The sequence below is a fragment of the Bradyrhizobium sp. HKCCYLRH3099 genome (assembly GCF_051167855.1).
Lineage (GTDB): Bacteria > Pseudomonadota > Alphaproteobacteria > Rhizobiales > Xanthobacteraceae > Bradyrhizobium.
In genome coordinates this window covers 54,711-111,020 of the sequence record NZ_JBNPTW010000022.1, presented here as the reverse complement: position 1 = coordinate 111,020, position 56,310 = coordinate 54,711, and the positions used below count along the sequence as shown (strand labels likewise).

52 protein-coding genes and 1 tRNA gene (2 of these 53 running past the window's edge) are annotated in these 56,310 nt (G+C 66.4%); 25 read left to right on the top strand and 28 right to left on the bottom strand.

Annotated features, from left to right (window positions below; all coding sequences use genetic code 11):
- The 3 genes from ACQR1Y_RS30535 to ACQR1Y_RS30525 all read right to left on the bottom strand — a co-directional run.
- Positions 1-230: the 5' portion of a glycosyltransferase gene (locus ACQR1Y_RS30535; RefSeq protein WP_434879243.1), read on the bottom strand. The gene continues 925 nt to the left of window position 1, outside the view; 230 of the gene's 1,155 nt are visible here — the first part of the coding sequence; it begins with the start codon at positions 228-230; its stop codon lies beyond the left edge, outside the window.
- 378 nt (positions 231-608) lie between these two features.
- Positions 609-1,301, bottom strand: a complete 693-nt coding sequence (locus tag ACQR1Y_RS30530) for a DUF2848 domain-containing protein (protein WP_434879244.1) — start codon at positions 1,299-1,301, stop codon at positions 609-611.
- Between the two features lie 70 nt (positions 1,302-1,371).
- Positions 1,372-2,697, bottom strand: a complete 1,326-nt coding sequence (locus ACQR1Y_RS30525) for a DUF3422 domain-containing protein (protein WP_434879245.1) — start codon at positions 2,695-2,697, stop codon at positions 1,372-1,374.
- A gap of 1,498 nt (positions 2,698-4,195) precedes the next feature.
- Between ACQR1Y_RS30525 and ACQR1Y_RS30520 the strand changes: the two genes are divergently transcribed.
- Together ACQR1Y_RS30520 and ACQR1Y_RS30515 are read left to right on the top strand one after the other, a co-directional pair.
- Positions 4,196-5,500 (top strand): PQQ-dependent sugar dehydrogenase, encoded by a 1,305-nt coding sequence (locus tag ACQR1Y_RS30520; RefSeq protein WP_434879246.1) that lies wholly within the window; start codon positions 4,196-4,198, stop codon positions 5,498-5,500.
- A 63-nt stretch (positions 5,501-5,563) separates the two neighbouring features.
- Positions 5,564-5,737, top strand: a complete 174-nt coding sequence (locus ACQR1Y_RS30515) for a hypothetical protein (protein ID WP_315787228.1) — start codon at positions 5,564-5,566, stop codon at positions 5,735-5,737.
- A gap of 233 nt (positions 5,738-5,970) precedes the next feature.
- Here the strand turns inward: ACQR1Y_RS30515 and ACQR1Y_RS30510 are convergent, their stop codons facing one another.
- Complete coding sequence (locus tag ACQR1Y_RS30510; RefSeq protein ID WP_434879247.1) at positions 5,971-6,798, bottom strand: NAD-dependent protein deacetylase; 828 nt, start codon at positions 6,796-6,798, stop codon at positions 5,971-5,973.
- Between the two features lie 99 nt (positions 6,799-6,897).
- On the opposite strand from ACQR1Y_RS30510, the gene ACQR1Y_RS30505 reads away from it, so the two are divergent.
- Positions 6,898-7,050, top strand: coding sequence for a hypothetical protein (locus ACQR1Y_RS30505; RefSeq protein ID WP_434879248.1), 153 nt, complete (start codon positions 6,898-6,900; stop codon positions 7,048-7,050).
- Between the two features lie 3 nt (positions 7,051-7,053).
- Here ACQR1Y_RS30505 and ACQR1Y_RS30500 read toward each other — a convergent pair whose 3' ends face one another.
- The 5 genes from ACQR1Y_RS30500 to ACQR1Y_RS30480 are packed head-to-tail and all read right to left on the bottom strand — an operon-like array spanning position 7,054 to position 11,734.
- A complete protein-coding gene (locus ACQR1Y_RS30500; protein ID WP_434879249.1) occupies positions 7,054-7,959 on the bottom strand; it encodes a polysaccharide deacetylase family protein in 906 nt (301 codons plus the stop codon).
- A gap of 4 nt (positions 7,960-7,963) precedes the next feature.
- Positions 7,964-8,761 (bottom strand): ABC transporter permease, encoded by a 798-nt coding sequence (locus tag ACQR1Y_RS30495; RefSeq protein WP_434879250.1) that lies wholly within the window; start codon positions 8,759-8,761, stop codon positions 7,964-7,966.
- Positions 8,761-9,627, bottom strand: coding sequence for an ABC transporter permease (locus ACQR1Y_RS30490; protein ID WP_434879251.1), 867 nt, complete (start codon positions 9,625-9,627; stop codon positions 8,761-8,763). The genes ACQR1Y_RS30495 and ACQR1Y_RS30490 overlap by 1 nt, the downstream gene beginning before the upstream one ends.
- Positions 9,624-10,703, bottom strand: coding sequence for an ABC transporter ATP-binding protein (locus ACQR1Y_RS30485; RefSeq protein ID WP_434879252.1), 1,080 nt, complete (start codon positions 10,701-10,703; stop codon positions 9,624-9,626). The genes ACQR1Y_RS30490 and ACQR1Y_RS30485 overlap by 4 nt, the downstream gene beginning before the upstream one ends.
- Positions 10,700-11,734 (bottom strand): extracellular solute-binding protein, encoded by a 1,035-nt coding sequence (locus ACQR1Y_RS30480; RefSeq protein ID WP_434879253.1) that lies wholly within the window; start codon positions 11,732-11,734, stop codon positions 10,700-10,702. The genes ACQR1Y_RS30485 and ACQR1Y_RS30480 overlap by 4 nt, the downstream gene beginning before the upstream one ends.
- A 197-nt stretch (positions 11,735-11,931) precedes the next feature.
- Between ACQR1Y_RS30480 and ACQR1Y_RS30475 the strand changes: the two genes are divergently transcribed.
- On the top strand, positions 11,932-12,678 hold the full coding sequence (locus tag ACQR1Y_RS30475; protein WP_434879254.1) for a GntR family transcriptional regulator: 747 nt from the start codon (positions 11,932-11,934) through the stop codon (positions 12,676-12,678).
- A 16-nt stretch (positions 12,679-12,694) separates the two neighbouring features.
- Here the strand turns inward: ACQR1Y_RS30475 and ACQR1Y_RS30470 are convergent, their stop codons facing one another.
- The 3 genes from ACQR1Y_RS30470 to ACQR1Y_RS30460 form a co-directional block, all read right to left on the bottom strand.
- On the bottom strand, positions 12,695-14,290 hold the full coding sequence (locus ACQR1Y_RS30470) for a hypothetical protein (protein WP_434879255.1): 1,596 nt from the start codon (positions 14,288-14,290) through the stop codon (positions 12,695-12,697).
- 97 nt (positions 14,291-14,387) lie between these two features.
- Positions 14,388-15,890, bottom strand: a complete 1,503-nt coding sequence (locus ACQR1Y_RS30465) for a glycosyltransferase (RefSeq protein ID WP_434879256.1) — start codon at positions 15,888-15,890, stop codon at positions 14,388-14,390.
- 435 nt (positions 15,891-16,325) lie between these two features.
- Positions 16,326-16,823: a YchJ family protein gene (locus ACQR1Y_RS30460; protein WP_434879257.1), complete on the bottom strand. Its 498-nt coding sequence runs from the start codon at positions 16,821-16,823 to the stop codon at positions 16,326-16,328.
- A 340-nt stretch (positions 16,824-17,163) separates the two neighbouring features.
- Here ACQR1Y_RS30460 and ACQR1Y_RS30455 point away from each other — a divergent pair, with 340 nt between their 5' ends.
- Positions 17,164-18,378 (top strand): hypothetical protein, encoded by a 1,215-nt coding sequence (locus ACQR1Y_RS30455; RefSeq protein WP_434879258.1) that lies wholly within the window; start codon positions 17,164-17,166, stop codon positions 18,376-18,378.
- Positions 18,379-18,852: 474 nt separating this feature from the next.
- A complete protein-coding gene (locus tag ACQR1Y_RS30450) occupies positions 18,853-19,896 on the top strand; it encodes a hypothetical protein (RefSeq protein ID WP_434879259.1) in 1,044 nt (347 codons plus the stop codon).
- An 18-nt stretch (positions 19,897-19,914) separates the two neighbouring features.
- On the opposite strand, the gene ACQR1Y_RS30445 is transcribed toward ACQR1Y_RS30450, so the two are convergent.
- From ACQR1Y_RS30445 to ACQR1Y_RS30430, 4 genes are all read right to left on the bottom strand, one after another.
- A complete protein-coding gene (locus ACQR1Y_RS30445; RefSeq protein WP_434879260.1) occupies positions 19,915-20,262 on the bottom strand; it encodes a carboxymuconolactone decarboxylase family protein in 348 nt (115 codons plus the stop codon).
- A gap of 2 nt (positions 20,263-20,264) precedes the next feature.
- Positions 20,265-20,789: an RNA polymerase sigma factor gene (locus ACQR1Y_RS30440; protein ID WP_434879261.1), complete on the bottom strand. Its 525-nt coding sequence runs from the start codon at positions 20,787-20,789 to the stop codon at positions 20,265-20,267.
- A complete protein-coding gene (locus ACQR1Y_RS30435; RefSeq protein ID WP_434879262.1) occupies positions 20,786-21,007 on the bottom strand; it encodes a YgaP-like transmembrane domain in 222 nt (73 codons plus the stop codon). The genes ACQR1Y_RS30440 and ACQR1Y_RS30435 overlap by 4 nt, the downstream gene beginning before the upstream one ends.
- 102 nt (positions 21,008-21,109) lie before the next feature.
- Positions 21,110-21,445, bottom strand: coding sequence for an MmcQ/YjbR family DNA-binding protein (locus tag ACQR1Y_RS30430; RefSeq protein ID WP_434879263.1), 336 nt, complete (start codon positions 21,443-21,445; stop codon positions 21,110-21,112).
- A 217-nt stretch (positions 21,446-21,662) separates the two neighbouring features.
- Here ACQR1Y_RS30430 and ACQR1Y_RS30425 point away from each other — a divergent pair, with 217 nt between their 5' ends.
- The gene (locus ACQR1Y_RS30425; RefSeq protein WP_434879264.1) at positions 21,663-22,271 is read left to right on the top strand and encodes a hypothetical protein; all 609 of its coding nucleotides are present in this window, start codon (positions 21,663-21,665) and stop codon (positions 22,269-22,271) included.
- A 50-nt stretch (positions 22,272-22,321) separates the two neighbouring features.
- On the opposite strand, the gene ACQR1Y_RS30420 is transcribed toward ACQR1Y_RS30425, so the two are convergent.
- Both ACQR1Y_RS30420 and ACQR1Y_RS30415 read right to left on the bottom strand, forming a co-directional pair.
- Positions 22,322-23,065 (bottom strand): DUF7168 domain-containing protein, encoded by a 744-nt coding sequence (locus tag ACQR1Y_RS30420; RefSeq protein ID WP_434879265.1) that lies wholly within the window; start codon positions 23,063-23,065, stop codon positions 22,322-22,324.
- A 166-nt stretch (positions 23,066-23,231) separates the two neighbouring features.
- Positions 23,232-24,563: an ABC1 kinase family protein gene (locus tag ACQR1Y_RS30415; RefSeq protein WP_434879266.1), complete on the bottom strand. Its 1,332-nt coding sequence runs from the start codon at positions 24,561-24,563 to the stop codon at positions 23,232-23,234.
- A 1,349-nt stretch (positions 24,564-25,912) separates the two neighbouring features.
- Here ACQR1Y_RS30415 and ACQR1Y_RS30410 point away from each other — a divergent pair.
- Positions 25,913-26,818: a hypothetical protein gene (locus ACQR1Y_RS30410; RefSeq protein WP_434879267.1), complete on the top strand. Its 906-nt coding sequence runs from the start codon at positions 25,913-25,915 to the stop codon at positions 26,816-26,818.
- Positions 26,803-27,894 (top strand): hypothetical protein, encoded by a 1,092-nt coding sequence (locus tag ACQR1Y_RS30405; RefSeq protein ID WP_434879268.1) that lies wholly within the window; start codon positions 26,803-26,805, stop codon positions 27,892-27,894. Before ACQR1Y_RS30410 ends, ACQR1Y_RS30405 begins: the two co-directional genes overlap by 16 nt.
- A gap of 730 nt (positions 27,895-28,624) precedes the next feature.
- On the opposite strand, the gene ACQR1Y_RS30400 is transcribed toward ACQR1Y_RS30405, so the two are convergent.
- Together ACQR1Y_RS30400 and ACQR1Y_RS30395 are read right to left on the bottom strand one after the other, a co-directional pair.
- Positions 28,625-28,714: transfer RNA gene (locus tag ACQR1Y_RS30400), tRNA-Ser, on the bottom strand.
- 460 nt (positions 28,715-29,174) lie between these two features.
- Entirely contained in the window at positions 29,175-30,314 is a 1,140-nt protein-coding gene (locus ACQR1Y_RS30395) for an ROK family protein (protein WP_434879269.1), read from the bottom strand.
- A 286-nt stretch (positions 30,315-30,600) separates the two neighbouring features.
- On the opposite strand from ACQR1Y_RS30395, the gene rplU reads away from it, so the two are divergent.
- The 3 genes from rplU (at position 30,601) to ACQR1Y_RS30380 (ending at position 32,119) form a co-directional block, all read left to right on the top strand.
- The gene (gene rplU, locus ACQR1Y_RS30390) at positions 30,601-30,984 is read left to right on the top strand and encodes a 50S ribosomal protein L21 (RefSeq protein ID WP_035648644.1); all 384 of its coding nucleotides are present in this window, start codon (positions 30,601-30,603) and stop codon (positions 30,982-30,984) included.
- Positions 30,985-31,119: 135 nt separating this feature from the next.
- On the top strand, positions 31,120-31,389 hold the full coding sequence (gene rpmA / locus ACQR1Y_RS30385) for a 50S ribosomal protein L27 (protein ID WP_009026714.1): 270 nt from the start codon (positions 31,120-31,122) through the stop codon (positions 31,387-31,389).
- Between the two features lie 139 nt (positions 31,390-31,528).
- Positions 31,529-32,119 carry a GNAT family N-acetyltransferase gene (locus ACQR1Y_RS30380; protein WP_434879270.1) on the top strand — a complete coding sequence of 197 codons (591 nt, stop codon included), beginning with the start codon at positions 31,529-31,531 and terminating at the stop codon, positions 32,117-32,119.
- A gap of 162 nt (positions 32,120-32,281) precedes the next feature.
- Here ACQR1Y_RS30380 and ACQR1Y_RS30375 read toward each other — a convergent pair whose 3' ends face one another.
- Positions 32,282-33,199 carry a DMT family transporter gene (locus ACQR1Y_RS30375; protein ID WP_434879271.1) on the bottom strand — a complete coding sequence of 306 codons (918 nt, stop codon included), beginning with the start codon at positions 33,197-33,199 and terminating at the stop codon, positions 32,282-32,284.
- A 201-nt stretch (positions 33,200-33,400) separates the two neighbouring features.
- Between ACQR1Y_RS30375 and obgE the strand changes: the two genes are divergently transcribed.
- The 11 genes from obgE (at position 33,401) to ACQR1Y_RS30320 (ending at position 44,582) form a co-directional block, all read left to right on the top strand.
- Positions 33,401-34,471, top strand: a complete 1,071-nt coding sequence (obgE, locus tag ACQR1Y_RS30370; RefSeq protein ID WP_434879272.1) for a GTPase ObgE — start codon at positions 33,401-33,403, stop codon at positions 34,469-34,471.
- Positions 34,472-34,786: 315 nt separating this feature from the next.
- Positions 34,787-35,923: a glutamate 5-kinase gene (gene proB / locus ACQR1Y_RS30365; protein ID WP_434879273.1), complete on the top strand. Its 1,137-nt coding sequence runs from the start codon at positions 34,787-34,789 to the stop codon at positions 35,921-35,923.
- A 74-nt stretch (positions 35,924-35,997) separates the two neighbouring features.
- Positions 35,998-37,287, top strand: a complete 1,290-nt coding sequence (locus tag ACQR1Y_RS30360) for a glutamate-5-semialdehyde dehydrogenase (RefSeq protein ID WP_434879274.1) — start codon at positions 35,998-36,000, stop codon at positions 37,285-37,287.
- 72 nt (positions 37,288-37,359) lie between these two features.
- Positions 37,360-37,977, top strand: coding sequence for a nicotinate-nucleotide adenylyltransferase (locus ACQR1Y_RS30355; protein WP_434860417.1), 618 nt, complete (start codon positions 37,360-37,362; stop codon positions 37,975-37,977).
- 368 nt (positions 37,978-38,345) lie between these two features.
- Positions 38,346-38,672, top strand: a complete 327-nt coding sequence (gene rsfS, locus ACQR1Y_RS30350; protein WP_306577791.1) for a ribosome silencing factor — start codon at positions 38,346-38,348, stop codon at positions 38,670-38,672.
- Positions 38,673-38,728: 56 nt separating this feature from the next.
- Positions 38,729-39,211: a 23S rRNA (pseudouridine(1915)-N(3))-methyltransferase RlmH gene (gene rlmH, locus ACQR1Y_RS30345; RefSeq protein ID WP_434860355.1), complete on the top strand. Its 483-nt coding sequence runs from the start codon at positions 38,729-38,731 to the stop codon at positions 39,209-39,211.
- A 32-nt stretch (positions 39,212-39,243) separates the two neighbouring features.
- Positions 39,244-40,617, top strand: a complete 1,374-nt coding sequence (locus ACQR1Y_RS30340) for a murein hydrolase activator EnvC family protein (protein WP_434879275.1) — start codon at positions 39,244-39,246, stop codon at positions 40,615-40,617.
- Positions 40,614-41,960 carry a S41 family peptidase gene (locus ACQR1Y_RS30335; protein ID WP_434860357.1) on the top strand — a complete coding sequence of 449 codons (1,347 nt, stop codon included), beginning with the start codon at positions 40,614-40,616 and terminating at the stop codon, positions 41,958-41,960. Before ACQR1Y_RS30340 ends, ACQR1Y_RS30335 begins: the two co-directional genes overlap by 4 nt.
- 182 nt (positions 41,961-42,142) lie before the next feature.
- Positions 42,143-43,354 (top strand): divergent polysaccharide deacetylase family protein, encoded by a 1,212-nt coding sequence (locus ACQR1Y_RS30330; protein ID WP_434879276.1) that lies wholly within the window; start codon positions 42,143-42,145, stop codon positions 43,352-43,354.
- Positions 43,355-43,438: 84 nt separating this feature from the next.
- Entirely contained in the window at positions 43,439-43,945 is a 507-nt protein-coding gene (locus ACQR1Y_RS30325) for an RNA pyrophosphohydrolase (RefSeq protein WP_434879277.1), read from the top strand.
- Positions 43,946-44,084: 139 nt separating this feature from the next.
- A complete protein-coding gene (locus ACQR1Y_RS30320; RefSeq protein WP_434879278.1) occupies positions 44,085-44,582 on the top strand; it encodes an RNA pyrophosphohydrolase in 498 nt (165 codons plus the stop codon).
- Between the two features lie 216 nt (positions 44,583-44,798).
- On the opposite strand, the gene ACQR1Y_RS30315 is transcribed toward ACQR1Y_RS30320, so the two are convergent.
- From ACQR1Y_RS30315 to ACQR1Y_RS30290, 6 genes are all read right to left on the bottom strand, one after another.
- Positions 44,799-46,490: an adenylate/guanylate cyclase domain-containing protein gene (locus ACQR1Y_RS30315; protein ID WP_434879279.1), complete on the bottom strand. Its 1,692-nt coding sequence runs from the start codon at positions 46,488-46,490 to the stop codon at positions 44,799-44,801.
- Positions 46,491-46,655: 165 nt separating this feature from the next.
- Complete coding sequence (locus ACQR1Y_RS30310) at positions 46,656-47,063, bottom strand: F0F1 ATP synthase subunit epsilon (RefSeq protein WP_434860362.1); 408 nt, start codon at positions 47,061-47,063, stop codon at positions 46,656-46,658.
- Between the two features lie 100 nt (positions 47,064-47,163).
- A complete protein-coding gene (atpD, locus tag ACQR1Y_RS30305; RefSeq protein WP_434860363.1) occupies positions 47,164-48,606 on the bottom strand; it encodes a F0F1 ATP synthase subunit beta in 1,443 nt (480 codons plus the stop codon).
- A gap of 89 nt (positions 48,607-48,695) precedes the next feature.
- On the bottom strand, positions 48,696-49,574 hold the full coding sequence (locus tag ACQR1Y_RS30300; RefSeq protein WP_434860364.1) for a F0F1 ATP synthase subunit gamma: 879 nt from the start codon (positions 49,572-49,574) through the stop codon (positions 48,696-48,698).
- Positions 49,575-49,731: 157 nt separating this feature from the next.
- Positions 49,732-51,261, bottom strand: coding sequence for a F0F1 ATP synthase subunit alpha (atpA, locus tag ACQR1Y_RS30295; protein WP_434879280.1), 1,530 nt, complete (start codon positions 51,259-51,261; stop codon positions 49,732-49,734).
- Positions 51,261-51,821 (bottom strand): F0F1 ATP synthase subunit delta, encoded by a 561-nt coding sequence (locus ACQR1Y_RS30290; RefSeq protein WP_434879317.1) that lies wholly within the window; start codon positions 51,819-51,821, stop codon positions 51,261-51,263. The genes atpA and ACQR1Y_RS30290 overlap by 1 nt, the downstream gene beginning before the upstream one ends.
- Positions 51,822-52,475: 654 nt before the next feature.
- Here ACQR1Y_RS30290 and ACQR1Y_RS30285 point away from each other — a divergent pair.
- A complete protein-coding gene (locus ACQR1Y_RS30285) occupies positions 52,476-53,024 on the top strand; it encodes a septal ring lytic transglycosylase RlpA family protein (protein WP_434860366.1) in 549 nt (182 codons plus the stop codon).
- Between the two features lie 122 nt (positions 53,025-53,146).
- Here the strand turns inward: ACQR1Y_RS30285 and ACQR1Y_RS30280 are convergent, their stop codons facing one another.
- Entirely contained in the window at positions 53,147-55,357 is a 2,211-nt protein-coding gene (locus ACQR1Y_RS30280) for a primosomal protein N' (RefSeq protein ID WP_434879281.1), read from the bottom strand.
- A gap of 442 nt (positions 55,358-55,799) precedes the next feature.
- Between ACQR1Y_RS30280 and ACQR1Y_RS30275 the strand changes: the two genes are divergently transcribed.
- Positions 55,800-56,310, top strand: the 5' portion of a protein-coding gene (locus tag ACQR1Y_RS30275) for a tyrosine recombinase XerC (RefSeq protein WP_434879318.1). It continues 392 nt past the right edge of the window; only the first 511 of its 903 coding nucleotides appear in the window; the start codon lies at positions 55,800-55,802; the stop codon falls past the right edge of the window.

Below are 56,310 nucleotides of genomic sequence, written 5' to 3'. Positions count from 1 at the left end.
GCGATTGGCATCAGCGGCAGATAGGAGCGGTGATACTTCCGCAGGCCCGGCATGTTCTGCAGAAAGCTGGTGTGCGACTTTTCAAACCCCAGCCTGGCGCGGTCTTCGGGACGCAGCAGGTCGAACAGCGTGAAGACGTCGGCGCCGGGATAGCAGCGCAGGATCTCCTGCAGCACCTTCTCGGCGCCGCCCAGAACGTAAAGCCAATCGTGGACGATCGCGACGCGCATCCCGCTCTCCCAAGTCCCGGGGTATTTGAACAAACCCTTAAGGGAGGCGTTCACGCGCACAAAACCAATCCTAAACTTCTAGTTAATCGCCCTTCTCCTCCGATCCATCGAATCGACTGCTATCAAGTAAGGATCAGTTAAGGATCGGCAAGCCGCAACGCGTCTCATGTCGAAACAGGCGTGTGCCGGACCAGAACGCGAAACAAGACTTTGGTCCGTGATGGCACACTGGGGCACCCTAGGCGGTCTTGCTTAACAGGCCCTTGCCGATTGCAACGCCTGCGCGCGCCGTGATCAGTGGAGTCAGACCGCGACGACGCGCCGCGGTCTGTTGGTCAACCTTTATCGACGCACGCGAACGTGACCGCGCGCACGTGCTCAGCCGGCGATGACGAGCTGCGCGATCGCATAGCCGTGCCGGATGACGCGGTTCAGCACGGGGTCGGCCAGCTCGAACTCGAAGCGGTCGGCCGGGCGGATGCCGCCCTTTGCGGCGAAGGTGCCGCCGAACATCGCGGCGCCCTCGGGCAGTCCGGCCTCGCCATAGCGGCGCGCGATCAGATCGGACGGCGCCAGCATGCCGCTCAGCGCGCCCTCCTGGTACAGCACGCGCTCGCCATTGATGGTGGCGTAGGCGCGCAACATCAGCCGGTCCCAATGCGCGGCGACGTCGTCGACCAGCCACAGCTCAGGCGCGACCGGCTTGTCGCACATCTGCTTGGAGACGGTGATGTTGTAGGTCTCGACCTTGCGGTCGGTATGATCGGAGCCGACGCCGACCAGCAGCCGGCCGCCGGACTTCACCAGCACGAACTCGACCTCGCCGGAGGATTCGCCGCCGGACACCTCGATAAGATCGGCCGTCGTCAGCCGGCTCGCCGCGACCTCGTAATAGATCGGCGTCGTCGCCGGGCGGGGAATGCCGAGCTCTTCCAGCTCGGCGATGTGCTTGTCGCGCGCGACCGGATCGCGCCCGGTCCAGCCGGCGATGACGAGGCGGTTCAGCGTGACCGGCTGCCGCGCCGCTGTTCCGTCAGCGTGAACCAGAAAGTCGATCGTCGTGCCGCTCATCGTCGCATTGCCCCTTGAAAACCAGCATGCCGCTTAGCCGCCCCTGGGCATGCTGGCAAGCGCCCTGCCCTCACTCCTTGCCCGCCTTCTCCGCCTCGTGGTCCTCCTTCAGATGCCGCTTGCGGATCTGGTGGGTGGTAAACCAGATCAGCGCGATTGCGACCGGCACGAAGGCGGCGGTGGCGAAGCTCGGCTCGACATGCAGGCCGGCATCGTGCGCGCCCTTGGCGAGGTAGCCGAACAGGCTGACGACGTAATAGCCGATGGCGGCTACCGACAGGCCCTCGACCGTGCTCTGCAGCCGCAGCTGCAGCTTGGTGCGCTCGTTCATCGAGCGCAGCAGGTCGCGGTTCTGCTCCTCGAGCTCGACGTCGACGCGGGTGCGCAGCAGGTCGGCGGCGCGCGCCAGCTTGCGCGACAGATTGTCCTGCCGCCGCTCCAAGGTGTTGAGCGTGCGCATCGCCGGCGCGATGCGCCGCGACAGGAACGACGACCAGCTCGAATAGGGCGTGATCGGCTCGCCCTCGATCACGGTGAGCCGCGCCTGCACCAGGTCCCAATAGGCGCGGCTGGCGCCGAAGCGGAACAGCGAGCCGGTGGCGCCACGCTCCAGCGAGGCCGCAAGCTCGGTGAGTTCGTCGAGCAAATGGTTGTTGATCTTCAGCGTCTCGGCGCCCTGCATCTCCGCGAGCACCTCGCCGAGCCGCCGCTCAATGCGGTCGACCTGCGGCGCCAGCTCCAGCGCGGCGGGCAGGCCGAGCAGCGCCAGCGTCCGATAGGTCTCGAGCTCCAGCACGCGCTGCACCAGCGCCCCGAGCCGCTCCGGCGTCGGCCCCTCGATGCAGACGAGGATGCGGGTGAAGCCGTCGGCATCGAGACGGAAGTCGGAGGCGAGCGCGCCGATCGAGCCCTTCACGGCGACGAGCGCGAGACTGCTCTTGTCGAACAGCGCTTCCGCACGTCTGACCGGATCGGTGACGCTCTCGACTCCGAGCTTGACCGCGACCAGCAGTTCGCCGGACAGTTTCAGCGAGGCGATCAACGCCTGCAGCTCCGGCGCGATCTCGCCGAAGGCGAGCTTCGGCGCAGTGGCCGGTGGGCTCCAGATCCAGGTGAAGGTCGCGAACTCCGAATGCTGCTCCCAGCGCAGCCGCGCGGACCCGATGACCACCTGGTGATGCTTGATGCCGGGTTCTGGCGCCGGCGCGCCATGCTTTGCGCAGAACGACGCGAGGCTGTCGCGGTCTGCATTCGCGCTGTCGCCTGTCGCCATGACGGCGAAGCGGATCACGGAGACCGGCGGCGTCAGCGGCGTGAACGGCCGCGCATGCACCTCGTTGAGCACGCTCTCGCGTAAGCCATGCTGGGTGAAGGCGGAGATGTCGAGCGTGGTCATCGGCGTGCTCCGCGGCTCACCATGAACCGGACAGATGGGGTGATTTGCTTTGCTGGTCCCACTGCGATGCGCGCCGCATCCGATGCCGTCACGCGTAAAAAGATCACCCCCGCCATCCGCACTCCGCCTCCTCCAGTGATCCCGCCGCGCAACTCGCGCACGCCGCAATTGTTGCAGCCAGTGTAGCGCAATTCGATGACGACGCCACGCTTTGCCAGTTCGAGCTCGCGGCTCGCGCGGTGCAACCTCTCCCCGCCCTTCGCGGGGGCGCGACGAGCTTCGCTCGCGCTGAGAGGTCGGATTGCGAAGCAATCCGGGTGAGGGGCATGGCACATACGACGCCACGTCGCAGGCTCATCGAACTCGTAGGCCGGTGTCCACGACATACACCACCCGTGCGGCCGCCCCTCACCCCAACCCTCTCCCCGTGAAGAACGGGGAGAGGGAGCGCACTGCCGGTGGCGCGGCAGATCGACTCTCACGTCTTGCATCTCCAACAATCCGGTCGGCATCGCCGCCGTCCATCACCAATGCATCCCACATACACACACCAAAGCCTCCCGCGGCGCTGGCACACCCGAGATCATGTTCGGCAACACCCTCCGAAAAGGCCGAGGGCGCAGGGAAGGCCGGGCCTCGACTGAGGCCCGTGGCCCGCCTGCGGAAAAAATTGCAGGCGGCAGGTACCACAGGTCCAGCCGGACAGACCCGGCCCTCCCTGCGCGATGGGTTTAACGGCTGCTCCGCGCTCTCCCCGGGGACCGGGCTTGTTTGCCCCCGTCACCTCGTGACACGTCATGTCAGCGAGGCTTAGCGCCAGCATCGGGGCGCCAGGACCACACGGCTTGACCGTCCGCAGGCTTGCCAATCGTCCAGCGCAAAAGCACCTGACAGGCCCGCGGCCACCGCTCCCCGCCTCAACGTATCGTGACGACGCGTACGCCCCTCTGCATGAGGACGGGATGGAACGAGTAGAGCATGATTTCGGAAATTTAGCAAGAAGAATCGTCGAGACGCCGAGAGCCGTGCGCCGCAGGCCGTCGGCTATTCACGCCGCCCGTGGGGCCACCGCCCCCTCCACGCAAAGGGGCTAGTTTCAGCACACATCTTGGCCGCGACGGGATTTACCTCGCCCCGCTTGCAGGGAGAGGCCGGATTGCATCGCCAGATGCAATCCGGGTGAGGGGGCTCTCCGCACGGTCGGTGGGTGGGGCTGCCCCCCCAACCCTCTCCCCGTGAAGGACGGGGAGAGGGAGCCTACCGTCCGTGCATGAAGTGACTGAATCCGACTTCGAGATGTGTTCTCACGCTAGCCCCGCAAGGGGGAGAGGAGCATTCGCATCGCTCGTATGGCCGACATTCGTGGCGGGTTCCGCAGCCCCCGTCCGCGACGTACGCAGTTGTCACGATGGGCATGGTAGATCATAACAACGTCGTCTTCCGCCATCGCCCGATGGCCACTCGCCACATCCGTCTGCCCAAGCCCGACAGGACTCCCATGACCACGCTTTCCTCCATCGTCGCGCGCGGTGTCGCGCTGGTTGGCAATGCGGCGCTGCAGTGGCGCAAATTGCAGGGGGACACGCCGCAGCCGGCGTGGGGGGCGGCGCCGCAGATTCCGCAAGCGAAGCCGCAGGGCATGCTGCCGACCTTGAAGATGCCGACGGCGCGCGGCTGGAAGGACGGCGAGAAGCCGGTGGCGGCGCCGGGGCTGAAGGTGAATGCGTTCGCGACCGGGCTCGATCATCCGCGCTGGATCTATGCGATGCCGGACAAGTCGGTGCTGATCGCGGAGGCAACGCAGGTGCCGAGCCCGGTGCGCAACATGTTCGGCTACGCGATGCAGGCGACGATGCGCCGCGCCGCGGCGCTCGGCGTCAGCGCCAACCGCATCACGCGGCTGGTCGATGCCGACGGCGACGGCACCGCCGAGAAGCGCAACGCGTTCATGGAGAATCTCAGCCAGCCGTTCGGCATGGCGCTGGTCGGCGACACCTTCTATGTCGGCAACACCGACGGCATCGTCGCCTTCCCCTACTCCGCTGGCGCCGAGCGCATCAGCGCCGCCGGCAAGCGGCTGACCACGTTCAAGCCGGGCGGACACTGGACGCGCAGCCTGCTGGTCAGCCCCGACGGCACCAAGATCTATGCCGGCGTCGGCTCGCTCAGCAACATCGCCGAGCAGGGCTTCGAGGTGGAGGAAGGCCGCGCCTGCATCTATGAGCTGGATATCGCCAGCGGCGCATCGCGCATCTTCGCGGCCGGCCTCCGCAATGCGGTCGGGCTCGCCTTCGAGCCGTCGACCAGGGTGCTGTGGACCGTGGTCAACGAGCGCGACGGGCTCGGCGACGAGACGCCGCCGGACTACCTCACATCCGTGCGCGAGGGCGGCTTCTATGGCTGGCCCTATTGCTACTGGGGCAAGACGGTCGACGACCGCGTGCCGCAGGACCCCGCGCTGGTCGCGACCGCGCTGACGCCGGACTACGCGCTCGGCGGCCACACCGCCTCGCTCGGCCTGTGCTGGCTGCCTAAGGGCACCCTGCCCGGTTTCCCCGATGGCATGGTCATCGGCCAGCACGGGTCGTGGAATCGCAGCAAGCTGTCGGGCTACAAGGTGGTGTTCATTCCGTTCGAGAACGGCAAGCCCTCCGGCCCGGCCCGCGACATCCTGTCCGGCTTCCTCGCGCCCGACGAGAGCTTCTCCTATGGCCGCCCAGTCGGCGTCACGCTCGGGCCGGACGGATCGTTGCTGGTCGCCGACGACGTCGGCAACTGCATCTGGCGGGTGACGGGGGCGTGACGGAACCGGGGTGACCTCGGGCCGTTGTCGCCGGGACAACGGAACAGTCCCGAGGAGATCCCCATGGCCGACAACGTCAATCCGAACCAGAAGCAGCCCGGCGAGCATCAAGAAGGCAAGTTCCACTACAATCCCGGCAATCAGGCCGGGAAGACCATCGATGTCGGCAAGCCGGAAGGCGAGCAGGTCAACAACAAGGACCGCATCGAGCAGCGCGAGGAGCCGCAGTCGCGGTAGGTTGTTTGGCTCGTGTGAGCCCAGCTCTCGCACCGACGACGGTGCGCTCCCTCTCCCCGTTCTTCACGGGGAGAGGGTTGGGGTGAGGGGCAGCCACGCCCACCGACCGTGCTGAGAGTCCCCCTCACCCGGATTGCATCTGACGATGCAATCCGACCTCTCCCCGCAAGCGGGGCGAGGTAAGACCGAGCAAGCCGGAAGATCTCGCGCCTTACGCTGATTGGGCTTGCTAACTACCCCTCCAACAAAAACGCCAGCGCCTCGTCGCACGGCGCCTCGACCTTCAGCGACAGCAGATCATCCGCCCGCGTGCGGCCGAGATTGACGGCGGCGATGGGGATGTTGCGGTCGGCGGCGGCCCGGACGAAGCGGAAGCCGGAATAAACCATCAGCGAGGTGCCGACGACGAGCATCGCGTCGGCCTGGTCGACGTGATCGCGCGCGGTCGCGACGATTTCGCGCGGGACGGTCTCGCCGAAGAACACGACATCCGGCTTGAGAATTCCGCCGCAGGCCTGGCAGGCCGGCACGGTGAAATCGGTGAAATCGACGCCGTCCAGATCGGCATCGCCATCCGGCGCGTCAGCGGCATCATGCGCGAGCCAGAGCGGATTGGCGTGCGCCAGTTCGTCCTGGAATTCGGCGCGTGACAGGGTCGCGCCGCACCCCATGCAGCGCACGCGGTCGAGCCGGCCGTGCAGGTCGATGACGTTGCTGGCGCCGGCGGCCTGGTGCAGGCGGTCGACGTTCTGCGTTACCAGCAGCGAGCTCCTGCCCTGCGCCTCCAGCCGCGCCAGCGCGCGATGCGCGCCGTTGGGCTGGGCGCGGCCGAAGCGGCGCCAGCCGACCATGCTGCGCGCCCAATAGCGCCGGCGCGTCTCCTCCGCGCCCATGAAGGCCTGATAGGTCACCGGCGGCGTGCGTTTCCACTGGCCGTCGGTGTCGCGATAATCGGGAATGCCGGAATTGGTGCTGCAGCCGGCGCCGGTGAGGACGACGATGCGGCTGTGGCTGTCGAGGAAGGATTTCAGGGCTGATGGATCGACCATGGCCTCGCACATGTAGTCGCCGGAACCGGACCGCGCCAGACCGTCGCAGCACGGACACGCCGGCTTGAACCAATGCGCGCCGCAGCGCTTATCCCGCCGGAAGGACCTGCCATGACGCCACGCAACGGACACGACCGCGGCCTTTGGCCGCTCGACGAAGCCGAGGCCGAGCTTCCGTCGGAGGACGAGCGCGATCTCGCCACCGGCGAAGGCGGCGACATCGAGCTGCCGCTGACGCCGGACGATCTCGCGGAGGACGACTGAGCGTCAGCGCGCCGGCGGCACGTTTGCGAGCCAGTGTCGCGCGATGTCGGCGCGCGGCGCGACCCAGGCGGCCCCGCTGCCGGTGATATGCGCAAGGATGCGGTCGAGCGCGCCGATGCGGCCGGGGCGGCCGATCATCCGCAGATGCAGCCCGATCGACAGCATCTTCGGCGCGCTGGCGCCTTCGCGCGCCAGCCAGTCGAAGGCGTCGATGACGTAGTCGGCGAAATCGGCGCCGCGGAAGCGCGAGCCGTTGAAGAACTGCATGTCGTTGCTGTCGAAGGCATAGGGCAGCACGAGATGCGGCCGGCCGGCGACATCGAGGTAGTACGGCAGATCGTCGTTATAGGCGTCGCTGTCGTAGAGGAAGCCGCCCTCCTCCACCAGCAGACGGCGCGTGTTCGGCGAGGTTGCCGAGCGCGTGTGCCAGCCGAGCGGCCGATGTCCGGTGACGCGCTGGATGGTTTCGACCGTGCGCGCGATCACGCGCCGCTCCTCGGCCTCACCCATGTCGGCGTGGCTCTGCCAGCGCCAGCCATGCGCCGACACTTCGTGGCCGCGCGCGACCGCATCGCGCGCCAGATTCGGCGAGCGCTCCACCGCGCGGCCACAGGCGCTGACCGTGACCTTGACGCCATGGGCGTCGAACAGGTCCATGATGCGCCACCACGCGGCGCGCGTGCCGTATTCGAAATGGCTGTCGATGCAGGGATCGGGGCCGTCGAGCCGGTGCACGACCTCATAGATCGCCTCGTTGCTGGCATCGCCGTCGGAGATGGAGAACTCCGAGCCCTCCTCGAAATTCACCACCAGCGACACCGCGACGCGCGCGGAGTTCGGCCAGCGCGGGTGCGGCGGATGGCCGGCGTAGCCTGTGAGATCACGGCGGAAGGCGGGTTGTGAGCTCATCGGATCAATCCGCGGTTCCGGCCATGCGGTGCAGGCCGACCAGGCGATCACTGATCAGCAGCAGCACCAGCGTGCCGGCGAGAATGAGGGTAGAGAGCGCGGCGAGCGTCGGATCGGGCGCCTCCTCGATATATTGCAGCATGCGGATCGGCAGCGTCTTGGAGCGGACATCGGTGAGGAAGATCGAGACCGGATAGTTGTCGAACGAGGCCAGCAGGCTGAACAGGCCTGATATCAGGAACGACGGCGCCAGCGCCGGCACCATCACGCGCAGCACGCTGCCGGCATAGGTGCAGCCCAGCGTGCGCGCGGCCTCGATCAGGGTGAAGTCGAACCGCGAGAGGCCAGCGATCATGGTGCGCGCGACGTAAGGAAGGGTCACGACGAGATGCGCGACGAGCAGCGCGCTCCAGGTCGCGGTGAAGCCGATCATGCGGAAATATTGCAGCAGCGCGATGCCGAGCACGAGGCCGGGCATCATCAGGGGCGACACCAAGAGCGTGCCGAGCGCCGTTGCGCCGGGCAACTTGCCGCGGGCGATCGCGATGGCCGCCAGCGTGCCGGCGATCAGCGACAGCGCGGTCGACAGCAGCGCGATCTGCAGCGACAGCGACAGCGATGGCCAGAAGCCGTCGAGCCGGCCGATGCGGCCATACCAGCGCGTCGATGCGCCTGAGAGCGGCAGGTCGAACACCGGCGTCGGCGAAAGCGAGGCGGCGGCGATCACGACCAGCGGCAACAGCAGAAACAGCGCGAGCCCGATCGCGAGCACCCAGCAGATGATGATGGCTGTGCGCGTCATCATTTCGGCTCCCGCGACAGCATGGCGCTGAGCGCCACGACGATCACCGCGATGGCGAGCAGCACGACCCCGGCGGCGGCGCCGAAGCCGGGCTCGCGCGCCAGCAGATAGGCCTTCGCAATGGTGGTGGCGAGCGTCGGGTATTTCTCGCCGATCAAGAGCGTCGGCACGACGTAGGCCGAGACCGAGAGCGAGAACACCAGCGCGACGCCGGCGATGATGCCGGGCAGGGTCAGCGGCAGGATGACCCGAAAGAACACGACGAGCGGCGAGGCGCCGAGCGTCGCCGCGGCCTCCGCGTAACGGCCGTCGAGCTGCGCCACCACAGCGTAGATCGGCAGCACCATGAACGGCAGGAAGATGTTGACGGCGCCGACGATCAGCGCGGTCTGGGTGAAGATCATCCGGATCGGATCCTCGATGATCCCGAGCGCGATCAGCACGGTGTTGATCAGGCCATCGCTGCGCAACAGGATGGTCCAGGCGAAGGCCTTGACGATGACGGACGCGGCGAGCGGCAGGAACAGCGTCGCCAGCAGGATCGAGCGCAACGGCCCGCGCGCACGCGCGAGCGCGAAGGCCGCGGGATAAGAGACGAGGAAGGCGATCAATGTCGTCAGCAGGCCGAGCCGCAGCGAGTTCCAGATGACGCCGAGATAATAGGGTGTGCCGAGCAGCCGAACATAATGTGCAACGGTGAGGCCGCCCTTCGGGTCGAGCACGCTGACGCCGAGCAGCAGCGCCAGCGGCAGCACGAAGACCAGCGCTGTTATCAGCACCGAAGGCGCGACAAAGCCGAACGCGGCGAGCCGCTCGCGATCCGGCGCGGGCTTGACGACGGGCGCCGGCAGCACGGCGTCGGTCATGGCGACGCCTCCGCGGCGAAGGCGAAGGTCTCGGCGACCGGCCAGGCGAAGCGGACCTCGTCATGGACGCGCGGCAGCTCCGCCTCGCGGCCCGACAGCTCGGCCAGCAGGCTCGCGCCGGCCCCGGCGTCGACATCGACGAGCGTCCGCGAGCCTTGGAATACGACCGAGCGCACGCGGCCGGCCGCAGAGTTCGCACCATCGACAGCACCGAGACGCAATTGCTCCGGCCGTGTCGCGACAATCACCGACGCGCCCGGCTGGAATGCGCCGCGCGCCGAGAGACGGCCGACCGGCGTCACGACGTCGACCATGCCGTCCTGACCGCCGACCACCTGTCCCGCGATGCGCGTCGACAGGCCGACGAAGTTGAGCGCAAACAGGCTGGCGGGCCGGGCATACAGCTCGCGCGGCTCGGCGAGCTGCTCGATGCGGCCCTTGTTCATGACCGCGACCCGATCCGACATCGTCAGCGCCTCGTCCTGGTCATGGGTGACGAAGATCGCGGTCGCCTTGACCTCCTGCAGCAGGCGGCGCAGCTCGACCTGCATCTCCTCGCGCAGCTTGCGATCGAGCGCCGACAGCGCCTCGTCGAACAGCAGTACGTCGGGTTCCACCGCGATCGCGCGCGCAAGCGCGACACGCTGCTGCTGGCCGCCCGACAGCGCCGAGATGCGGCGGCTGCCGAGATGGCCGAGCTTGACCAGCGAAAGCGCCCGCTCGACCGCGCGCCCAATCTCGGCCTTCGGCGTGCCGCGCACCTTCAGGCCGAACGCGACGTTGCCGGCGACGGTGAGATGCGGAAACAGCGCGTAGCTCTGGAACACGACGCCGACATTGCGCCGGTGCGGCGGCACATGGGTGACGTCGCGGCCGGCGAGCGCGATCGTGCCGCCGTCCGGCGGCGCGAGGCCGGCGATGGCGCGCAGCAGCGTGGTCTTGCCGCAGCCGGATGGGCCGAGCAAGGTGACCAGCTCGCCACGCCGGATGGTGAGGTCGACGCGCTCGAGCACGGTCGCCGCGCCATAGCGCTTCGAAACTCCGCTGATGACGAGATGCGGCGCGGCCTCGCTCATGTCATCTCCTTGCTCCAGCGGTCGACCCAGCCGGCGCGGTTCTTGGCGATGAACGCCCAGTCCGGCGCGAACAAGGATGCGGGATCGGGATAGCCGGCGGGTAGCGGCGTCGCCTGGTTGGTCGGCGCGATGAAGGCCGTCTTGGCGAGAATGCTCTGCGCCTCCGGGCTGAGATAGAAGTCGATCACGGCGTCGGCGAGATCGCCGGCCGGAGCACCGGTCACCTTGGCGATGCCCGACGGCATCGAGAAGCCGCCGTCCTTCGGAATCGCGAGATCGACCGGCGATCCATCCGCCTTGCGGATGAGCGTGTAGGCCGAGAACTGGCCGCCGATCATCCAGGCCTCGCCCTGCTCCAAGAGATTGATGGCCTGCGGCGCGTTGGTATAGACGTTGAGCAGATTGGCCTTCAGGCTCTTGATCTTCTTGAAGCCGGCGTCGATGTCGTATTGCGCCTCCTTGTAGGGCTTGCCGGTCTCGAGATGCGCGGCCGCCAGCAGCGTCCAGAATCCTTCGGTGTTGGACAGCGACGGCACCACGATCTTGGAGTCGTATTTCGCGTCCCACAGCTCGGCCCAGCTCACCGGCGGCGTCTTCACGCGCTTGGTGGAGTAGGCGATGCCGGCCCACGGCTTCTGGTAGTTGGCCCACATGCCGTCCTGGTGCACGGCGTCGCCGACCAGCTTGCCGAGATTGGGAATGCTGGAGGACGACATCTTGGTGATCAGGCCTTCGGCCGCCGCGGGCAGCATCACCGGATCGTCCATGATCACGACCGAGATCTTCGGGCTCGCCTTGTCGGCCTGCATCTTCTGCAGATTGGTCAGCGAATTCGTGCCCTCGTACAGCACCTTGCAGTCGAGCTTCTTCTCCAGCACCGGAAACAAATCGGCGTTGAAATATTTGGCGGCGCCGGCGGGACCGCCGATCACGATCTCTTTCGGGGCGGCGCGCACCAGCGCGGGCGCGGCGAAACTGGCGGCGAAGGCCGCACCGGTCTTGAGAAGGCTGCGGCGGGAGAAGGCGTGCATGAGGAAATCCCGTGTGAGCTGTCGCGTGGCTTGTACCGGGAGATCAGCAAGCGCCGTGCCAAATGTGCACATTTTTGATTTATCAGTTTTGTCAGAAGCTTGCGTGCTTCCCCCATTCGCCGCGCTGCCCGGCGCGAGGCAGAATGTGCACATTCTTTGGAGATGACCTGCCGCGCCTTTGGGCTTAGCAGTGGCGCATGACCATGGGCGTGCAGCGAATCGGAAAGGCCAATCCCGCCGAGGATGAGGCGGTGTATCAGGCCATTCTGCGCGCGCTGCTGGAGGGCAAGCTGAAGGCCGGCACCAAGCTCGCCGAGACGCCGCTGGCGTCGATCTTCGGCGTGTCGCGCGAGCGCATCCGGAAAGTCCTGCACCGGCTCGGCGCGGAGCGGCGGCTGGAGATGATCCCGAACCGCGGCGCCCGGGTGCCGCGGCCGACGCTCGAGGATGTCAGGCGGGTCTATGAGGCGCATCGGGTGCTCGAGGCCGGCGTGCTCAGCCAATTGGTGCTGCGGATCGACGATCTCCTGCTCGCCCGCCTCGACGCGCATCTCGCCGAGGAGCGCGCCGCCGCCCAGCGCGGCGACCGCGCCGCCTCGGTGCGGCTGTCCGGCGCGTTTCATGTCCATCTGGTCGATGCGCTCGGCAATCCCGAATTGTCGCGCATGCTTGGCGATCTGCTCAGCCGCTCCTCGGTGATGGTCTCGGTGTACGAGCCGGCGGCGCAGTCGATCTGCGCGGTCGACGAGCACGGCGCCATCGTCGCGGCGCTGCGCGACCGCGACCTCTTGCGCGCGATTGCGGTGTCGCGCGAGCATTTCCTGCATGTCGAGGGCCGGCTGCGGCTCGACGCCACCGAAAGCGCGGAGAGCGAGGATCTCGCGGCGATCTTCGCACCGGTCAAGCCGCTGCGGCGCAAGACGCGATCGGCGCAATCGGGCTGACCGCGCCGGCGCATGGTCAGGTCCTCGACGGACCGCTCGGCGCGCACCAGGGCAGCGCCAGCCGCGGCAAATAGTACCCGTTCCACTCGCAGATCGTCTCGGGGCCCTGGCGCTTCAGCGCCATCTTGACCGGCTCGGCCTGGCTGATGGCGACATGCAGCACCAGCAGCGTGGCGCCGATCGGATAGGCGAAGGGGGACAGGCGCAGGTCGATCAGGCGATCGAGCAGGATCATGCCGGCGATGACGATCAGGGGATCGGTGAAGACGAAGTACTCGACCTTCAGGCCGCGGCGGACGCCGAGCGTGTCGATGCCGATCGCGGCGAGCATCAGCAGCGTGGCCTGCAGCGCGGCCTGCCGCTCGCCGCGCCTGATAGCGACGACGATGCCAGGGATGATCAGCCAGGTCAGGAACACGGTGGGCCGGGCCGACGATTGCAGGATGAAGGTATAACGCCTGATCACACCGAGCACGCCGGACAGCAGCAGGCCGATGGCGCCGCTGATGCTGCCGGCGGCCTCGGGCGCGTCGACATAGGTGATCATCTTCTCCAGCGGATTGAGCACCACGACGACATCATTGAGGTCGTAGCTGAGATCGAGCGACAGCAGGCCCAGGCTTGCGCCGGCCATGGCCATGAGCAGGGCCGCGAGCGTCTCGGCCGCGCTCACGCGCCACAGCCGGGCGTACAGCACCATGCAGGCTGCGATGACACCGAGCAGCGCAGCCTGATAGACGCCGAAACGCCCCAGCAGCAGCGGCTTGAGGCCGGCCCCGGCGGCGTTGACCGCCGCCAAGCCTGTGGCGAGCAGCGGCCAGGCGGCGGTCGCCGCGACGATCGCCGCGAGCGCCGCGGCCAGCACGGCCGCCCAGGCCCGCGGCGTCCGCCAGAACGCGACGCTGGCACTCGTCTCGCAGCCGAACGGTAGCAAGAGAACGGGGATCGCGGCGATCAGCAGGATCGCATGCACCTTGTTGGTGAGCCCGAGCATGCAGAGCAGCGCGGCCAGTCCGACCACGAGCGGGCGCGCGGGACCGGCGCGGCGCGCGGCGATGATCAGCAGCATCAAAGCGAGGATGCAGAACGACGCGGCGATCATCTCGCTGCGCAGGATGCGCAGATGCATCTGCACGCCGCCGGAGAATGCGAAGGCGGTCACGGCGAGCATGGCGATGCGCCAGTCCGACACGAGGCGGCGCGCCAGAGCGGTAAAAGCGATGAGAATGCCGCTCGCGGTGAGCAGCGCGGCGACGCGCCCGGCATGGACCGCGGATGTCATCGCCGCATCGAAGGCAGTGCGGTCCGACGCAGGCGGGATCGCCGACAAGGTCCAGGCGTCGAGCAGGCCAAGACGGTGAAGACCGGCGAACCAGGCCTTGACCGAGAGGATGGTGAGGTAGGCCGGGTGATCGAAGAACACCTGCGCGCCGCCATCGTTCATGGCGAGCGCGTTGTAGATCACCATGAAGTCCATGTCGGCATTGCGCCAATAGACGGTGAAACAACCGGCGGCGACGAACGAGACGATGGAGAGCAGCAGCACGATCGCAACGCCGCCGCGCCAGCCGAACGGGGTCAGGCGGTCGAGCGGGTCTTTGCTCTTGATCATGCCGACATCGCACAAGCCAGGCGAGCGGGCGCGCCGCAAACGACGCACGATGTCACGTCCAACTGCGACGGTGTCGCGCGCATCGCGCCCGCCATCCTCAGATCGCCTTGATCTTGAAGAACGCGAACACGACCATCTTCAACAGCATCCAGCCGTGGCGGAAACGGGAGATCTGGGTCTCGCCGTAGCTGCGCGCGGCGTAGCGGATCGGCAGGTCGATGGTCTTGAGGTTCAGTTTCGAGGCGCCGAAGATCAGGTCGAAGTCGCCGAACGGATCGAAATCGCCGAAATACGCCTTGCCGGCCTTGAGTCTGAGATAGTCGCTGCGGCGGAGCACCTTGGTGCCGCACAGCGTGTCGGTGTAGCGCTGGTTCAACAGCCAGGAGAACAAATAGGAGAACGTCTTGTTGGCGATCAGGTTGAGGAAGCGCATCGCGCCCTCGTCCATCGGATACACCAGGCGCGAGCCGTTGATGAACTCGCCCTTGCCCGAGCGCAGCGCCTCGAAGAATTTCGGCAACTGCTCCGGCGGCATCGTGAGGTCGGCATCGAGGATCATCAGCACGTCGCCGCGGGCGGCGTCGAACGCGGTGAACACCGCGTCCGCCTTGCCCTTGCCGGGCTGGCGCATCAGCTTGATGTCGTGATCCGGAAACGCTGCGCGGACCCGCTCCATCTCCTCATAGGTGCCGTCCCTGCTGTGGCCCTCGATGAAGATGATCTCGATATCCTTGCAAAACGCGGCGATGCGCTGCACCGCCGGCTCGATGTTGCCGCGCTCGTTGCGCGCAGGGATTACGACGGTGGCCGAGCGGACGTCGTCGCCGACGGCGCGCATCGACCTCGCCACGAGGTAATGCCGCAGCGACAGCGCCCGCAGGCCGGGCAGCACGCTGAGGAAACGGTTGGCGAAGCGGCCGACGCCATAGAGCCGCAGCGGCGACAGCACGCGCTGCTCCGATTTCACCGGATCGAAGTCGGCGAGGACCGCAAGATTGCGCAGATCCGCCGGCGACAGCACGTTCTGCTCCGGCTGCGGCATGCGCCAGCCCATCGCCTCGGCGGCCTTCAGCAGCGGATACCAGAGGTGCGAGAAATAGCCGATGACGAGCCGGGTCTCGCGCGTGCACAGCAGATGCAGCTGTTCGATGAACTGCTGGCAATCATCCAGCGAGCCGATGGTGTCGAGCACCAGGATCGCATCGAACGGGCCGGTGACGGCCGCGAGCGTCGCCGGATCCTCGGCATCGCCGGCGACGAAGGTGAGATCGGGATGGCGGGTGCGCGCGATCCCGATCTGCGCCTCGCTGAAGTCGATGCCGACCCCATAGGACGGCGCCAGCGCGGCCAGGGTATCCCCGAGGCCGCAGCCGATCTCCAGCACGCGGCTGCCCGGCGGAATCAGGAAACGCAGATAGCACTCGTCCTCGCCGTGGAAGAACGCGGCCTTGTCGCGCCAGCCCGCACGCTCGTCCGCGAAGCGGTTGGCATGGTCGAGGATGGCGGCCTTGCGCGGCGACAAGGCCTGTTGCGCCAGCGTCTGGATTGCTGCAGCCGGCGGTCTCGCGTGCTGCATGACTTCGTCGTCCAACTCCGCCACCTGATACCATCCTCGTTGGGAACTACGTCCTTCTAGGCCAGCCCGGTTGGGCGGAGTCAAGGCGATGCGGAGACGTGCTCCACGATGTTCGCAACGAGGCGCCGCAACAGGACAAACATTCGAAATGATTAGACATCAGCCGGCCACACCAGGGCAGCCGGCATCATCGATGCCGCGCCGGACGGGCCCGATCTCTTGCTTCTCGTTCGCGCTCGCAAATGCGAGGGCGCCAGGACCACACGGCTTGACCGTCCGCGAACTGCCGGCCGTCATGCTCAAGCGCACCGGAGAGGCCGCGGCCACGCTCCCCGCCCCCGCGTATCGTGATGACGCTCAGGCCCCTCGGCACGAGAACGAGATACGGGGATCAAACCGCAACTTCTGAACATGCCAACGTGAAATTTCGCCTGTTCCGAACCGAACGCCCAGCGCAGCTCAACGCCCGCAGCAGAATTTGTATTTCTTCCCACTGCCGCATGGACATGGCTCGTTGCGTCCGACCTTGGCCGGCGCAGCTGCCCGCTTCGGCTCGCTGACCACCGCCCGCGTCTCGCCCTCGACGAAGCGCCAGGCGCCGTCACCATCGCGACGGAATTGCGAGACCTCGTGATGCTCGATCGTCTTGCCGCCCTCGCGATAGGTTGCAACGAAGCTGACGACGCCGTCGGCGTCGCCCTCCTGCCCGCGCGCCGTCGAGACCACGCGGAGCCCGAGCCAGGTCGCGCGCGTCGCCCAGCCCTTCGCGGCGGCGGCATCGAAGGCGCCGCGCCGGTCGGCCGCGAGCGTGGCTTCGATGTAGCCGATGTCGCCTCGCGTATAGGCCGTGTAGCGCGAGCGCATCAGGGCTTCAGCGGTTGGCGGCGAGACATCGCCATTCAGATAGGGACCGCAGCAGCGATCGAAGGGAAGCGGTGATCCGCAGGGGCATTGCATCGCGCGATGCTAGCACTGATGCGGCGCGATGAAAATCGAGGGCCGATGGCGACGCATCGGTGGCGGCAGTCGTCACCGGCGGTTCTGCCCTTAACAGATGGCGCCGCGTGATACCAAATATCTCAAGAGGTGCGAACCGGCTGCGAATTTGGCCGTCATTCCGGGGCAATCGTCGATGCGCCGCGAAGCGCCTGCGCATTGACGATTGAACCCGGAATCTCGAGATTGTTGAGAACGGTCGCAAGCCAATCTCGGGATTCCGGGTTCAAGGCCTACCGGCCTTGCCCCGGAATGACGGGGGATGTGGCGTAGAAGAACAAATGGCTTGGGGACCCGCATCTTGAACAGCATCGTGACCAGATGGGCCGCGGCAGCCCTTGCGCTGGTCGCCCTCCACGCCGGTCATGGCTCTGCGACGGAGCCGCCGCGTGCCGAACCGGACGCGCGGATCCAGCGCGCCGTCTTTGCCGACGAACGGCTCTGGCTGCTCAGCAGTGGCGGCCGGCTGTCAAGCATCGCGGAAGGCGGCCAGCGGACTGACGTGGCGACGCCGGATCGGGTGATGACGCTGTTCGTGCAGGATGGGCGGGCAGCGATCGTGACCTGCCCCTGGGCGTCCTACGCACCACTCGTGCCGAACGGACGGTGGACGGTGCGCCGCTGGAGCGACAACGATTGGGAGGTCGTTGCCGAAATCGTGTCGCGGGGAGATGCGCTGGTGGCTGCGGCTTCAAACATCGTGCTAACCGACAGTCGAATGATCGATTTCACCGACGGACAACAATCCGACACGGCTCTCACCCTGCCGTTCTCCGCCATCTCGCAGCCGCTGTTCGATCCGTCGAAGCCATTGGACGAGCAGCAAGCCCAAGCGGCCTTTCCCTTTCCGCTGACCTACCTTTACCAGCTCGGATCAGGCCGCGCGAAGCCGCTGAAGCACTGGCCGGCCGAGGCCGTCCTGGTCACGCCGAAATATGTCTTCGTCGGCTACAACGCGGGCGAGTTTGGCGGTGGCCTGCAGCGGATCGATCGGGCGACCGGGGTCGTGTCCGACGTCGGCCGGCTCGACTCCCCTGTGAATGGCATCGCCACCGTGCCCTGGAAGCCGGACTGTGTCGCAGCCGCGATCGGCCTCATACACATGTTCGCATCTGGACAGCTCGTGGAGGTCTGCCACGACCAGGTTCGGCTGCTCTACGAACGCCAAATCCCGGAGCAGATCGTCAGAGACACGAATGGGCGGATCGGATCGATTCCGCAGCACACGACCGCCTTCTTCGGGCTGCAGCGTCAAGGTGAGGATCTGCTCGCAGTGGGCCATGACGGCCTTTACCGGATCGGCCCAGGCGACCGCGCCCACCCCATCCCGCTGCCGGAGTTCAAGAAGGTCGGCGGGGCCGGCGTAAGCTTCGACATTGCAAACGTCGTACTCGTGCTGACAACCGTCAACGAACATCACTCCCTCAGTGGCAGCACACCCATACTTGTCCCGCGCGAGGCGGCACAGAGGGCCTCGGCGAGGACCTCGGACGACGTCAATAGGTCGCGGCCATGACGTTTCGTTCGATGATCGCACGAGGCTGCTGCTTGCGCGCGTAAGTCCGGACCCCGACGCGATTGCTCAGCTGCCGGTTGTGACTCCAAAGACGCAGGTCGCCACTCTTCACAACTGCTGTTCGCCCTACACGCGCCACGCGGTTTCGAAACCGGCGAATCCGTGTTAACCATTGGTTAAGAACAAGGGTGTTGGGCGCACGGCTGACCTGCCCGGCCCCGCGCGACCAAAACTTTCCGGGCGCCGCCTCATTACGTGGCGCCTGTGACCGCAGCCCACCGCATCATCGGCGGTGCGGGCGCGTGAGACGCCAACGATTTCTTCGCGCGACGCCAGCCAGGCCGCAAGAAACTGGGCCCGTCTTCCTCGGGCCGCTCTGCTCACCTCCCGATTTGATGTGCCCCGATGCCGGCGCGATGAGCGTTGCGTGCAAACGCAGACTCGTGCCCATCGCCAACCGCTGGAGCAGCCCTGATGGCTGAAGAGTCCGTCGCGTCGATCATTCCCTGGCGAGAGCCGAAGACGGCCAAGCCGCGCCCGAAGCGTCCCAAGGCCGTCAAGCCGCGCCCGAAGGCGGAGAAGGCCGACAAATCCGACAAGATCAAAGCCGCGCTCGATGACGAGATGCTGGCGTCCGAGACGCTGATCATGCCGGACTTCCTGGAGCTCGTGAACGAGCCCGCGAAGGCGCCGGCAAGAACGCACGCTGTCGCGGAGACGCCACGGACCGAAGCCGCCGCCAGCGCCGCCGCCGCGGCGATCTCCGCGCCGGTGCCGCCTGCCGCGGTGGTGCCGCGCGAGACGGCACCGCCGATCGACGGCGAGATCGTCCCAGCCACCGCGCCCAGCGCGCCGGCCAAGATCGAACGCCCGCGCCTCACCGTCTCCTCGGTGCTGCTGCAGCTTTCCGCGCTCGCACTGGCGGCTGTCGGCATGGCCATGAACGGCTGGTTCGCGCATTCGCTGGGGTCGAACAGCACCGCCGGCTGGATGTTTCTCGCGATCGGCGTGACCGCCGATCTCGTCGCACTGGTGATGCCGACCTGCACCGCGCGGCTGTGGCATGCGCGGCACCGCGCCTCGGCGCTGGCCGGCTGGACGGTGTGGCTGATGACCTTCGTGTTCGCGCTGACCGCAGGCATCGGCTTCGCCTCCACCAACATCAGCGACGTGACCTTGACGCGCGCCTCGCGCGTGACGCCGGCCATCCAGGCCGCGCAGACCGCGCTGAACGACGCGATGGCCGCGCGCGACCGCGAGTGCAAGGGCGGCGTCGGCAAGTTCTGTCGCGAGCGCGAGGCCGCCGTGGCGGAGCGCCGCCAGGCGCTGGACGCGGCGATGGCCACGGTGAGCCAGACCGCCGATCCGCAGACCCAGGCTGCGATCAAGCTGGTGGCGTGGGTCACGCAAGGACGGCTGACGCCGTCCGCGGACGATTTCGCGATGCTGCGCCTGATTCTGCTGGCGCTGCTGCCGCAACTCGGCGGCATCCTGCTGATGGTGGGGCGGCGGGTGTGAGATCGACGGCAAGACCGCTCAGCCCGTCTCTTTGAGCGCGTGCCCGTCGAACAGCCGCAGCGCGAGCAGCGCATGCGCCAGCGTGCCGCCGGCGCGCACGGCGGCCGCGATCATCGCGGTCTCCGCCAACTCCTCGCGCGTGGCGCCCGCCTTGACGGCCGCCGCGGTGTGCACGTCGAGGCAGTAGGCGCATTGCGTGGTCAGCGCCACCGCAAGCGAGATCAGTTCGCGATATTTCGCCGGAATGGCGCCGTCGGCGCGTTCGCAGGCGTGATTGAAGGCCAGGAACGCCTTGGCCTCGGCCGGTGCGAGCGCCATCAGTTGGGGCACCGACTGGATGTCCGACGGCTTCTGATAGTCGGTCATGATCAGCCTCCGAGATATTCGCGCAGCAACTGGCGGGCGCGATGCAGGCGCGCCTTGGTGGCCTGCCGGGACAGGCCGAGCCGGCTCGCAATCTCGTCGATCGTCATCTCCTTGAGATCGCGCATCAGCACCACGTCGCGATAATGCGGCGGCAGCGATTCGAAGGCGGCGGCGAGATCGAGCCGCAGTTCGGCCTCCGGCCGCGCGGCCAGACGCGCAACAAGGGCGTCGTCATCGGCATCGTTGATCAGGCCGAACTGCCGCGACAGCCGCATGCATTCACGGCGGACCACGCGGTAGAGCCATGACGACAGCGCCGCGACCGCGTGAATGCGGCCGATATGCCGCGACAGCAGCCACAGCGTCTGCTGGGCGGCGTCCTCGGAATCGGCCGAACTCCGGCACGACGCCCGGGCATAGCGGCGGATGTCCGGCTGCGTCAGCGTCAGCAGGCGCACCATGGCGTCGCGATCGCCGAGCCGGGCGGCCTCGAAGGTGGTCTCATCGGTGATCGGCATCGCGCTCATGACCGGCCGCCTCTCGCGGTCTCCGTGCCGATGCCGGTGACGGCGCAGACCGGACAATAGCCGACCGCCCCTGACAGCGCGAAGGCGACGCCGCCCGCCGCCGCCAGCCAGGCCGCCGCTCCGCTCAGGGCCGTGACCGCCACCGCGGCCGCGCCGAGCCCGACGGCGAGCCGGGCCCATCGATGCGGCCGTGCCAAATTCCTGCGAACCCATGCCATGACAATCCCTCCGCTGTGATCGAGACCGATGTCTCGGCGCATAAGAGGCGGCGAACGGCGCAAGGGATTCGCGAGAGGGACGATTTTTTTCGGCCGGCGCAGTCAGCGCGTCTTTCTGGATCGCGACCGCTGCGGCGGATGCGCCGCGCGCCACGCGCTGTCGAGCACGGTCCGCAGCAGACCGGCATCGGCTTCCGCGAGCGCCACCGTGGTCCAGCCCTGGTCGCCCCACTTGTTCGGCACGCGGCGGAACACTCCCGGCTGCAGGCCGGCATAATGCTCCTGCTCGTCCGGCGTCAGCAGCACATTGGCGGACGCGCCATCGGCGGCGAGCGTGGCGAACGTCCGGTGCAGCTTGAACGCCGTGCGCTCGAAATGCGGCGCGGCTGTCGTGCCGGCGAACGACAGAGCAAGGGTGCGGAACTCGGAGCCGGTCATTGCGACTGTCCTCGTGACACGGGCGTCGAGCGATGATGACATTGGTCGGCCTGCGTGAGCCAGGGCCATTTCGCCGCGGAGTCGGATCGCCGGACGGCGACGGCGCATCCGTGGGGCACGAAGACGTGAACGCCTGGACCGCGCTGCTTTGATGCATATCAAAACGATACGGTAACGTTTCCATAGGCTCGGCGTCAGACCATTGAGGGAGAGCGAGATGCCGGAACAAACCACCCTGAACCTCACCCTGAACTGGGCGCGCGAGCGTCTCCACGAGATGGATGCGGCGCTGGCCTCGCTTGCGGTGAGCGCCCCGCAGGCCGAGGCGGCCGCCAAGGTCAAGGCGGACGATCTGCTCGCCGACCTCAAGAAGCGCCGCAGCGATCTCGAAGCCCTGCTGAAGACCCATGCGGAGGCCGGCGAAGCCGCACTGGCCGGCGCGAAGACCGAGCTCGATGCCCACTGGGCCGGCTTCGAGGCGCAGATGAAGGCCTATTTCGACGGCGCAGGACAGCAGGCCGAACAATATCAGGCGACGTTCAAGGACATCGCGGCCGCGCAGGCCAAGGCCTGGAGCGACTCGGCTGAGCGGTTGCGCGAGGCCGCGACCAAGGCCGCGGCGATCGGGACGACCGATCTCGATGCCGTGCTGAAGCAGCTCAAGACCGACGCCGCGGCGGCCGGCGCCCATCTCGACACGCTGAAGCAGACGGGCAGCGCGTCCTGGTCGGTGCTCAGCGCCGCGCTCGGCGAATCCCGCAAGGCCTTCGACGAAGCCAACCAGGCCGCGTGGACGGCGCTGAAAGGGGCCGGCACGAAGAATTGAGGCGGCGCAGTGCGCGCCAACTCCATAGCGCCGCATTGCGCGAGGCCCGATCAACCTCGCTTCGCCTTGCCGGCTGGCTGCGCGTGATCGACACCCGGATTGATGGCGAGCGTCGCGCCGGCGGCGCCGCCGGCTTCATAGGCGTCCATCGATACCATCCGGCTCCCGCTGCGCGCGTTGCGCAGCTTCAGGTCGAGCTTGCCGAACTCGGCATCGACCACCGACGTCTTGAGCACGACCAGGCCGCGGCCGGTGGTTTCGTTGGCCTGGTCGCGGCTCTTCTTCATCGCCACCAGCCGGTCGCCGATCGAGGTGATCATGCCGAGCGCGAACGACGCGTTGGCGAGATGCCGGTCCTGGTGCCGGAAACGGGCATAGTCCGTCGAGGTCTTGTAGCGGCCGAGCTCGGCGCGCACCGCGCCGTCGATCAGCTCGGCGAGATAATGCGCGACCTCGATGTCCGCGGGCAGGCCGAAGAACACGTAAGCGGCCTCGCCGGCGGCGTTCTTCTCGCGCCAGACCCGGCAGTCGCAGAACAGCGCGATCGCGCCGATGCAGTCGTCGAGCGGGATGCGCTTCTTGCGATGGGTCTCATAGACCTTGCGCTCGCAGGGCGAGGCCCTGAGCTCGATGTCGGACAGCGACAGGTCGTGGCGGTCGAGCAGCTCGGCGACCTTGGCGGCGGCCGACAATGCCTCGTCCTCGGTGCAGCCATTGGCGATGGTCTTGGCCCGCAACGCCTGGATACGTGCCTTGAGCTTGTCGAGGGCGATGGGATCGAAGGTTGACGTCACCGGTCATATCCGAGAATCGCCGGACCGACGCGCGCGGGGCTGGCGGAGAGAAGGAGGAGACTGGTTGTTGCAGGGCGGCTCTCCGGATTCAAGCGCGTCCCTTGCCTTGCGTTGCACGTGGCGCATGTCGCGATCGAGGCCGGCGCCACGGCTTGCCGCCCCGCCGTCATGCCCGGTAGGGCGCGACGCAGGCCGCGCAGTCCACTTTCGCGCGCAATTGCGTCGCCAGCAGATAGAGCCCGCCGATCTTGCGGTGGAGGAACAGCGTGTCCGCCGGCGGCACATGCATGAGGTCGCGGTCGAGGCCAAGCGCAAGGCCGCGGTCGCGCAGCTCCGCCAGCAGGTCCTGGCGGGCGAAATCATACGGCCCGCGCTGGCGCAGCGGCGCCATCGCGCGCAGGAACATCTCCACGATCGCGTCCTGATGGCGCGGCGCCGTCGCCGCGTCGAAATAGCCGATGGTCTGCATGGCGGCGCGGCTCGCCGCGCGGTCGGCGTCGAGCCCGGCCGCCAGCAGCGCGCGGAACGCGGCCTGCAGCTCCGGCGCGATGTGGCGCACCGCGCCGAAGTCCAACAGCACGATGCGTCCGCCGTCCGGCGTGACGCGGAAATTGCCGGGATTGGGATCGGTCTGCATCGCGCCGAACACGAACAGCTCGCGCAGGGTGAGCTCGATCAGCGCCGTCATCGCGGCGTCGCGCTGCGCCGGCGCCGCTGTCGCCAGCGAGGCGATCGGCCGGCTGTCGACGAACGCCATCGCCAGCACCTCCGGCGTCGACAGCGCCGTCACCGGCGCCGGCACGATGAAGCGCGGATCATCACGCAGAAAATCGCCGAAGGCGCGCAGCTGCGCCGCCTCCGCGGCATAGTCCGCCTCCGCATGCAGCTGCGCCTTGGCGGCGGACAGCAGCGGCGAGATGTCCATCTCGCGCGGCAGCAGGCCGGGCAGGCGCAGCAGCGCGGCGATGTTCTCGACGTCGCTGTCGATGCTGGCGCGCACGCCGGGATACTGCACCTTGATGGCGAGGCGCTGGCCGTCCAGCGTCTCGGCGCGATGCACCTGGCCGATCGAGGCCGCCGCGAACGGCCGCATCTCGAAGCTTTTGAACCGCGCGCGCCAGCCGGCGCCCCAGGCCCGCGCCAGCACGCGCTCGAGCTGCGGCGGCGGCATCGGCGGCGCCGCCTCCTGCAGCTGCGCCAGCAGCGCCGCGACCTCCCTCGGCAGCACCAGCCCTGGATCCAGCGACAGCATCTGCCCGAGCTTCATCGCCGCGCCGCGCAATCCGGCCAGCCCGCTGGCGAGCCGCATCGCCTGCGCCGGCGCCAGCAGCAGCTCCGGCAACCCCGGCCGCCGCCCCTGCGCCAGCTGCCGCAAGCCATCCGTCACCACGCCACCCGCGATTCCCGCGGCGATCCCGCCCAGCCGGAGCAGCCGTCCGGGCCGCGACGACGGCACGGCGGCGAAGCGGGGCAACGGGCGGTCGGAGGTCGAACTCATCAGGTGAAACTCCAGGACGGGCGGCAGTGCATGGAGAGACAACGAGCGAAAGCTGCTTCCAGTTCTCCGGTCCGGCGCGATGCCTTGGGGAGTGGTCCGCAGAGCTACGATCCCGCGGCGCCATGGCGTCCGGGTTGTACCGGTCGTTCCGCCCTCGGAAGATGAGAGGGCGCGGGGAATGCCGGGCGCTGGCCGCAACCCATGGCCCGCCTGCAGCAAAAAAAGCAGGCGGCAGTCACCACAGGTTCAGCCGAGATCACCCGGCATTCCCCGCGCGATGGTTTTCACGCTTATGTCGCGATCTCCCCGGTGTCCGGCTTGTTAGCCACCGTCGCCTCCCGGATCATCATGACCAGGAGGCTTAGCGCCAGCGTCGGGGCGCCAGGACCACGCGTCTTCACGTCCGCAAGCCTGCCGTTCGTCGGCGAGCATCGCACCCGCTGCAGCAAACTCACAGCCACCGCATCTCCGGCCCCACGTCTCGTGACGATCGCGAAGCGCCCCTCTCGGTGGGCCGGGATGGGGAGAGAAGACCATAAATTTTGAATACTGGCAACAAATTTCTTTTTATCGGAACACGACTGCCTATCAGTCGCGGCCGCACCGCGTCATGCGCAGCTCCACGTCCCGAAGGCTGGACGGTAGAGGCTTCATGCCAGCATGCAAACTCTGCGACGTCCCCGATGAACGGAGCGTAGGCGCAATCCAGAATCATTCTACTGAAGGCACCCCAGGAGGCAGTCGCACGAGCTTGAAGAAGCCAACAGAGTACGCAAGAAAATCGAGATAGCTATGACGGCGCACTTAAGGCCCGCTAAAGTGCTGCGATCACGAGGTGAGTGCATCACTGTAATTTCTTTCCCGATTTCCCGTTCGACGGCTCAAGCGCGCCCGGCAAGCCACGAGCGGCAAATTTCCAACTAGGTTGACGGTAGCCGGAGTGGCATGCACCGCTAAGAACGCTGTGGCCTGTTGCGAGTTTCTGCGGAGAAGTGCTAGCGTCGCGTCTGTTCGTCAATGTTCATAAGTCGCTTCTTCAGCTCGAAGTCTTTAAAGCGCAATCCCTAGCACCTACACCTCGGAAGCTCATAATGATGCATTGGCTGTACGACGACAGGACCGACTGCTGGTCAGTATTAACTGTACTATCTGTCCGAGCCTACCTCGACCTAGTACGGAAAGCTCACGCTTCCAGAGGCATGCTTAGTGGCCAACGTGACGTATTAAGAACTACTACCGCCAAACGCATCCGCGACCGCATGGTTAGCGACATACAACAAGGAGCGGTTCTACCACCCGTCGTCTTGGGAGTAGTCGTCGACGATGGTAAACTCTTCAAAAGCTATCCCATGAAAGATGCCGAGGGGCCTCTCGAGATACTTCCAGAGAACCTGACTGACCTCTCCATCATTGATGGAATGCAGCGGACAGCGGCCCTATCCGAAGCCGCTAAGGTAGACGCAGTCGTTTTAGATGCAGATGTTCGAGTCGAGTTTTGGCTGGCCCGCAATGTGCGGTCTATGGTCTATAGAATGCTAGTGCTGAACACCGGACAAGTGCCTTGGACACTCGCGAGGCAACTCTCGGTAGTTTACCAGCCGCTATTGGCCGAAGTTCTCGTAAAGGTCCCTGACATTCAGAGAATGTTCACGCCGGATAGGCCGGGAAGGCGCGTAGACGCTGGCCAGTATGGCGCCGACGATCTAGTTGAACTTTATATTGCATTTTCACTGCGCAAAACGAATGTCGACACGAAAGAGGCACTTTCGGAAGAATTTTCAAGACTAGATTTTGTGGAGAACCTTTCGGACACGGCGTTCCAAGATCAGTTCTATTCTACTCTCTCGTTGCTTGTGCGGCTCGACAAAACGTTTTCCCGATTTGAAGGCCAAGACACCGGGAGGTACAACAAGGGCCGCAACGTATTTGATAGCCAGCCGGCCCGTATCGGTTTTGTCGTGGCCGTCGCCCAATACGTCCTTGGTCGGCCCGCCATGGACCGCGAAATAGCCGACCGCAAGAAGCGGATGAAAGAGGTCATCAACGGTGCGACGGCGTTGATGGATCGTTTGGATAACCGCCCAGGATCCGGCGTGGGCGAGTTTCTTCGCCTAGACGTCCTTTCAGAAACCCTAGATCGTCGCGTAGGACAAGTTGGGCGATACGAACGAGCGCTTTTCTTTGACGCTTTCAAGGCCCTCATAGACGAACACTTTGAGCTCCCAAATATGGAGCCCTGTTGGCGGGCCAATTAACCATGCCTCGCAACATGATCGCGTCGAATGTCAAGGTTTTTGGTGCTTTAGATCGCTTCTGCTCAATCCGAGCTGATCCAGTTCGCAATTCCGACCAGAAGCGTTGGATCGCCACTCAACCGGCAGAACGAACGTTTTTGAAAGACGCTATACTTTCAGAGAAGCATAGCTTCGGATTGGCTCGCGGCTTAGCTCGTTTCAACCACGAGACCGCATCGTTCTTCTTCACTCTTGGCTTCGACCATGCGTCTCCGTTCGGAGCGTTTACAGAGATCGACGTGGATGGGGGTAAGCTGACCGCGATTCTTGCAGAGTTGCATCCGCGACCACGACAATCACCCGCCCTCGTCCGACAATATGTAGAAGTCGAAGACGCCTCTATTCCTGGATATACGGGGCACGATCATACCTTGATCGCATCGCTCTTTCCCGAAATTCGATGCTTCGTAGCAAAGGATATCGCGCCCGAGGAGACATGGCGAATATTCTTCCTATTTTGCATTCAAGAATGTCGGCAAGGCGAGTCGTGGATCGATGAAACACTTGCCGATACTCTGCAAACCATTTGCGAGCTTGAGCAAATGCAAATTCCGTATCGGACCCTTTGTAGATCTGTTTTCGACTCCGATCCCGCAACAATGTTTTTAGCGCTTTATCGATGCCTTGAATCTCTTTACGCTTACTCCAGCGCGGAAAAAGTCATCACGTCCTTAGGTCTGTCAAAAAATTGGGGCGACGTAGCGGCGGCACTTGAGGACGCGCTCGATTGGCACCCCAGAGAGGAAACGAGCTTGATCGCCCTTCTCACGAATGCCATTGAAGCCGATCTCGTATCGGTCTTCGACAGCCTTGGCGAACAAGTTCCTACAAACACAAATGATGTCGCCACCTCGGCTGCTAAACGAATATACCGATTGAGGAATGGATTGGTTCACTTCAGACCGTACCACCACGGTATCGATCATGGAGCAATTGATTGGAATCGCCTCTGCACTACAATGGCGATATTTGTATTCGATATCTACTACAAGATTTTTCGTTCGCCGGTGACAGCTGGGGCAACCAGCAGTGAGTGAAAATTAGCTGCCATATCTTGATAGCTGCGGCTACGCAAGATACCACCTTAGACGCACTGACCGCTTAGCTTTGTTGCCGCTTTACCGTCTGCGTTCTGCTGCTCTGATTCCGTGAAGGCTATAGCCGCCAGAACGACCCTCTAGTGGCGCACCCCATTTCTTGTTGCAGCGGTCGTCGAATGGGCAGTTGGCGCCACTATCCGCTAGGTTCTTTGAGGCAATAGGCCGAGCCCGCCGAGCAGCTTTCCGCAAATCTAAATCGTAGTTGCGGTGAAGCTGTCGGTTATCAGATGAATTGGACCGTCCCGGCATGAGGCTACAATGGGCCGCGAACAGAGCTTCCTCTCGGATCACGCAGCTTCTCTTCGGTTCGCCCCCTTCGGTCGCGTCTGGCGGGCGCCGGGGCTGATCGAAAGATCCACGCTAGCGGCGCCGCTGGATTGGCAGGCCGTCCTCGACACCCTCCTGCCCGACGAGCGTGGCCCGCGGCCTTCTGTCCAGCTTGTCGAACTCTAGACTAACCACCGGACTATTGAGCACAGCCAACGACGGCTAGCATGTTGCCCCGGTCGCGGGCGGCAGACATTTCCTAAACTTGGCGCAGCGATTGATGGCTTTAGCGCGCAAGGCCTTCAGGCCAGTCGAGAGGCACAGGATTGGAAGCGCTAGAATCGAAGGTCTGTTCGACGGATTAAGACCCCCTAAAATCCTGGCAGCGGACGGATTGAAATGGCGGAGAGGGAGGGATTCGAACCCCCGATAGGCTTGCACCTATGCCGCATTTCGAGTGCGGTGCATTCAACCACTCTGCCACCTCTCCAGGCGCAAATCAGGGGCGAAGCCCCCGGGTCGGGCGCCGTTCTAGGGCACGGCGGCGGGGGTGACAAGGCGGGGATTGCGATATTTCCCACCGAAATGCGGTGGCTGTGTCATGCGGCGCGCGAGCTACGGCCCGGGCGGCATGGCGCCCCGCCAAGACGGGTGGGACCGCCGTACGCTGACACATATCGGCGGTCCCGTGTCGCTGCATCTTGGGGAAACCGACGGAAGAGACGGGGGTCAATCCGGCCGGCCTGAGCGACGGGCGGACCCTGGAGCATGATAGCGTGCACCGCAACGCAAACCGTTCCTTAACCTAACCAGTCAAGGTTACCGGCCTTGCCCTGCTATCTGATTGGTGGCACGATACTTTTCCGTGCGCCGTGAGGCGCCGCGGCGGCTGCCGCGGAACCCATGTTGCGCAATATGCTGCACCAGGCAGGGGCTGGGCGGATCGCGCGCTAGTCCTTCTTCTTCTTCGCGGCTTTCTTGTCGTCCGACTTCTTGTCCTCGGACTTGTCGTCCTTGTCCTTGCGCCCGTTCTCCTTGCGGCGGTTGGTGAAGCGGGCGTTGCCGAGGCCAGTGCCGATGGTCAGGACGCCCCAGCGCTCGAACTCCTGCATGAACGGCACCTCGGACAGGCCCTGGACGACGCCGTCATTGTGCATCAGCACCGCGGTGTCGTGGTCGCCGATCATCGGGATCGCCTCGACCAGGCTGGCCGGCAGGTTGAACTTGCTGCTCTCCCAATTGCCCGGCAGGTTCTGCGCGCCCTTCTCGATCGAACCGTCCTCGTTGATGACGCCGGGGCAGGCGATGCCGATGAACGGCGCCAGCTTGAGCCCCTCGGCGTCGGCCTCCTCGATCAGGCCCTTCAGCATCTTGGCGAGCCGCTTGACCGCGCCTTCCCGCGTCGGCTCGTCGTCGGCATGGCGCCACAGGTCGGACTTCCAGACTGACGCCTTGGAGAGATCCGGCGTCTTCTTCCAGGCGGTCTCGACCACGCCGCAGCGGATGTTGGTGCCGCCGATGTCGACGGCGAGAATGCTGTCATGGGCCTCGAAGATCCAGGACGGCGCCAGATGCAGCGCGCCGATCAGGCCGGCATCGTCGGGATGGTAGCGGATCGGCTCCAGCTCAACGCCAAAACCCTCGTCCTTGAGGATGATCTCGGTGCGGGCGATCGCAAGCTCGCCGAGCCGGGAATCGCGGAAACCGCCGCCGACCACGATGCATTCGGTCTTGGCCCAGGCCTTGGTGCGCAGGAAGCGGCGGGTGACATGGGCGAGCTCCTGGGCGAACTCCTCGATCGCCGAATGCACCACGGCCGAGGCCTCGGTGTCGTCGCCGACCAGGATCGCGTCCAGCGCCTTCTTGCTGATGGTCTCGCTGTCCTCGTCGCCGAACGGGTCCTTGCCGGATTTGCGCAACGGCTTGCGCCAGCGCTCCAGGATCTTGCGGAAGGCGCCCTTGGATGCGCGGTCGCCGAGGAAGCCATCCTCGTCCTTGAGCTCGATGTTGAAGCTGTCGATCTCGACCGACGGCAGCCGCGCGGCTCCGTGACGGGCAATGCCCGTGGTGGTCATGACGTCGTCGGCCATATGGTCCCTGCCCTGTTGCCTTGTGTGAACGACAACGGCGGACGAAACCGATGGTTTCGGGCGCTCGTTCACCTTGACTCAGGCTTGCAGGCGGCTATAAGCGCCCGATCGACCGGCGCGAGCTTCTCGCGCCGATTGTCGTTGCGCCCATTTTTGAGGTCTTGAGCCTCGGGCGCGACTGCCGGCCCCGATCGGGCCGGATCACATGAACCATAACGACTGAACAAGAAGCCGACCCGGGGCGACAGCGCACCGAGGCCGGGATCGAACACGAAGGATGAGAACGATGTTCGCAGTCATCAAGACCGGCGGCAAGCAATACCGCGTCGCCCCGGATGATGTGCTCGAGATTGGCAAGATCGACGGTGAACCCGGCACGATCGTGCAGCTGAACGAGGTGCTGGTGGTCGGTGGCGACACCCCGGTGCTGGGCATTCCGGCGGTGGCCGGCGCGTCCGTGGCCGTCGAGGTGCTGGACCACAAGCGTGGCCCCAAGGTCATCGCGTTCAAGAAGCGCCGCCGCAAGAATTCCCGCCGCAAGCGCGGCTACCGGGACGAGCTGACCCTGATCCGCGTCTCGGAGATCCTGACCGACAACGCCAAGCCGACCAAGGGCCCGCGCCCGAAGAAGGCCAAGGCGGAAGCCCCGGCGGCCGACGCCGCCGAGTAAGCGTGCCGGCGCGCAACGGCGCGCCGCATCTGCTTCAAACCTTCATCGCGCGGATTTTTCGTCCGCGCCCTGCAATTGTGAATGATCCCTTAGCGGAATCGCGCTAATGGTGATCCTCGAGATCGGAGACGAGCGATGGCTCATAAAAAGGCAGGCGGTTCATCCCGCAACGGACGCGACTCCAAGGGCAAGCGTCTCGGCATCAAGGCGTTCGGCGGCGAGCGCGTGATTCCCGGCAACATCATTGCGCGTCAGCGCGGCACGACCTGGCATCCCGGCTTGAACGTCGGCATGGGCACGGACCACACCCTGTTCGCCAAAATCGAGGGCGTCGTCGAGTTCCATGACCGTGCCAACCGCACGTTCATCTCGGTACGCCCGGTACTCGCCGAAGCTGCTGAGTAACATACGGTGGAACAATTCGCGTCCGCCGGGTCCTGACGAACCGGCGGAGCGCCAGATGGCTCCAGGGGAGGCGGGACAACCGGCCTCCCCTTTTCATTTTCGCTGATCGATTGATCCCGAAGCGTCGATGGAGCCCGACATGCTGCAGGACATCACCACTCCCACCTTGCGCGAGGCGAGACCTTGCGTCCTCGAGACACCCCGGCTGACCCTGCGTCCGCCGGTGCTCGCCGACGTGACAGCGATCGCCCGGCTCGCCAATGACCGGCGCATTGCGGAGAACACCCGCCGGCTGCCGCATCCCTATTCCGAGGTCGATGCCGCCCGCTTCGTGCGCGCGCTGGAGCAGAGCGGCGAGACCGCGTTTGTGATCGAGCATCTCGATGCGCCGATCGGCATGGTCGGAATCAACCGGCCGGCGTCAGGGCGTGCGGAGCTCGGCTACTGGCTCGGCGTCGAGCATTGGGGCCGCGGCTTCGGCACGGAAGCGGTCCGCGCTGCGATCGACGATTTCTTCGAGACGAGCGATGAGACCGTGCTGATCGGGCATGCGCGCGTCAGCAACCCTGCCTCGCGCAACATCCTCGAAAAGTGCGGCTTCCAATGGACCGGCGTCGAACTGCACCGCTTCGAGGTGCTCGGCTCCTCGGCCCCGGTCGATGCGTTCCGGCTGACCCGCGGCGTGTGGGCGTCGCTGAAGGCGTGGGCCAAGACGGGGCGGCGAATCTAGCCGAGGCGGCCGCTTCCCCCCAGCTGTCGTCCCGGCCTTGAGCCGGGACCCATAGCCACCGAAGTTGGTGGTGGGATCACGCTGGAGCCACAGCCTTCTCCAACGCAGGCTGCACGGAGTCTGGGTCCCGGCTCAAGGCCGGGACGACAACGGTGGATGCCGCTACACGGGCGGATTCACCGCACCTTGTCCCTGCCCCAGGCTGCGTTCGCGCAGGTAGATGTACAGACCCGCGCCGATGATGATGATGGCGCCGATGATGGTCGCGGGGTGCGGCACGTCGCCGAACACGACGAAGCCGAACAGCACGGCCCAGACGATCATCGTGTACTGATAGGGCACGACCACAGAGGCCGGCGCCAGCTTCAGCGAGCGGTTGACGCAGAACAGCGCGGTCACCGAGATCAGGCCGGCGGCCGCGAACAGCACCAGGCTGCCGGGCGACGGCGTGACCCAGCCGAACGCGGACATCGCAGCACCCAGCAGAAAGGTGCCGACGAATTGCGAGGACGCCATCACGATGTCGGGCGTCGAGCGCAGGCTGCGCGTGATCAGCATCAGCACCGCGAAGGACAGGCTGCCGCCGAGCGCGATCAGCGCTGGCAGGCTGAAGGTCTGCGCCGACGGACGCAGCGCAATCAGTACGCCGCAGAAGCCGATCAGGATCGCGGTCCACCGCCGCCAGCCGACATGCTCGCGCAGCACCAGCGCCGACAGCGCGGTGACGAAGATGGGGCCTGCGAGATAGTAGGTGATGACGTCGGCGAGCGGCAGATAGACGGTGGCGAGGAAGAACGCCGCGACCTCCAGGGTCGAGAGAACCACGCGCACCAGCTGCAGCCACGGGCGCTCGAGCTGCAGGAAGGCACTGCGGTTGCGCCAGATGAACGGCGCCAGCAGCAGCAGCGCGGCGCAGGCGCGCAGCCACAGCAGCTGGCCGACGGAGTAGGTCGACACCAGGAACTTGCCCAGCGCGTCGCCGAACGAGAACATCGCGATCGACAGCAGCATCAGGCCGATGCCGGCCAGCCGCGCCGAACGCTCGTCGGTGGCGGTGGAGATTCGGGAGAGCACGCTCATGATGGTGCTGCCTTATCAGGCAGGCCTGACCGGCTCCAGCCCTTCCGCTGAGGGCGTGGCGCAGCCCTGCCGCAACCCCGGCGCAACGCTCGCCCAGCGATTGCGCAACGCGGAGATACCGCTCGAAATTAAGGCTTCCGGCCGAATTAACCTCATTCCGCGGTTGCCGTGGGGGGCCGCCTCGCCTACGTAGGGCGCATCATGAAATTCCTCGATGAAGCCAAGGTCTATGTGCGCTCCGGCGACGGCGGCAACGGTTGCGTTGCGTTCCGGCGCGAGAAGTTCATCGAGTTCGGCGGGCCGAACGGCGGCAATGGCGGCCGTGGCGGCGACGTCGTGATCGAGGCCGTCGACGGCCTCAACACCCTGATTGACTACCGCTACCAGCAGCATTTCAAGGCCCAGAAGGGCGAGAACGGCATGGGCAAGGACCGCCACGGCGCCGGCGGCAAGTCCGTGGTGCTCAAGGTTCCCGTCGGCACCCAGATCTTCGACGAGGATCGCGAGACGCTGATCCACGACTTCACCGCGGTCGGCGAGCGCTTCGTGCTGGCCGAGGGCGGTAATGGCGGCTTCGGCAACGCCCATTTCAAGACGCCGACCAACCGCGCGCCGCGTCACGCCAATCCCGGCCAGCCGGGCGAGGAGCGCTGGATCTGGCTGCGCATGAAGCTGATCGCCGATGCGGGCCTGGTCGGCCTGCCGAATGCCGGCAAGTCGACCTTCCTGTCCAAGGTCTCCGCGGCCAAGCCGAAGATCGCCGATTATCCGTTCACCACCCTGCACCCGCAGCTCGGCGTCGTGAACGCCGACGGCCGCGAATTCGTCCTGGCGGACATCCCCGGCCTGATCGAGGGCGCCCATGAAGGCGCCGGCCTCGGTGACCGCTTCCTCGGCCATGTCGAGCGCTGCCGCGTGCTGCTGCACCTGGTCGATGCCACCTGCGAGCATGCCGGCAAAGCCTACAAGACGGTGCGGCACGAGCTCGAGGCCTATGGCGGCGAGCTGACCGACAAGGTCGAGATCGTCGCGCTCAACAAAATCGACGCGGTCGAGCCGGACGAGCTGAAGAAACAGCGCGACCGGTTGAAGCGCGCCGCCAAGAAGACGCCGCTCCTGATCTCCGGCGCGACCGGTGAGGGCGTGAAGGACGCGTTGCGCAAGCTTGCCGACGTGATCAGCGAGCAGCCGGTGTCGAACAAGGCCAAGAACGCGGTCGAGAACGCCGCGACCGAGGAGCCATGGGCGGCGCCGACACCACCGCAGGGCTGACCCCTCGCCGCGAGCTTGCTTCGCGGGCTGCGGCCGTCGCATAAGTCGCATCGACGTTCCGCTGGCTCACCCTGAAATCTGCTGGCGGCATTCAACCGGATTTTCGAAGGCCCTCACCGCGCATTCGGTGCGCTCCCTCCCCCCTTGTGGGGGAGGGTTGGGGAGGGGGGTACCCCAACAACGGTCTTGCCGTGTGGACCCCCACCCCCGACCCCTCCCCGCAAGGGGGAGGGGAGGACACCCGCGTCGCGGCGACGACCTGCCTTGATCCATTAATACCTATCCGAAGCAGCTGACCCCGACCGAACCTACGCCATGGCTCCCCGTCTCGAAAATTTCCGCCGCATCGTCGTCAAGGTCGGCTCGTCGCTGCTGGTCGATTCCGAGGCCGGCGAGGTCCGCGCCTCCTGGCTGACCGCGCTGGCCGCCGACATCGCCCGGCTGCATGGCCGCGGCTGCGAGCTGCTGGTGGTGTCCTCGGGCTCGATCGCGCTCGGCCGCAGCCGGCTGAAGCTGCCGCGCGGACCGCTGAAGCTGGAGGAGAGCCAGGCGGCCGCCGCCGTCGGCCAGATCGCGCTGGCGCGGATCTGGTCGGAGGTGTTGGGCGCGCACGGCATCGGCGCCGGCCAGATCCTGGTCACCCTGCAGGACACCGAGGAACGCCGGCGCTATCTCAATGCGCGCTCGACCATCGCAAAACTGCTGGAATGGCGCGCGGTGCCGGTCATCAACGAGAACGACACGGTCGCCACCGCCGAGATCCGCTACGGCGACAATGACCGGCTCGCCGCCCGCGTCGCCACCATGGCAAGCGCCGACCTCTTGGTGCTGCTGTCGGATATCGACGGCCTTTACACCGCCCCGCCCGCGCAGGATCCCAACGCCAAGCTGATTCCGGTGGTCGAGAGCATCACCGCCGACATCGAGGGCATCGCCGGCGGTGCGGCGTCGGAATTCTCCCGCGGCGGCATGAAGACCAAGATCGAAGCCGCGAAGATCGCGACCACCGGCGGCACCCACATGCTGATCGCCTCCGGCAAGATCCAGCATCCGCTGGCAGCGATCGCCAATGGCGGCCGCTGCACCTGGTTTCTCACGCCAGCCAATCCGGTCACCTCGCGCAAGCGCTGGATCGCGGGATCGCTGGAGCCGAAGGGCACCCTGACGATCGACGCCGGCGCCGTCGCCGCGCTGCGCGCCGGCAAGAGCCTGCTGCCGGCCGGCGTGATCAAGGTCGAGGGCCAGTTCGCCCGCGGCGATGCCGTGGTGGTGCGCGGCCCGGATACCCACGAGATCGGCCGCGGCCTGGTCGCCTACGACGCCGACGACGCCGAGCGCATCAAGGGCCGGTCGTCGCCGGATGTCGCGGTCATTCTTGGCATGTCGGGACGAGCCGAGATGATCCACCGCGACGACCTGGTCATCGGGCCGGCGGGAGCGGGTCCGGCTTAGAGCCCAGCCGCTGACGTTCGCAAATGGCCGCTTTCCGTGCTACTGGAGAGCCTTGCTTCAAGGTTGAACCGCCCATGACCGCGCCTCTCAAAGCCATCGACGGCAGCGCCGATCTGCCCGCGCTGATGAACGACCTCGCCCAGCAGGCGCGCGCCGCCGCGCGGTTGCTGGCGCTGGCGCCGGCCGAGCAGAAGAACCGGGCGCTGGAGGCGATGGAGCGGCTGATCCGCGCTCGCGCGGATGCGATCATTGCGGCCAATGCCGAAGATGTCGCCGAGGCCAGGGCCGGCGGCATGGCGGCGTCGTTCGTCGACCGTCTCACGTTGACGCCGGCGCGCGTCGGCGGCATGGCCGACGGCATTGCCGTGGTGCGCGGCGTCGCCGATCCCGTGGGCGTCGTCACCGAGAGCTGGCAGCGGCCGAACGGCATGACCATCGAGCGCGTGCGGGTGCCGCTCGGCGTCATCGGCGTGATCTTCGAGAGCCGCCCCAATGTCGCGGCTGACGCCGGCGTGCTGTGCCTGAAGTCCGGCAATGCCGTGATCCTGCGCGGCGGTTCGGATTCGTTCCGCTCCTGCCGCGCGATCCATGAATGCCTGGTCGACGGCCTGCGCGAAGCCGGCCTGCCGGAGGCGGCGATCACCCTGGTGCCGACGCGCGATCGCGCAGCCGTGGGCCTGCTGCTATCGGGCCTCAACGGCGGTGTCGACGTCATCGTGCCGCGCGGGGGCAAGAGCCTCGTCGCGCGCGTCGAGGCCGAGGCGCGGGTGCCGGTGTTCGCGCATCTCGAGGGCGTCAACCACGTCTATGTCGACGGCGCCGCCGATCTCGACATGGCGAAGTCGATCGTGCTGAACGCCAAGATGCGGCGCACCGGCGTGTGCGGCGCGGCCGAGACCCTGCTGATCGACCGGGCATCGCAGGACAAGATCCAGCCGCTGGTCGACATGCTGATCGGCGCCGGCTGCGAGGTGCGCGGCGACGACGCCGTGCGCGCGGCCGATGCGCGGGTGACGCCGGCCAGCAACGAGGATTGGGACACCGAATATCTCGACGCGATCATCGCCGCGAAGGTGGTGGACGGCGTCGACGGCGCGATCGCGCATATCCACGCGCACGGCTCGCACCACACCGATGCGATCGTCACCAACGACAACGCCGTGGCCGACAAGTTCCTCAACGAGGTCGACTCGGCGATCGTGCTGCACAACGCCTCGACGCAATTCGCCGATGGCGGCGAGTTCGGCTTCGGCGCTGAGATCGGCATCGCCACGGGCAAGTTTCATGCGCGCGGGCCGGTCGGCGTCGAGCAGCTGACGAGCTTCAAATACCGCATTCACGGCACCGGTCAGACGCGGCCATGACCGCGACAGCCTGTGGTTGAGTTGCGGGAGTAGCAGGCGGTGACAGACGTGACCGACGACACCGCCCTGCGCATGGCGATCCGCCAGGCGCTACCGCCGTCCAGTGACGGCATGCGCATCGGCCTGCTCGGGGGCTCGTTCAATCCGCCGCACCAGGCGCATCGCGCCATCAGCCTGTTCGCGCTGAAGCGTCTGCAGCTCGACCGCGTGTGGTGGCTGGTGACCCCCGGCAATCCGCTCAAGGACGTCAGCGGGCTGCATGCGCTGGCCGAGCGGGCCGCTGCGGCGCGCAAGGTGGCCGCCGATCCGCGCATCGAGATCAGCTGTCTCGAATCCGTCATCGGCACCCGCTACACTGCGGACACGATCGATTATCTGCGCCGGCGCGCGTCGCGTCTGCGCTTCGTGTGGATCATGGGCGCCGACAATCTCGCGCAGTTCCATCGCTGGCAGAAATGGCAGCACATCGCGGCCCAGGTGCCGATTGCCGTGGTCGATCGGCCGCCCCGCAGCTTCCGCGCCCTGAACGCGCCCGCCGCCCGCGCGCTCGCGCGGTATCGCATTCCGGAGGCGCAGGCGAGCCAGCTCGCGGGCCGATCCGCCCCCGCCTGGGTCTATCTGACCGGACTGAAGATGAGCCTGTCGTCCACCGGACTGAGGAACCCGGATGGCAGTTGGAAGTCGTTCTGAGAAACGCGGCACGGGCGGGGTCTTCACGGCACCGGATGTGCATGGCGTAGGCGACCCGTCGCGGTCCGAGACGGGAGGAATGCTGGAGGGCCGGACCAGAACACCGGGGGGGACTGGATTGTTGAAACCATTCACCCCACATGCCTAGTATGGTCTGCAGGCCGTGATGGATTCGGCCTGCGATACAGTGAAAGGAATGGTCCCTGACCACATCTGTATTGTCCAAGTCGGCCTTACCCAAGACGAAGGCAACAAGTTCGAAATCGGCTTCTGCCAAATCTGTTGCCAAGTCTGCGCGTAACGCTTCGACCCAAGATGCGGCCTTGCAGGCGCACCCCGACGCCGACAAGCCTGACGCAGACAAGACTCTGCGCACGATCCTCTCCCGCCTCGAGGACATGAAGGCGGAGGAGACGGTCACCATCGACCTGCACGGCAAATCGGCGTACTCCGACTACATGGTCATCACCACGGGTCGCTCGAACCGGCACGTCGGATCGATCGCGGAAAACGTCGCCAAAGGCCTGAAGGAAGCCGGAGCGAAGAAGCTCCATGTCGAGGGCTTGCCCAATTGCGATTGGGTGCTGATCGATTCCGGCGACGTGATCGTGCACGTGTTCAGGCCCGAGGTCCGTGAGTTCTACAACCTGGAGCGGTTGTGGACGCAGGGACCGAACCCGGCCAAGACGGTCTAGCCGGCCGGCCGCGGCGAACGGTGCGAATCGCAACGCGCACGTGCTAGGGCGTGCGCATGCGCCTGATCGTGGTGGCCATCGGCCGGTTGAAGCAGGGTCCGGAGCGGGAGCTCGCGGAGCGCTACCGCGAGCGTTTCGACGACATCGGCCGCAAGCTCGGCTTCCGCGGCCTCGACATCCATGAAATCCCGGAAAGCCGCGCGCGCGACGCTGCGACTCGCATGGCCGAGGAAGCCGCTGCGATCGGCGCCGCCATTCCCGACAAGGCCGTGCTCGTTTGCCTGGATGAGCGTGGCCAGAACATCGACAGCACAACTTTTGCGGGCCATCTCGGACGCTGGCGCGACGAGGGCATTCCGGCGGCGGCCTTCGTCATCGGCGGCGCCGACGGACTTTCGCCTGAATTCCGGCGCAGAGCCAAGCTCGGGGTCGCGTTCGGCGCTGCGACCTGGCCGCACCAGATCGTCCGCGTCCTGCTGCTCGAGCAGATTTACCGTACTGCTACGATCCTGGCCGGCCACCCCTATCACCGCGCTTGAATCAGGGACGCCGGGAGCACAATAAGGATTCGATGTTCGCCGCGCGGCCCCCCTCTCGCTCCTCGACAACCGGCCGCCGCCGCCGGGCGCGCCACGCGTCGCTGATCGCGCTGCTGATGATCCTTCCGGTCGCCTCGGCTGTAGCGCAGAGCGGGCTTCGGCCGTCCATCGGCGGGACCGCGTCGCCAACGCCACCGCCCACGCCCGAACAGCTCAAGCAGCGCGAGCAGGAGCTGGAAGCCGCCCGTGCCGCCCAGAAGGCGGCCGCCGAGGCCCAGGATCGCCTGAAGGCCGATATCGCCGCGCTCGGCGAGGACCGAGGAAAACTCAATCAGCAGCTGATCGACGTCGCGGCGCAGGTGCGCACGGTGGAGACCCGGGTCGGCGAGGCTGAAATCCGGCTGCGCGGCCTCGACGGCCGTGAGCAGGATCTGCGCAATTCCCTGGAGGCGCGGCGGACGGAGATCATCGAGGTGCTGGCCGCGCTGCAGCGCGCCGGTCGGCGGTCGCCGCCTGCCCTGCTCGTCCGCCCCGAGGATGCGCTGCAGTCGCTGCGCACGGCCATGCTGCTCGGCGCCGTCGTTCCGGAAATGCGCAGCCGGGCCGAGAAGCTCTCCACCGATCTCGGCGAACTCGTCGCGATCCGCAAGACCATCGCCTCCGAGCGCGACAAGCTCGCAGGGGACCGCGACAAGCTGCGCACCGATCAGACGCGCCTCGCCGCCCTTGTCGAGGAGCGCCAGCGCAAGCAGGCGTCCGCCGAGAAGGACATGGAGGCCGAGAGCGCCCGCGCCGCGGTGCTGGCGCAGCAGATCGATTCGCTGCAGGGCCTGATCACGACGATGGAGCTCGATCTCAAGAGCGCCGCCAAGGCGGCGTCGACGGCGAGCCTGCAGGGCGTTCCGGTCAACAGCAAGCCCGACGCAAATGCGCTGCGCAATCCCGGACGCAAGGCGCCGGCGATCGCCTTCGCATCCAGCAAGGGCATGCTCGCTTTCCCCGTCAACGGCACCAAGATTCGCGAATTCGGCGCGTCTGACGGTGCCGGCGGCTCGGATAAAGGCATTTCCTTGTCAACCCGTCCGGGCGCCCAGGTCACAACCCCGTGTGATGGCTGGGTTGTTTATGCCGGCCCCTTCCGCAGCTACGGACAACTCTTGATCCTTAACGCGGGTGGCGGGTATCATGTCTTGATCGCCGGGATGGAGCGCATTTCCGTCAACATCGGGCAGTTTGTTCAGACGGGAGAGCCGGTCGCGACAATGGGGTCCACCTCCCAGGTCGCCTCCATTCTCGCAACGAATGCGAGTCAACCAGTGCTCTATGTCGAGTTCCGCAAGGACGGCACTCCAATCGATCCAGGCCCATGGTGGGCCGCAAATGAAGGCGAAAAGGTACGCGGATGATGCGTAAGACTTCGGTAATTCTCCTGAGCGCGGCCACCGGTGCGGCATTGACCTTGTTCGCGACCCAGCCGCGCGCAGTGTTGATGGGATCGACCGCGCGCGCTGCGACCGCCGATACCTATCGCCAGCTCAACCTGTTCGGCGACGTGTTCGAGCGGGTGCGCAGTGACTACGTCGAGAAGCCCGACGATTCGAAGCTGGTCGAATCGGCGATCAGCGGCATGCTGTCCGGCCTCGATCCGCATTCGAGCTACATGGATGCCAAGAGCTTCCGTGACATGCAGGTGCAGACCCGCGGCGAGTTCGGCGGCCTCGGCATCGAGGTCACCATGGAGGACGGCCTGATCAAGGTGGTGTCGCCGATCGACGATACCCCGGCCTCGAAGGCCGGCATCCAGGCCAACGACATCATCACCAATCTCGACGACGAAGCCGTGCAGGGCCTGACCCTCAACCAGGCGGTCGAGAAGATGCGCGGCCCGGTCGGCACCAAGATCAAGCTGAAGGTCGTGCGCAAGGGCGCCGACAATCCGCTCGACGTCACGCTGACCCGCGACAACATCCGCGTCCGCTCGGTGCGCTCGCGCATCGAATCCGACGACATCGCCTATATCCGCATCACCACCTTCAACGAGCAGACCACCGAAGGCTTGAAGAAGAGCGTCGCGGACCTGCAGAACCAGATCGGCGACAAGCTCAAGGGCTATGTCATCGACCTTCGCAACAACCCGGGCGGCCTGCTCGAGGAAGCTGTGACCGTGTCGGATGCGTTCCTGGAGCGCGGCGAGATCGTCTCGACTCGCGGCCGCAATGCCGAGGAAACGCAGCGCCGCTCGGCGCATGCCGGCGACCTCACCAAGGGCAAGCCGGTCATCGTGCTGATCAACGGCGGCTCGGCTTCGGCGTCGGAGATCGTGGCCGGCGCGCTGCAGGACCACAAGCGCGCGACCCTGGTCGGCACGCGCTCGTTCGGCAAGGGCTCGGTGCAGACCATCATTCCGCTCGGCGCCGGCAACGGCGCGCTGCGCCTGACCACCGCGCGCTACTACACGCCGTCGGGCAAGTCGATCCAGGCCAAGGGTATCGTCCCGGATATCGAGGTGCTGCAGGACGTGCCGGAGGAGCTGAAGTCGCGCACCGACACCAAGGGTGAGGCTTCGCTGCGCGGCCACCTCAAGAACGACGGCGACGAGAAGACCGGCTCGCAGTCCTACGTTCCGCCGGATGCCAAGGACGACAAGGCGCTCAAGCTCGCCGCCGACCTGCTGCACGGCATCAAGAACAGCGCCAACACGCCGGCGCCGACCGAGAAGGCCGCGGCCGACAAGCCAAAAGCCAACTGATCGCGGCCGACTGATCGGCCTCCGGCCAACGCGACATTCGACGGGAAGGGCGGCTCCACGGCCGCCCTTTTCTTTTGTGCCGTTTCTGCACGCCGCTCCGCCGATCTACGGGCTGGCGGACACGGCCCCTGCGTCCGAATCTTCGCCGTGGTATCGTCGGCCCGATTGATTCGGGAATTTCGATGACAGAGACGGCCGATGAGCTGAGCGCCCCGCTCGGGCAGACGGAGAAGCGTCGCAGGCGCCGCATTCGGCTTCCCTTTACTGGCCTGCAGGCGCTCGCCGTGCTGCTCGGCCTGTTCCTGGTCGTCTTCGCCGGCTTTGCGCTGTTCGGCGACAATCCGCTCGGCGGCGAGCCGGTCGCCAGGGTCGCGATCAACGAGGGCGCCAAGCCGGACGACAAGGCAGCCGCCAAACCCGAGACCAAGCCGGATGCAAAGGCCGAGCCTGGCGCGGCACCGGCGACCAAGGCGGATGGCGGCGAGCGCAAGACCGTTACCATCATCGATGGCTCCAGCGGGGCACGCCAGGAGGTCGCGATCGGTGGCAGCGACACTGCCGAGCCGGGCGCAGCGACGCCTTCGGCAGCCATGATCGGGGTCGATCCGCGACTCCTGGAGAAAACCCGCTACGGCATGATCCCGGTGATGGTTGACGGGCTGAAGCCGTTCACGGCCTATGCCGCCGACGCTGACCGGGCCAAGGCGGCCCGCATGCCCTCGGTCGCGATCGTGATCGGCGGCCTCGGCGTGGGCGCCGCCAAGACGGTCGATGCCATCATGAAGCTGCCGCCGGCGGTGACCCTGGCCTTCACGCCCTACGGCGCCGATCCGACCAAGCTCGCCGAGCGCGCCCGCGCGCAGCGTCACGAGATCCTGCTTCAGGTGCCGATGGAGCCCTACGACTATCCCGACAACGACCCGGGCCCGCAGACGCTGCTCGCGACGCTCGGACCGGACCAGAACATCGATCGCCTGTTCTGGCATATGAGCCGGCTGCAGGGATATGTCGGGATCGGCAATTTCATGGGCGCGCGGTTCGTCGCCACCGAGGCCGCGATGCAGCCGATCGTGAGCGAGGCCGCCAAGCGGGGACTGGCGCTGTTCGACGACGGCGCGGCGCCGCGCAGCGTGGCCGGCTCGCTGGCCGCCGGCCGGGCGATGCCGTTTGCCAAGGGCGACGTCACCATCGACGCCGTGCCGACGCCGGTCGAGATCGACAACGCGCTGGCCAAGCTGGAGAGTCTGGCCAAGGAGCGCGGCGTGGCCGTCGGGACGGCCTCGGCCCTGCCGGTCTCGATCGACCGCATCGGAACGTGGATCAAGGGTCTGGAGCGCAAGGGCATTCTGCTGGTGCCATTGACAACGGCGATGCTGAAATCAAAATCGAATTGAACGCGCTTTCGCTGCTGCTGCGGCGGCGACGCGAGCGCGGGGTCTGCGCGACGACGCCAGGCTCCGCAGGAAGGCCGAGACGGAATGACGCGCTACGAGGACCTGCCCTACCGCACCTGCGTCGGCATCACGCTGATCAACACGAAGGGGCTGGTCTTCATCGGTCGCCGCGCGGGCGGGATCGAGCATGTCGACGACACCCATGTCTGGCAGATGCCCCAGGGCGGCGTCGATCCCGGCGAGGATGCCTGGGAAGCGGCCAAGCGCGAGCTCTATGAGGAGACCAGCGTCCGCTCCGTCGAGAAGCTCGCCGAGATCGACGACTGGCTGACCTACGATATTCCGCGCACGGTGGCGGGCCGCGCCTGGAAGGGCCGCTATCGCGGCCAGCGCCAGAAATGGTTTGCCCTGCGCTTCACCGGAGCCGATTCCGAGATCGACGTGGAGCGCCCGGGCGGCGGCCATCACAAGGCCGAGTTCATCACCTGGCGGTGGGAGCCGATGCAGAACCTCCCCGCATTGATCGTGCCGTTCAAGCGACCGGTCTATGAGCGAGTGGTGAAGGAATTCGCGACATTGGCAGGCGACTGAGCCGGCCCCTGGAGATCGACGACGACGCGGGCCTTGAAACCGTGTCATACGCTTGCACTGCAGAAAATCTCTGCAGATCCGTCGCGACAACGCCGTCACCATGCGTTGCCATGGCGGACGATGGTCCACGGATGCGAGCATGACTGAAACCAGACCCTATCGTCCCAACGTCGGCATCGCGCTGCTCAATGCCGAAGGCCTCGTTTTCCTCGGACGCCGCTTTCGCGACGATGGGCCGGAGATCGTGCTGCCCGGCCTGGAATGGCAGATGCCGCAGGGCGGCGTCGATCCCGGCGAGGACCTGCAGGCCGCCGCGCGGCGCGAGCTGTGGGAGGAGACCGGCATCCGCGACGCCGACATCCTCGCCGAGACTGACTGGCTGACTTACGAATTTCCGCCGTTCGAGGATCCCAACCACCGCCTCGCCGGCTTCCGCGGCCAGCGCCAGAAATGGTTCGCCATGCGCTTCACCGGCAGCGAGAGCGACATCGACCCGGTGACGCCGCGCAACGGCATGCCGGCCGAGTTCGATGCCTGGCGCTGGGAGAAGCTGGCGCGCGTGCCGGATCTGGTGGTGCCGTTCCGCCGCGAGGTGTACCGCGCCGTGGCCCAGGCGTTTGCGCATCTGGCTAGCTAAGGCTGGCGATTGATAGCTCCTTGGCTGAGGAGCGCAGGCTCTCTCCATACGTCATTCCGGGGCGCGCGCAGCGCGAGCCCGGAATCCATAGCCACAAGCCGTTATGAGGCGCGAGACGGATGTGGCGCTTGTCGTGGAGACGACTTCCGCTCGTGGTTATGGATTCCGGGCTCATCGCTGCGCGATGCCCCGGAATGACGGCGGAGAGAGTCCCGCCTAATTATCTTCCACCGTGAACGGGCCGATCGCGATGACGCGGCAGTCGCTGTCGCGGGTGGCGCAGTCGGCCAGCGCGCCGCCGATCGCGGTTTCCTCGCGGTCGCCGTTGAGGCCGTAGCCGGGGTGACCGGCGGTGCCGACCGCGATCGCGTTCCAGCCGGACGTGGCGGCGGCGAGGCGTCGCGCGACCTCGTCGCGGGACTCGGCCGCAATCGCCGTATGGCTGGCAGCGTGGAAGAAGCCGGTCGCCTTCATCACCGCCGGCACCGGCACCACGAAGGCATCATCGAGCGCGACGATCAGGCAGGCCGTGCCGGCCTGCGCGCCGCAGGCTTCGAGATTGCGCCGGACCACGTCGTCCACGAGGTCGCCGCCGACGCTGTAGAAGAACTGGCCGCCGGGCCCGAGCGCGATCGCCTTGGTGCGCCGCGCGGCCGTGTAGTTCGCCTCCAGGCGGGCGCGTCCGGTATCGCGCACCAGCGGCATCTCCGCCGCGCTGAACGCACGCTCCGTGGCGGGATCGTGCCGCACCCAGGGCAGCGGCGGCAGCGGCGGCTTGCTATGCGCGTAGACGACGCTGTCGCCGACCGCATAGAGCTCGCATTTGCGCGGGCCGTTCGACGTTTCGGCGCGCTGGTGACACTGCTCCAGCGCCGCCGTCTTGGCGGCCTCTTCGCTCGCCTGTCCGGTGACGTAGGCGCTGACGCCATTGATCGTGGTCGCGAACGCCTTGTAGCCCTGGGCCGGCGCGTAGTCGCGCGCCAGGGCGATGCGGGTGCGCTCGCTGACGAACGGCACGGCATCGGCGGCGAACTTTTCCACCGCCACGACGGGGCCGGCTTGAGACGATTGTTGCGGCTGGGGCGAAGGCGTGGCCTGCGCGCTGCTCGGCGAGGCCGACGGCTCCGGCGATGGCGACGCGGAGGCTGACGGTTGCCCGGATGATGTCGGCGTCGCCGACAGCCGCGACAGCGCCTCGGCCGCGGCTTTGGCCGCATCGCGCTGCGCGGGCTTCGGATCGCGGTGATCGAGGTAGAGCGCGGTGCCGACGCCAACGGCCACCATCAGCACCACGACGGCGACACCGGCCTGAAGCAGGCGCTTGCCGAATGACCCGGGCGCGCTCTTGTCCTTCAGCGGCGCGTAGGTGCCGTCCTCGCGGCGCATCGCGACGCGATAGGCGTGCACCGGCGTCGGGATGTTCTTGACCTCGCGGGCGCCCATGTCGGCGAACTGCACCGAGAGCTTGTTGGCGACCTGCTCATGCACTGCGCGCGAGATGCAGATGCCGCCGACATCGGCGAGCCCTTCGAGACGTGCGGCGATGTTGACGCCGTCGCCGAGCAGATCGCCGTCGCGTTCGACGACGTCGCCGATGGTGATGCCGATGCGGTAGCTCATCTGCCGGTTCGGCGGGAACGCCATGTTGCGCGTCCGCAGGCTCTCCTGGATGTCGATCGCGCAGCGGACGGCCTCGACGGCGCTCGGAAACTCCGCGAGAACGGCATCGCCGGCGGTGTTGAAGATGCGGCCGCCGGCGCGGGCGATGAAGTCGTCGACGACCTCGCGATAGGCCGCGAGACGCCGCAGCGTCTCCTCTTCATCCTCGGCAACGAGGCGCGAATAGCCGGCAATGTCGGCGGCGAAAATCGCCGCGATCTTGCGCTTCAAGACGATCTGCCCTGCCATCTCACCACGCTCATCCGAACGGCCGCGAGAATGCCGCCGGATCGGCGGCCGCGCAACCGGCTTCCCTTGAAGTAGTCATCCGTGGCTGCGGCGCGTTCGAGCCCGCAGACGAAAATGGCCGGGCAAAGCCCGGCCATGAACATTCGTTCAGATGTCGCTGATCGATCAGTGCAACGCCGTCGAGTTGAGCTGCTGCTGGATCGTCTTGAAGTGATCGAGCCGCTCGATCGCGCGATCGAGCTCGTTGCCCTGCTTCTCGTTCAGCTTCGCTTCCATGCCCGAGATTTCGGCCGCGAATGCGGTGTGGTCCAGCTCCTTCAGCGACGTCGCGACGTCGGCGAGGATGGTGAGACCCTTCTCGGAGATCTCGGCGAGGCCGCCGAGCACGATGATCTTCTGCTGCGTTCCGCCCGTGGTCACCGTCAGAATGCCCGGACGCAAAGTGGCGACGAACGGCGCGTGGCCGGCGAGGACGCCGAAATCACCCTGCTCGCCGGGAACGTCGACCTGGTCGACCTCGCCCGAGAAGGCGATCTTTTCCGGCGAAACGAGATCGAAGTGGAAAGTTGCCATGAGGAAACCTGCGAATAGCGAATGGCGAATGGCGAGTAGGGAAGAAGGGAGCAGCGAATGAAATCGGTCTATTCGCTACTCCCTATTCGCTATTCGCCTCTTACGCCGCCTCGGCGGCCAGCTTCTTGCCCTTCTCGACCGCCTCTTCGATGGTGCCGACCATGTAGAAGGCAGCCTCCGGCAGGTGGTCGTACTTGCCTTCCACCAGGCCCTTGAAGCCCTTGATGGTATCGGCGAGCTCGACGAACTTGCCCGGCGATCCCGTGAAGATTTCGGCGACGTGGAACGGCTGCGACATGAAGCGCTCGACCTTGCGGGCGCGCGCCACGGTCAGCTTGTCCTCTTCCGAGAGCTCGTCCATGCCCAGGATGGCGATGATGTCCTGCAGGGCCTTGTAGCGCTGGAGCACCTGCTGCACCTGACGGGCGACCGCGTAGTGCTCCTCGCCGACGACCAGCGGGGAGAGCATGCGCGAGGTGGAGTCGAGCGGGTCGACGGCCGGGTAGATGCCCTTTTCGGCGATCGAGCGCGACAGCGTCGTGGTCGCGTCCAAGTGCGCGAACGAGGTCGCCGGCGCCGGGTCGGTCAAGTCGTCGGCTGGCACGTAGATGGCCTGCACCGAGGTGATCGAGCCCTTGGTGGTGGTGGTGATGCGCTCCTGCAGCGCGCCCATGTCGGTGGCGAGCGTCGGCTGATAACCCACGGCCGAAGGAATACGGCCGAGCAGCGCCGACACTTCCGAGCCGGCCTGGGTGAAGCGGAAGATGTTGTCGACGAAGAACAGCACGTCCTGGCCCTTGTCGCGGAAGTCTTCCGCGATGGTCAGACCGGTGAGCGCGACGCGGGCGCGGGCTCCCGGCGGCTCGTTCATCTGGCCGAACACCAGCGCGCACTTCGACTTCACGCTCGGATCCGGGTTGTGCGGATCGGCGTTGACCTTGGACTCGATGAACTCGTGATAGAGGTCGTTGCCCTCGCGGGTGCGCTCACCCACGCCGGCGAACACCGAGTAGCCACCGTGCGCCTTGGCGACGTTGTTGATGAGCTCCTGAATCAGCACGGTCTTGCCGACGCCGGCGCCGCCGAACAGGCCGATCTTGCCGCCCTTGGCGTAGGGAGCGAGGAGGTCGACGACCTTGATGCCGGTGACGAGGATCTCGGCCTCGGTCGACTGGTCGGTGTAGCTCGGCGCTTCCTGGTGGATGGCGCGGACGTTGTCGGCCTTCACCGGGCCGGCTTCGTCGATCGGCTCGCCGATGACGTTGATGATGCGGCCGAGCGTGCCTTCGCCGACGGGAACGCGGATCGGAGCGCCGGTGTCGGTCACTTCCTGACCGCGCACGAGACCTTCGGTCGTGTCCATCGCGATCGCGCGCACGGTGGATTCACCGAGATGCTGCGCAACCTCGAGCACGAGGCGGTTGCCGCCGTTCTTCGTTTCCAGCGAGTTGAGAATTGCGGGCAGGTGACCTTCGAACTGAACGTCGACGACAGCGCCGATCACCTGGGTGACGCGACCGATCTGGTTGGCTGCGGTAGCCATCTCATCTCTCTCCTTACGATCCGAATTTCAGGCGCAGTCCTTAAGACCGCGGATATTGAACGTGTTGGCTTCCAGCGGGTGCTGCGCGGTCAGACCGCCTCGGCGCCCGAAATGATTTCGATCAGTTCCTTGGTGATCATCGCCTGACGCGTGCGGTTGTAGACCAGCGTCTGCTTGCGGATCATCTCACCGGCGTTGCGGGTGGCATTGTCCATCGCCGACATCTGCGCGCCGTAGAACGAGGCGTTGTTCTCGAGCAGCGCGCGGAATATCTGGACGCCGACGTTGCGCGGCAGCAGCGCGGAGAGGATCTCGTCCTCCTCCGGCTCGTACTCGTAGAGCGCGACCGGCGCGGCGTTGGCGGCGGGCGCCTCGACCACCAGCGGGATGATCTGCTGAGCCGTCGGGATCTGCGCGATCACCGACTTGAAGCGCGAATAGAACAGCGTGCAGACGTCGAACTCGCCGGCGTCGAAGCGGGAGATCACCTGCTTGGCGATCTCCTCGGCGTTGACGAAGCCGATCTGGCGCACCGAGCGCAGGTCGACATGGGCGATGATCTGCTTCTCGAACTGGCGGCGCAGCTGCTCATAGCCCTTGCGGCCGACACAGAAGAACTTCACTTCCTTGCCCTGGTTCATCAGGGCCAGCGCGCGCTCGCGTGCCAAGCGCACGATCGACGAGTTGAACGCGCCAGACAGGCCGCGCTCGCCGGTGCAGACCAGCAGCAGGTGAACCTGGTCGCGACCGGTGCCGGCCAGCAGCTTCGAGCTTGCCGGCGAACCAGCGGAAGCCGCCGCGATGTTCGAGATGACCGCGTCCATCTTCTCGGCATAGGGACGCGCCGCCTCGGCCGCCAGCTGCGCGCGGCGCAGCTTGGAGGCCGCGACCATCTGCATGGCCTTGGTGATCTTCTGCGTCGCCTTGGTCGAGGCGATGCGGACGCGCATATCTTTCAGTGACGCCATGGCTCGTTTAGCTCACCCCGGCGGCCGATCCCGAAAGGACCCGGCCGCTCAACCCATCTAAATCTCAAGCGCCAGGCCGTGCGCCTGGCGTGACGTCTTGGTCCACGTCGCAAAGACGTGGGGTGGCCGGTCAGCCGGCCACCGCCTCCTGATCAGATCAGGAGAAGGTCTTGGCGAAGCCTTCGACCGCAGCCTTCAGCTTGGCCGCGCTATCATCCGACAGATCGCGCGTGTCGCGGATCGTGTTCAGGAGATCAGCGTGCTTGCCGCGCAGCAGCGACAGCAGGCCGTCCTCGAACGCACGAACCTTGTTCAGCGGAAGACCGTCGAGATAGCCGTTGGTGCCGGCCCAGATCACGCAGACCTGCTCTTCCATCTTCAGCGGCGAGAACTGCGGCTGCTTCAGGAGCTCGGTCAGACGCGAACCGCGGTTCAAGAGGCGCTGGGTCGCGGCGTCGAGGTCGGAGCCGAACTGGGCGAAGGCCGCCATTTCGCGGTACTGCGCCAGCTCGCCCTTGATCTTGCCGGCGACCTTCTTCATCGCCTTGGTCTGCGCCGACGAGCCGACGCGCGACACCGACAGGCCGACGTTCACCGCGGGGCGGATGCCCTGGAAGAACAGGTCGGTCTCCAGGAAGATCTGGCCGTCGGTGATCGAGATGACGTTGGTCGGGATGTAGGCCGACACGTCGTTGGCCTGGGTTTCGATGACCGGCAGGGCGGTCAGCGAACCGGCCCCCTGGGTCTCGTTCAGCTTGGCGGCGCGCTCGAGCAGGCGGGAGTGCAGGTAGAACACGTCGCCCGGATAGGCTTCGCGGCCCGGCGGGCGGCGCAGCAGCAGCGACATCTGGCGGTAGGCGACGGCCTGCTTGGACAGATCGTCATAGATGATGACGGCGTGCATGCCGTTGTCGCGGAAGTACTCGCCCATGGTGCAGCCGGTGAACGGCGCCAGGTACTGCATCGGAGCCGGATCGGACGCGGTCGCGGCGACCACGATCGAGTATTCCAGCGCGCCCTGCTCTTCGAGGACCTTCACGAACTGGGCGACGGTCGAACGCTTCTGGCCGACGGCCACATAGACGCAGTACAGCTTGATCTTCTCGTCAGGCTGCGCGTTGAGCGGCTTCTGGTTCAGGATGGTGTCGAGCGCGATCGCGGTCTTGCCGGTCTGGCGGTCACCGATGATCAGCTCGCGCTGGCCGCGGCCGATCGGGATCAGCGCGTCGATCGCCTTCAGGCCGGTGGCCATCGGCTCGTTGACCGACTTGCGCGGAATGATGCCGGGCGCCTTGACGTCGACGCGCTTGCGCTCGGCGAACTGGATCGGGCCCTTGCCGTCGATCGGGTTGCCGAGAGCGTCCACGACGCGACCGAGCAGGCCCTTGCCGACCGGCGCGTCCACGATGGCGCGGGTGCGCTTGACGGTCTGGCCTTCCTTGATCTCGCGGTCGGCGCCGAAGATGACGACGCCGACATTGTCGGTCTCGAGGTTCAGCGCCATGCCGCGGGTGCCGTTCTCGAACTCGACCATTTCACCGGCCTGGACGTTGTCGAGACCGTAGACGCGGGCGATACCGTCACCGACGGACAGCACCTGCCCGACTTCGGTGACTTCGGCTTCCTGCCCGAAATTCTTGATCTGGTCCTTGAGGATCGCGGAAATTTCCGCGGCGCGGATGTCCATCAGCCTGCCTCTTTCATCGCGTGCTTGATCGAGTTGAGTTTGGTGCGAAGCGAACTGTCGATCATCCGGCTGCCGAGCTTGACGACGAGCCCGCCGATGATCGCTGGATCCACTTTCACGTTGAGCGCAACGTCCTTGCCGGTCACCGTCTTCAGTGAGGCCTTCAAGGCGTCGAGATTCTTGTCGGAGAGCGGCTCGGCGACGGTGACGTCGGCCGTGGCCTCACCCTTGTACTTGGCGACCAGCGCGTTGAAGGCGCGGATCACGTCGGCGACTGCGAACAGGCGGCGGTTGGTGGTCAGCACCCGCAGGACGTTCGCGGCGACGCCGCCGATACCGGCCTTGTCGAGCACGGCATTGAGCGCCTTGAGCTGCGTGTCCGCGCCGAACACCGGGCTGCGGACAAGACGCTTCAGGTCGGCGCTCTCGTCGAGAAGGGCATTGAACTTGTCGAGATCGGCCTTGACCGCATCGACGGACTTTTCGTCACGGGCCAGATCAAACAGGGCCGTCGCATAACGACCGGACACACCGGACACGGAGGGATCTTCAGCAGCCACAGGCGCGCTCTTTATATAAGTGCCCAACCCACAAGAGGGAAACCGGCGCACCGCTGCGGTGCAAACCAGTTAAGCCCTTGGAATTCAAGCAGGACTTTGATTTTCGATCGCCGCGGGAGCGGCTTGATCACGAAAAGCGGCGCTTTGCTAACATAGCGTACGCGCAGCCGCAACAAGCGGTGGCCCGCTATTCGGCACGTTGTTGCCGCGGCGCAAGCGCACGGCGCGAGCGGGGTATTGGGTCCCCCTCGCGGGGGCCAACGGGACCCGACCGCGATACCGATTTCCCTGAACCCTGTTCCAACTGTTGCTGCATGGCCGCTATGCCGGTTTGGCCTTGCATGGTGCTCAGGTAGAGGTGCGGCCAGTCGGGCCGCTTCCGCCGGGATTACTTGTCAAGGGGCTATCAAACTCAATGAGAACTTAACTCAACAGTAATCCGAAGTATTAATTAGTTAATGAAGTGTTAAGTGGCCTGATTACGGAATTTTCCGTGATGAAGAACGCTGGTCTCAAGATAATTCGAGACGAACGGAACAATTTCTACTGCCCCATTCGTGCCTCATTGCGCCATCAAACGGCGCGCGCCTCAATACCTGACGGGGGTCCACTGGCTGCAGAAGGCAGCAATACTGTTTCGAGGGACTGATCTAGATGCTGAAACTGAAGAACCTCTCGGCTGGCAAGATTGCCGGCTCGCGTACCGCGCTCGCCGTTGCCGTCACGCTGATCGTCGGTGGCACCGCGACAGAAGCCTCGGCCCGCTCCAGGCATCACCATCATCACGCGCGACACCACCATCATCATCACGCGCGCCAGGCCGCTCAGCCCGCGGCAGATTCCTTTTCGAACGGCTGGTCGAACAACAACTCGTCCTGGATGAATTCCAACGCCTCGGTGGCGCCGACCTCCGGCACCGGCCGCACCTTCTCCGGCATGGCGTCCTACTACGGCAACGAGTCCGGCAGCCGCACCGCCTCCGGCCAGCGCATGAACGCCAACGCCATGACCTGCGCCCACCGCTCGCTGCCGTTCGGCACCAAGCTGCGCGTCACCCATGGCGGCAACAGCGTCATCGTGACCGTCAATGATCGTGGCCCCTTCATCCGCGGCCGTGTGCTCGACCTCTCGACCGGCGCCGCCCGCGCCATCGGCTTGACCCGCTCCGGCGTCGGCCGCGTCACGGCCGAGGTCGTGTCGTAAGCCAGCTATCCATCCGCGCGTCATTGCGAGCGCAGCGAAGCAATCCAGGAGCCTCGTCGGAACTCTGGATTGCTTCGTCGCTGCGCTCCTCGCAATGACGGCGGAGAGAGCGGTGCCAACCGCTACAGAAAGCTCTGCGGGTCGACGTCGACCTCGAGCTTGAGATTGCCCTTGGGCTTCTCGGCATGCGCCAGCCAGTGGCGTAAGTAATCTGACAGATCGAAATTGCGCGCCGATTTGAGCAGCAGCCGGAAACGGTAGCGGCCCTTGATCACGGCCAGCGGCGCCTCGGCCGGGCCGAGCAGCAGCACGCCCTCCTCCCGCGGCGCTGACGCCACCAGCCGTCGAGCAAAGCCCTCGGCCGTCGGCCTGTCCCCCGCCGAAATGATCAGGCTCGCCAGCCGGCCGAACGGCGGATAACCGGTGCGTTCGCGCGCCTCGATCTCGCTGGTGTAGAACGCCTCGCGGTCGCAGGCGATCAGCGCCTTCATCACGGGATGCTCGGGCTGGTGGGTCTGCAGATAGCCACGGCCCCGGCCCTGCTCGCGGCCGGCGCGGCCGATCACCTGGTTCAGGAGCTGCCAGGTGCGCTCGGCGGCGCGGGGATCGCCATTGCCGAGGCCGAGATCGGCGTCGACCACGCCGACCAGATTGAGCCGCGGGAAGTTGTGGCCCTTGGCGACGAGCTGGGTGCCGATGATGAGGTCGACCTTGCCTTCCGCGATCTCGGTCAGCTCGGCGCGCATGGTCTCGATCGAGGTGATCAGGTCGCTCGACAGCACCATGCTGCGCGCGTCTGGAAACAGCGCCGCCGCCTCCTCCTGCAGCCGCTCGACGCCGGGACCGACGGCGACCAGCGACTCCTCGGCCGCGCAGTGCGGACAGGTCGGCGGCCTCGCCATCGAGAACCCGCAGTGATGGCAGACCAGCCGCTGGCGGAAGCGGTGATCGACCAGCCAGGCGTCGCAGATCGTGCAGGCGAAGCGGTGGCCGCAGGCACGGCACAAGGTTAGCGGCGCATAGCCGCGGCGGTTCAGAAACAGCAGCGCCTGCTCGCCGCGCTCGATCGCGGTGCGGATATGGCCCGCCAGTCGCGGCGAGATGTAGCGGCCGCGCGGCGGCGGCTCGCGGCGCAGGTCAATGGCTTCGATATGCGGCATGTGCTGGCCGCCGAAGCGCGACGGCAGCGCCACGCGCTGGTAGCGGCCCTTGCGGGCATTGACCTCGGTCTCGACCGAGGGCGTGGCGGAGGCCAGCACGACCGGGAATTTGGCGATGTGGCCGCGCACAACGGCCATGTCGCGGGCGTGGTAATGCGCGCCCTCGTCCTGCTTGTAGGCCTGGTCGTGCTCCTCATCGACAACCACGAGGCCGAGATCGGCATAGGGCAGAAACAGCGCCGAGCGCGCGCCGACCACGACCGGCGCCTCGCCGGCGGCGATCGCCGCCCAGTTGCGCTGGCGCGTGCGCGGCGTCAGCTCGGAATGCCATTCCAGCGGGCGGACGCCGAAGCGGCGCGAGAAACGATCGAGGAATTGCCCGGTGAGCGCGATCTCCGGCATCAGGATCAACGACTGGCGGCCGCGGCGGACGGTCTCGGCGACGGCCTCGAAATACACCTCGGTCTTGCCGGAGCCGGTGACGCCGTCGAGCAGCGCGACCTGGAAGCCGCCATCGGCGGCCAAGGCCCGCATCGCCTCGACGCCGGCGAGCTGGGCGTCGAAAAACTCCGGTTGGGCGAAGGACGGGTCGGGCGTCGGAGGCGGCAATGCGCGCGGCATCGCCTCGACCGTCAGCGTGCCCTCGTCGACCAGGCCGTCGATCACGCTGCCGGACACGCCGATCTCGCGGACGAGGTCGGACTTGCCGTGCAGCAGGCCATCCGACACCGCCTCAATCACGCGCCGGCGCGCCGGCGTCATCCGCTTCGGCGGCTCGCCGACCAGGCGGACGCCGAGCCGGACACGTTCGGGCCCGAGATGTTCGCCCATGCGCAAGGCCATCCGCAGCACCATGCCGCGCGGCGACAGCGTGTAATTGGCGACCCAGTCGACCAGCGACCGCAGCTCGGGCTTGAGCGGCGGCACGTCGAGCTTCTCGGTGACGTCCTTGAGCCGGTTGTGCAGCCGCGGATCGGGATTGGCGTTCTCCGCCCACACCACCGCCAGCACCTCGCGCGGGCCCAGCGGCACGCCGACGACATCGCCCGGCTTCAGCGCCATCCCGCGCGGCACACGGTACGAATAGGTGTGATCGAGCGCGACCGGAACCAGCACGTCGACCACGCCGGCCGTGCTGGTCGCACCTGGAAAGAGATCGGTCGGGCGGTTCATGGGGCGGAGATAGCCTTGCGGAGGCGGAAGCGAAAGCCGCCCGGCAAAGTTAGCGAACGGTAAAGGACGGGAATGCGATATATCTGACTCGACGAGATGGGATCGAACCTGTCGCTGCGAGGCCGGTGCGCTCCCTCTCCCCGTTCTTTACGGGGAGAGGGTTGGGGTGAGGGGCAACCCCACGGGTGGTTCACACCGTCCCCGCGGAGGCCCCCCTCACCCGGATTGCATCTTCGATGCAATCCAACCTCTCCCCGCCCTAGCGAAGCTTCGCTTCGCCCTGGCGGGGAGAGGTTGAGACCGAGCCCGCCGCGAGGATCTTCGCTCCATCAGACGCCGATCCAATCGCGAGCACGAGGCCATGGCAAAGACGAAAGCAGCGTCTGGAAACGAGTCCGAACTCCCCGACCTCATCGGCGCCGATGACGGCGTCGTGCGCGCGATGATGCAGTGGCTGGCGCATCTGAAGAGCGAGCGGCGGCTGTCTCCGAAGACGGTCGAGGCTTACGCCCGCGACCTTCGGCAGTGCCTGCAATTCCTCTGCACCCATTGGGGCGAGCCGGTCACGCTGGCGCGCTTCGCCGCGCTGGAGGCCGCCGACGTCAGAGCCTTCCTGGCGATGCGCCGCGCCGATGACATTGCCGGGCGATCGCTGATGCGGACCTTGGCCGGCCTGCGTTCGTTCGGCCGTTTCCTCGAGCGCGAGGGCCAGGGCAAGGTCGGCGCCCTCTCCGGCGTGCGCGCGCCGAAGATCGCCAAGAGCCTGCCGAAGCCGCTGCCGATGGACTCCGCCAAGCGGCTCACTGACGCCGACGAGCGCGCCGGCGAGGCCCGGGAGACCTGGGTGCTGGCGCGCGACGCCGCCGTGATGGCGCTGCTGTACGGCTCCGGCCTGCGCATCTCCGAGGCGCTCGGCCTGAAGCGCCGCGAGGTGCCTCGGCCCGGCGAAGGCG

Bases quoted from the DNA above. Each gene is read 5' to 3' on its own strand.
- ACQR1Y_RS30330 (WP_434879276.1), top strand. From the start codon at position 42,143: ATGACAGAGACGGCCGATGAGCTGAGCGCCCCGCTCGGGCAGACGGAG.
- atpD (WP_434860363.1), bottom strand. From the start codon at position 48,606: ATGGCTACCGCAGCCAACCAGATCGGTCGCGTCACCCAGGTGATCGGC.
- rplU (WP_035648644.1), top strand. From the start codon at position 30,601: ATGTTCGCAGTCATCAAGACCGGCGGCAAGCAATACCGCGTCGCCCCG.
- ACQR1Y_RS30360 (WP_434879274.1), top strand. From the start codon at position 35,998: ATGACCGCGCCTCTCAAAGCCATCGACGGCAGCGCCGATCTGCCCGCG.
- ACQR1Y_RS30320 (WP_434879278.1), top strand. From the start codon at position 44,085: ATGACTGAAACCAGACCCTATCGTCCCAACGTCGGCATCGCGCTGCTC.
- ACQR1Y_RS30395 (WP_434879269.1), bottom strand. From the start codon at position 30,314: ATGGCCGACGACGTCATGACCACCACGGGCATTGCCCGTCACGGAGCC.
- ACQR1Y_RS30435 (WP_434879262.1), bottom strand. From the start codon at position 21,007: ATGGCATGGGTTCGCAGGAATTTGGCACGGCCGCATCGATGGGCCCGG.
- ACQR1Y_RS30510 (WP_434879247.1), bottom strand. From the start codon at position 6,798: ATGTGCGAGGCCATGGTCGATCCATCAGCCCTGAAATCCTTCCTCGAC.
- ACQR1Y_RS30490 (WP_434879251.1), bottom strand. From the start codon at position 9,627: ATGACCGACGCCGTGCTGCCGGCGCCCGTCGTCAAGCCCGCGCCGGAT.
- ACQR1Y_RS30355 (WP_434860417.1), top strand. From the start codon at position 37,360: ATGGCGATCCGCCAGGCGCTACCGCCGTCCAGTGACGGCATGCGCATC.
- ACQR1Y_RS30440 (WP_434879261.1), bottom strand. From the start codon at position 20,789: ATGAGCGCGATGCCGATCACCGATGAGACCACCTTCGAGGCCGCCCGG.
- ACQR1Y_RS30525 (WP_434879245.1), bottom strand. From the start codon at position 2,697: ATGACCACGCTCGACATCTCCGCCTTCACCCAGCATGGCTTACGCGAG.
- ACQR1Y_RS30280 (WP_434879281.1), bottom strand. From the start codon at position 55,357: ATGAACCGCCCGACCGATCTCTTTCCAGGTGCGACCAGCACGGCCGGC.
- ACQR1Y_RS30380 (WP_434879270.1), top strand. From the start codon at position 31,529: ATGCTGCAGGACATCACCACTCCCACCTTGCGCGAGGCGAGACCTTGC.
- ACQR1Y_RS30515 (WP_315787228.1), top strand. From the start codon at position 5,564: ATGGCCGACAACGTCAATCCGAACCAGAAGCAGCCCGGCGAGCATCAA.
- ACQR1Y_RS30325 (WP_434879277.1), top strand. From the start codon at position 43,439: ATGACGCGCTACGAGGACCTGCCCTACCGCACCTGCGTCGGCATCACG.
- ACQR1Y_RS30470 (WP_434879255.1), bottom strand. From the start codon at position 14,290: ATGATCAAGAGCAAAGACCCGCTCGACCGCCTGACCCCGTTCGGCTGG.
- ACQR1Y_RS30410 (WP_434879267.1), top strand. From the start codon at position 25,913: ATGAAAGATGCCGAGGGGCCTCTCGAGATACTTCCAGAGAACCTGACT.
- ACQR1Y_RS30530 (WP_434879244.1), bottom strand. From the start codon at position 1,301: ATGAGCGGCACGACGATCGACTTTCTGGTTCACGCTGACGGAACAGCG.
- ACQR1Y_RS30485 (WP_434879252.1), bottom strand. From the start codon at position 10,703: ATGAGCGAGGCCGCGCCGCATCTCGTCATCAGCGGAGTTTCGAAGCGC.
- rpmA (WP_009026714.1), top strand. From the start codon at position 31,120: ATGGCTCATAAAAAGGCAGGCGGTTCATCCCGCAACGGACGCGACTCC.
- obgE (WP_434879272.1), top strand. From the start codon at position 33,401: ATGAAATTCCTCGATGAAGCCAAGGTCTATGTGCGCTCCGGCGACGGC.
- ACQR1Y_RS30480 (WP_434879253.1), bottom strand. From the start codon at position 11,734: ATGCACGCCTTCTCCCGCCGCAGCCTTCTCAAGACCGGTGCGGCCTTC.
- ACQR1Y_RS30520 (WP_434879246.1), top strand. From the start codon at position 4,196: ATGACCACGCTTTCCTCCATCGTCGCGCGCGGTGTCGCGCTGGTTGGC.
- ACQR1Y_RS30375 (WP_434879271.1), bottom strand. From the start codon at position 33,199: ATGAGCGTGCTCTCCCGAATCTCCACCGCCACCGACGAGCGTTCGGCG.
- ACQR1Y_RS30340 (WP_434879275.1), top strand. From the start codon at position 39,244: ATGTTCGCCGCGCGGCCCCCCTCTCGCTCCTCGACAACCGGCCGCCGC.
- ACQR1Y_RS30300 (WP_434860364.1), bottom strand. From the start codon at position 49,574: ATGGCGTCACTGAAAGATATGCGCGTCCGCATCGCCTCGACCAAGGCG.
- ACQR1Y_RS30430 (WP_434879263.1), bottom strand. From the start codon at position 21,445: ATGACCGGCTCCGAGTTCCGCACCCTTGCTCTGTCGTTCGCCGGCACG.
- ACQR1Y_RS30415 (WP_434879266.1), bottom strand. From the start codon at position 24,563: ATGAGTTCGACCTCCGACCGCCCGTTGCCCCGCTTCGCCGCCGTGCCG.
- ACQR1Y_RS30460 (WP_434879257.1), bottom strand. From the start codon at position 16,823: ATGCAATGCCCCTGCGGATCACCGCTTCCCTTCGATCGCTGCTGCGGT.
- ACQR1Y_RS30500 (WP_434879249.1), bottom strand. From the start codon at position 7,959: ATGAGCTCACAACCCGCCTTCCGCCGTGATCTCACAGGCTACGCCGGC.
- atpA (WP_434879280.1), bottom strand. From the start codon at position 51,261: ATGGACATCCGCGCCGCGGAAATTTCCGCGATCCTCAAGGACCAGATC.
- proB (WP_434879273.1), top strand. From the start codon at position 34,787: ATGGCTCCCCGTCTCGAAAATTTCCGCCGCATCGTCGTCAAGGTCGGC.
- ACQR1Y_RS30475 (WP_434879254.1), top strand. From the start codon at position 11,932: ATGACCATGGGCGTGCAGCGAATCGGAAAGGCCAATCCCGCCGAGGAT.
- ACQR1Y_RS30450 (WP_434879259.1), top strand. From the start codon at position 18,853: ATGGCTGAAGAGTCCGTCGCGTCGATCATTCCCTGGCGAGAGCCGAAG.
- ACQR1Y_RS30505 (WP_434879248.1), top strand. From the start codon at position 6,898: ATGACGCCACGCAACGGACACGACCGCGGCCTTTGGCCGCTCGACGAA.
- ACQR1Y_RS30425 (WP_434879264.1), top strand. From the start codon at position 21,663: ATGCCGGAACAAACCACCCTGAACCTCACCCTGAACTGGGCGCGCGAG.
- ACQR1Y_RS30310 (WP_434860362.1), bottom strand. From the start codon at position 47,063: ATGGCAACTTTCCACTTCGATCTCGTTTCGCCGGAAAAGATCGCCTTC.
- ACQR1Y_RS30335 (WP_434860357.1), top strand. From the start codon at position 40,614: ATGATGCGTAAGACTTCGGTAATTCTCCTGAGCGCGGCCACCGGTGCG.
- ACQR1Y_RS30495 (WP_434879250.1), bottom strand. From the start codon at position 8,761: ATGACGCGCACAGCCATCATCATCTGCTGGGTGCTCGCGATCGGGCTC.
- rlmH (WP_434860355.1), top strand. From the start codon at position 38,729: ATGCGCCTGATCGTGGTGGCCATCGGCCGGTTGAAGCAGGGTCCGGAG.
- ACQR1Y_RS30445 (WP_434879260.1), bottom strand. From the start codon at position 20,262: ATGACCGACTATCAGAAGCCGTCGGACATCCAGTCGGTGCCCCAACTG.
- ACQR1Y_RS30285 (WP_434860366.1), top strand. From the start codon at position 52,476: ATGCTGAAACTGAAGAACCTCTCGGCTGGCAAGATTGCCGGCTCGCGT.
- ACQR1Y_RS30315 (WP_434879279.1), bottom strand. From the start codon at position 46,490: ATGGCAGGGCAGATCGTCTTGAAGCGCAAGATCGCGGCGATTTTCGCC.